The sequence below is a fragment of the Erysipelothrix tonsillarum DSM 14972 genome (genome assembly GCF_000373785.1).
GTDB lineage: Bacteria > Bacillota_I > Bacilli_A > Erysipelotrichales > Erysipelotrichaceae > Erysipelothrix > Erysipelothrix tonsillarum.
In genome coordinates this window covers 326,406-384,076 of the sequence record NZ_KB892378.1, presented here as the reverse complement: position 1 = coordinate 384,076, position 57,671 = coordinate 326,406, and the positions used below count along the sequence as shown (strand labels likewise).

The window sequence follows — 57,671 nt, the reverse complement described above, 5'->3', positions numbered from 1 at the left end:
AATTCGCAATTTTAAAAGCCCTAGTGGATGGACAAAAATACGGTAAGGAATTGGCCAATATTTTGGGATTAACCCCCGCAACGATTTCGTATCACATTCAAGAACTTTTAAATGATGGACTGATTCAATATAATCCCAGTGATAATAAGCGTGTTTATTATGACATTGCGAAAGATAAAATCCGTGAATTAGTGGATTTTGTCCATCAAGAATTAAATTTATAAAAGAGAAGACCTAGGTCTTCTCTTTTATTTTGCAGGTATTGATAGAACGTACACGGAAATAATTGTAAATGATGTATTATAGTGGATACTAGATGTAAATAGACCTGTGATGATTTCTCATGAAGGAGCCTAGTGCTATGAAATCGAAATTTATACTTACATTTTCTTTGGGTTATCTCGGTTTGCAGATCTTCTTACCAAGCAACACAGTTTATGGTTATGATGTTGATTGGATGAGTATGGATGAAACAGATCATGCTGCTGTACAACAAGCCACTGAAGTATATGATTATTTCGGTGATGAACATCGCGGTGATACGGGTATCGAACCGAAGATGGGGACACTTACTGGATCGTTTATTAAAATCTATTCTTTGGATCACGAATCGCTCATTAACAAAACGCCCATTAACTTAGATGATGCATCGATTTACTGTGAAGTGGTTACTACAAGGGGCATATCGCAGTCTTTGGAGTATAAAATGATGTGGTTTCCCTCGACTCATTGTAAACATCACCGCCTGGGAAATTATCAGTTGATTTGGATGCGATTGTTAGCACCGCTCTCGAAAACAATCTGAACTGTAATAACATGATTAATATTACAACTCCCTTAACCAGACAAGTGGCCTTTGCGTACTTTCCGAAAGATGATAAAATAATGCCCTTTTACGACGATTACAGTCCACGAATTGATGGATTGGAAAACCAAGTACTTTATACAATCGAAGACATAAAAAGTCCATTCTTAAATTATGAAGAACAAATAAAAAGAGATGCCACTGCAATGCTTTTTGAACCTTATTACCTTATGGATTTAATTCCAAGTAATTCGAAGTTTTATTTTCAGCCGCAGGTAAGAACAGGTGTCGAGTACGGCGTTTTTTATGTTATTTTTATCGTGGTTTTCTTGGAACGGAGTCACCAAAGTCAGAGATAGCCATGGATCTAGGCAATGTAAATAGTGTGATTTTGAACAAAATAACTGAGACATCCTTAGAATTGTCAAAAAAAAAACCATTTTATTCACGCAATGGTTTTTTTTAATGCAATCATTTTTAAAGATCAGAATGCTTAAATACTTCTAGAGATATGATGGAGAGGACACCGATTAGTGTTACAGCACCTATTAAATAAGGGATTGTATCCACTGTGGTTAATACACCAACAACACTCGTTGCACTGCTTAAATCTAAGTATTTGATAAAGGTATCCCCTAGATTAAACATTAAAATCAAAAATTGAATAATAATGGGTACAAAGATAATGGATAACGCCATAACAATTGTATTTTGAGTCAAGCATGCGAAGACAACGCCAATCAATAAGGTGGCATAGACAAAGAAGAATTTCATAATAAATATTTTGAGTAAGTGACCACAAAATTGCATTTCAAATATATTTCCCCAACCGTTCAAAAGACCTGCGAGGATGGTCGATATCGAGATGAACAATACTGAAAAAATGAAAGAAGCGATTAAAATAGTCAATGCTTTGGCGATAAAATATTGAGTACGGGAGATTCCGGTTGTAATCACGTTTTTATAACTTTTGTTTTTAAAGTCAGCCCCAATTACAACAATAGGGATTACAATTAAAAAATACATAAGGATGGTAATTTGTGATAGCATTGCCGTCGCAGTCACATCTGCTGTCCAAACAATTTCTTTAAATCCATCTAATGAACTCATTGTTTGTTCGTTGGAAACGCCTACCGTTCCTAGTGATTCTGTAGAAATCGATATTCCGATAAAAAGCAAAATTACAACGCTCATAATTACTATTGATTTTGACTTTCGTAAACGAAAAAGATCGGCTTTAATGGATTGGATAATATAAATCATTGTGTAACCTCCTGAATTAAGTTTTTAAAGTATTCTTCAAGGTTATCGCTTTCACGATATAAAGCGAGAATATTAAGATTGTGCTCGTAAGCAAGTTTATTAATATACGCAGGATCAATGTTTCCATAGATGCGAATCACATTTTTTTCAAATAGTTTGAAGTTGTAACGAGCTTCATCAAGAAGGACTGCTAGGGCCGACACATGATCAGTGGTAACCACCAGACAATCTTGACATGCTATGTCTAATTCGTCTTTAGTAAGTTGTTCAATCATCGTTCCATTGTGAATGAAGCCAAAGCGATTGGAAACTTGGTAAAGTTCGGTAAGGATGTGACTGGATATGAGGATGGTGGTATTATAATCTGTATTGATGCGATGAAGTAAGTCTCTAAATTCCATAATTGCGATGGGATCCAATCCATTGATGGGTTCATCAAGAATTAAGAAATCTGGATTCGCAATGAGTGCTATGGCGAGACCCAGTCGTTGTGTCATTCCCAAGGAAAAATGTTTCACTTTCTTTTTACCGACCTCCGCAAGTCCTACAAATTCCAACGTCTCTTGAATCACAGTGGCATCTTTAATCCCGCGAAGGGTGCAATAGTATTTTAAGTTATCGAAAGCCGAAAGGTTTTCGTAGCAAGTAGGGGACTCGATAATACTTGCCGAGCGGGATAAGGCATTATTATAATCACCGTTTAAGGATTCGCCGAATAAAAATACAGTGCCTTCGCTTTGACGGATTAATGTTGTGATGACTTTCATGAGGGTTGTCTTACCCGCTCCATTTCGTCCAACAAGTCCATAAATGTCCCCTTTATTAATTTCCAAATTTATATCGTTCAGAGCGTGTTGTGAACCATACGTTTTGCCAAGATGTTCAATTTTAAGTACGTGTTCCATAATGTTTCTCCTTTATTTGATACGTCTATGATATCAAAGCATGCTTATCCAAATCTTATTCAATTCTTAAAAATTCATTAAATCAATCGTGGTATACTTAAAACAATGGGGTGGTACAATGAAAAAAATACTAATTATTGAAGATGAACAAGAACTTAATCAATTGCTTCAAACCGTTTTAAAAGACGATTATGAATTGACTGCTGCGTATTCAGGCACTGAAGCACTGCTGCATCATTTTGAATCGTTTGATCTAATTCTTTTAGATTACATGCTCCCAGGTATGTGTGGTGATCAAGTTCTCCAAACGATTCGGGAAACCAGTAATGTTCCGATTATGATGATTACATCCGTATCGAACTCTGAAATGATTGTGTCGTTGTTATCGATGGGTGCAAACGACTACATCACAAAACCATTCGATATTAATGTCTTAAAAGCACGCATCGCTGTACAATTGCGAACGGAACACATTCGCAGTAAAAATCAGTTTATCAATCTAGCATATGATATGTCCTCGTTAAATTATAAAATTCACGGGCATGAATTGATTCTTACTAAAAAAGAGATTGATCTTCTCAATTTGTTACTAGAACATCCAAAACAAACATTTACCAAAGAAGCAATATACGAGGTAATTTGGGGTGATGACTATATGTTTGATGATAATTCAATTAACGTTCTTATTAGTGGTTTGCGTAAAAAGATTCGCCTCCTTGATCCCGACCACGAATATATCCAAACCATTTGGGGTGTTGGTGTTCGGTTAGCGCGGGTCGAATTATGATGTTCCTACTTATCTTAATGACTTTGGTCATTATCATCCTCATGGGTTACATTATTTGGCTCAATGTGAATATTAAACACATTAACGATACCTTAGCCTTTATTCATGAAGAGGAAAGTATGCGCGAGTTAACCCTCGGCACCAATAACAAACAATTGACGGCTTTAATAAATCACTGTAATGAGCTTGTACAAGATAAGAAGACACTTATGATGCAATTAAATACCAATGAAATTTCATTACAAAAATCGATTAGTAATATTATTCATGATACCCGTACACCACTTGCAATCGCATCAGGATATATCCAGGTAGTTGAAGGAGAAACTGACAATCTAGAACATCAACACCTTCTCCAAAATGCACATTTTAAAATTAATGATGTATCACGGCGCTTAGAAATGCTCTATGCAATCAGTTATAATGCGGAAAAGCCGTTATCAAACCGCGAACGCAAAGATATATCAAACCTTTTGAAACAAAACATCTTACACTATTACGATGCGTTTGAAGCAAAACAAATCAAAGTGGAACTCGATATTCATCCGAAGCTCGAGACGGAAGTGGATGTTAATGAATTTAATAATCTAACAAACAATATTATTGAGAATATGTTGAAGTACGGAAATCATAAGGCATCTATTACGGCGCGAGAATATGATGATGAGATCATTCTTACGTTTGAAAATATGATGAATCACGAAAAATTAGATACTAACCGTATTTTTGACCGCTTTCAAACTTTTGATCATGAGGGTACCGGCTTGGGTCTCTATCTCGTACAACAGATTGCAAAACGTCATGGTTGGAATGTAGATGTCCGAGCAGAACGAGGCGTTTTCACACTTAACCTTCTCATAAAAACACTCCCAAAATAGAGGGAGTTTTTTTATATTATATAAAATATCGGTATAACACGGCAGCAAGTATTGCGATGCCGAGCATTATTTGATAGAGATACTTTTTGGAGTGTTCCCTACGATACTTTAAGAAATTATTAACAATGAGGAAAAAAGCATAAATTAGACCAAAAGATATAAAAATGCTCATATTGCGTTCCTCAATGAATAACGGGAGAATAAATATATAGATTGTTGCAAAGAATAACAGAACTTTTTCAGTGATGTCAAAAAAATTACGATTTGATTCATGCATAGTTTATATCATAAAGATTTTTCAAATCTTCTTACCTCCTTTTCATCATCTTATCATGTTTTTATATGTATATATAAAACATGTATAGATTGTCTAAATCCAAGCATATTCTGATTTAAACGTATGCTTATGATGGGTCTGTTTAGATCATTTCGCACAGAAATAATCCTTAATAAATTGAAAACAAATATTATATCTTTTATGACGATAGGGAGATAAAAATGGAGCGATATGTAATTGTTAAGATAGAAAGGCGAAGCACTCGCGATATTGAAAGCCTTTATTTCTTGATGGAGGAAACACGATGAGAAAACCAATGCACGAATTATTGAATGATGCGAAAGCAAGAAAATATGGAATTGCTGCACCGAATTGTTTTAACTTTGAATCGATTCAAGCTTGTTTTGAAGCAGCACATGAGTTGCAAGCACCGATTATCTTAGATGTTGGAGCAATTCATGATATTGAAGCAATGAGCGCAATTGTCGATTTTTTTGAAAAGCGCTATCCTGATGTTATTTTTGCTTTAAACCTTGATCATGGGAGTCGTTATGAGGATTGTGTGTTATCCATTAAAAATGGATTCACATCGGTGATGATGGATCGATCAACGGAATCATTTGAAAAAAATGTTAAAGATGTTCAAGAGGTGGTACGCGTAGCGCATGCTGCTGGAATCAGTGTTGAAGCGGAACTAGGGCATGTCGGTGTCGGACAGGAGTATGCAATCACTCGTGATGAAGGGCTTACGGATGTAGCACAAGCCATTGAATATGTCAGCACAACGAATATTGATTGCCTTGCGGTTGCTGTAGGGACTTCGCACGGGACTTATGCCGGGGAGCCGTATTTAGACTTCAACCGACTCGAAGAACTTGTCAAAGCGATTGATATTCCTTTAGTACTGCATGGAGGATCCAGTACAGGTGATGAAAACTTGTATCGAGCTGTGAAAATTGGAGTACAGAAGATTAATCTATTCACCGATTTGGGGACTGCTTGGTTGGATTCTTTGCGTCAAGTATTAACTTCAGAAACAGATCCAGATTATATTCAAAACGATGTGATATTTAAGAACCAAAAACGTTCGGTGTACTCACTTTTAGATGTTACATGTCGACACGGATATAAGAAAAAACTGATGCATTATATGAAGCTGTTTGAATCTACACAAAAAGCGCTGTAAAAACAGCGCTTTATTTATCTAACAGAAGCGTTAACTCGGAAAGTGAATGAATTGTCATTGCATCCACAGAGGATTCAAACTGATAAGGATTAATCCAAACAGGCGTTAACCCTGCATTGCGGCTTCCATAAATATCGGCTTCAATGTTATCACCAACATACATCACTTCTTCGGGTCTTTTATCGAGGATATCCAGGGCTTCTTTAAAAATACGACGGTCTGGTTTATGAATATTACGATCGCCAGATACTAAAACAACCTCAAAGAGATCTTGCAATCCATGAAGTGCTTGGTCCATCTTCCGTCGTTGTCCGATGCTGTTGCCATTTGTGATAATGCCTAAGGTATGGCGCTGGGCGAGTTCCCGTAAAGTTCTCTCGGTATCTTCAAAAAGTGTAACATGACGAAATTGATGGTTAACAATAAAGCTGTGGAACGCTTGTTTGTTTTCAAAATGTGTGGAGTATTTTTGCGTGTAGTGTTCAAATACATAGGCTTTATCATGATACCCATAGTGATCCCAAAGCATTAAATCATCAAGGATGGTGGCATCAAAAACACCATGGTCAAACTGAATAAGTTCTTTGAATGTTTCCCGAATTGAGTGCTGGCGATCAATTAAGGTGTTATCAAGATCAAAAAGGATTGTAGTTATCATAGTATCACCATTTCTATTCTTGCAGTGAAAAAAATCACAGTGCAAGACGTATGCATTTATTGTTGCATATCAGTTGTTATTATTATATATGAAAGGAAGTAAAAGTTTAAATGATTACTCAAAGACAAATTGAAATATACGATTTAATTCTATCCAGTAATCAATTCGTAACGATGGAAGAGTTGTTAGAGATTACGAAAATGTCGGAACGAACGATCCGTTATGACATTTCAAACCTCCGAACAATTCTAAGCGAGTTTGATATAGAACTACGCTTTGCACCTACGAATGGATTTTACATTCCAATTAATCAACGCGTTCTCGCTGAGGCTAAGTTTTTGGAACTGAAAGGTGAATTATCAGGTATTAAACCCGTACAGATTGAGACACAGATCTATGAAGAACTGTTGTTGCTCTTTAGTACGAGTCGGTACTTAAGTGTTGAGGAAATAACAAGCACGCTCTTTATTTCCGAGCGGAGTGTTGCAGATTACCTTTCGGGCTTTGAAGCTTATTACCGAAATACATTTAAGATTAAGAACAAACGCTGTAAAGGGTACTACCTCGAAGGGTCCGAATTTGACTTAAGATGTTTGGTAGCGGCCATTATCGTACCTTTTATTAAAAATAGAAATACCCCGGAAGACTGGTATCACCACTTACCTGTTCCAATCCGTGCTTGTATTAGTATCAATCGATTAACGATTATTTCCAAAAACTATAAACGCTTTAATGCGAAATACCAAGTGTGGCTAAATTCCGAGAAATTCTTTAACATATTATGTTATTTAATCGTTCGACATTATCGTCTTGCTCGTTTTCTAACATTAGAAACAACACCGCGGCGATACAACGGTCATAAAGGTGAAAGTCTTTTAGAATATGCGAGCGGGATCCTTCAAAGTCAAGAAGATACGGATTGTGATTTTGAAATGGATAGTATGTTGGAATTGCTTCGAGTCAGTGATGTCTTTATCAACGATCAAGTCATCGATGAACCCAAAATTAATATGATGCTAGGTGAAATGATGATGTATCTTGAAGAACAAGCATCATACTTCAACCTTGAACACCTTCATGAGGATTTAATTCTTCATTTTCAAACATTAATTAATTGCAAAGCGATTCATTCCAATGAAGAAGAAAAGATGATTTTGGATGAGATTAAAAATAAATATAAACAATACTTTGAGTTAGCCCAAACGTTGAGCATGATTTTTGAAAAACACTTTCAACGGACTTTATCTGAAACTGAAGTAAGTTATATCGCAATTTATTTGTATAAAAACAGAATTGAAACTCATGGGCAAAAGAAAGTCATCGTCGTATGTTCAACTGGACGCGGACTATCGACTTTATTGGTAACACGCATTAAGCACGTTTTCCCTCAACTTGAAGTCGTGGCGCAAATGTCATTTTACCAATTAGAGAGTCTGAGGTTACTGGAGGATATTGACTTTGTCATTTCCACCATCCCGATTGAACAATCCATTTATCCAGTATTACAAATTTCAAATATTCTCTCTTCCAATGATATCGCCAAGATTCATCATTTCATAAATGATGATATGAGTGCCAAAGTCTTAAAGCGCTACTCAATGACGAATTATTTTGATGATATCAAAGATAAATTACCACGAGAGAAAAGCGAGTTAATTCAAATGTATTCGCAGATTATCAGTGAAGTAACACTGTCATTGATTGAATTGACTACAGAAATTTCAGATCACTACCCGATGAGTTACGATTCAATCTTAGGTCTTACAATACACTTAGTAATGGCGATTCCACGTTGGTTTGAAACGAAAGAAATTGAAGATGAATTTGCGGTGAATTCGATGTATGAATACATCGAATTATCCCATCCAGACCTCGTTAAGACGTTAAACGCATTCTTTTCGACCATCGAAGATTCCCTGTATATTTCCATTTCAAATGAAGAACGATTGGCATTCTATCAATACATATTAAGGAGAAAAAATGATGAATAAACTATTAGTTAAGAATGGTTTACTGATATCTCAAGCTGATGGATATCATGGTGATAAAAAAGATATTTTAATTGAAAATGGACTAATCACTGCCATTGAGGATTCCATTGAGCACGAAGACATTGAATCGATTGATGCTCAAGGCTGTATTATTTCACCGGGATTGATTGATATCCATACGCACTGTTTTACAGGCACAGCGGTAAATGGAATTGATGCGGATATCATCGGTGTTTCCAGGGGAACCACAACAATCCTTGATGCCGGTAGTGCAGGTCCCGAGAACTTTGAAATTTTTAATGAAGAAATTATTAAAAAGCACAAAACTAAAGTATATTCGCTGCTGAACATCTCGAAAAAAGGGCTCGTAGAATTAAGAGAGTTGGACGATTTAGAAAAAATTGATGAGGATATGGTGCGAGAAATGGTTCGTAAATACCCAACGGAAATTGTGGGACTTAAAGCACGTGCCAGTTCTAGCGTTTGCGGATCCCTTGAAATCATTCCAATTAAAATCGCAACAGATCTTGCTCATGAATTGGATAAACCAATCATGATTCATACTGGAAACTTTCCCCCATATTTGCAAGATGTCTTAAATTTAATGAAGAAAAAGGACGTATTGACCCATGCCTTCCATGGAAAAAAAGGTGGAATCTTAAATGAAAGTAAGGAAATCATCGAAGAAGCGGTAAAGGCAAGACAACGTGGGGTACTCTTTGATGTTGGTCACGGTTCCGCAAGTTTTAGTTTTAAAACCTTCAAGCGGGCGAAGTCACTCGGATTTTATCCCGATTTTGTCTCAACAGATTTGCACTGCGAAAACTATGAAGGACCAGTTTATAGTCAACATGCTGTGATTACAAAGTTAATCAATATTGGTGAGACCTTGGAAGACTGTCTCGAAAATGCAACTTCAAAACCTGCAGATCATTTTGGTTTAGATCGTTTAGGACATTTAAAGGTTGGATATTTCGGTGACTTAAGTATTAGTAAACTGGAAGAGGTTGATGAAGCAGTAGTTGATTCAATGGGTGATACGCTCGACTTAACCCAAAATTTTGTATCCGTAAAAACGGTAATTAGCCGTGTAGAAGGTAGTGAAATAATTGATAATGAAAAACTTTGATAAACAAGCATATTTAGAAGAAATTAGGCATTATTTAGATTCTAAAAATATCCAGTATACGGATGCCGTAGCTGAAGAAACATTTTTTGCTCACATGGGTAGTCTTATTGATCGTTTAATGAACGATGAAGTCATTGTGATGGAAGCAGATCAATACAGCGCAGTACTGGATGAGTTAGAGGAGGTAAGTCTTAATATCTCTAAAGAAATTGGCGAACCTTTGTTTAAGATATTTAAACAAGAAATATCAACCATGGAATTAATTTTAATCGCAACACATATTCAAACAAATATAAACAGTAAAGGAGACAGAATATGAGTGAAAAACAAATTGTAGTTGTAATCGGACACCGTATGGGTGGTGGTCAAGCTGTAGCACGAGGAATCGAAAAGGCAGGTGGTAAAGCAATTGTAATTCCAGGCATGGCAGCAGATATGAAACTTGGTGATGTAATGCATGAAAATAATGCAGACATCGGAATTAGTTTCTGTGGATCAGGTGGTGCTGGAGCAATCACAGCCCAAACGAAATACGGATATAAAGCAACATCGCACTTGCGTTCTGTGCAAGCTGCAGTCACAGCAATTGAACAAGGTCATAAAGTAATTGGATTAGGATTTATGGATGTTGAGGAACTTGGGGAAAAGGTTGTTCTCGCCTATCAAAAACTGCATAGCAATGAGTAAAGGAACACAACTGCTTCGAGAAACTATACTTGAACTGGTTGTTACCGGAGATGGTAAGACGATGAATGATGCCTCTGCTTCAATTTTTAAACAAATCCATAAACAAATATACAAAGAATTAGATTATCCAATTATTCAAATGGAAACACAAGAGGTATATTTCGATGATGTTCAAAAGGAAACAAAAAATAAATTATTGTTGCCTAAAAAAGATGATGTTAAATATATCGTAAAAGCTCGTGTTGTACTGAAGGTAAAATATTTAGAAATACAAAAGGAGAAAGAATAGATGAATATAGAAATTATTATTTACTCAATTATTATTGGTGCTATCGGTGGTGGATGTATCGCTGCTGGTGCTGCACGTATGTTTCATGCTCCAGAAATTCAAAGTATGGGAGCATTTAGAACACTTGGTGAGCTTAATGCATGTAGTGAAGATCCAATCTCACACTTCTCATTCGGACTTGGATTCTTCTTTAATGCAGCTGCTTCAGCATTAGCTAGTGGTGCATTGACCGGAGATGTATTCCACCGTATTGTCCCTAACTGGTCTGCGGCTGCATTAATGGCTCGTGGCGGTGATGAAAAAGATACACTTCATAACCCAGGTAAAATGTTCTTAGCTGGATCAGCAATCGGCGCTGTTGTAGTTACATTCTTAAATACAGCGGCATCTTTAATTCCTGAAAAATTATCAGTTATTGCAAGTGAAATTCTATCACCTGCCACATCATGGTTACTAAATCCAGTTATGCCTGCAATTTTCTGGTTAGCAGCTATGGACGCTGGGAAAACTACTGGATTATGGGGAACAGTACTTGGTGGTGTTTCAACAGTCGTTTCAGGAAATGCTGTGCCAGGAATCGTATTAGGGATCTTAATTGGTAAGTCAGCGGAAAATAATGGATACAAGAACAATGTTGTTCGTGTATTGATTGCTATTGTAGTTGTAATGTTTGTTGCGATTGCATACTTCCGTGGATTCTTTGCGAAACTTGGATTCTAGGAGGAGATTATATGACAAAAACAACAATTGAAGTTAAAAATAATAAAACATTCGTAGACAAATTAAATGATTTCTTGATGAAGGATTCTGCATTTATACTCTTAATTATGGGTGCAGCCGCTGCTATTTTCGCAGGTACCTTTATGTATATTAAACTTGGAACTGGAGCATTCAATGATCTAGCGATTGTACAGATGCTTCGTGATGGACTTGACGGTGGTGATTATACTGCTGCGGCTGGATTTGCAGCTGGATTCTTAATTGCTCGTATTCTTGAAGGACCTCTTGTTGGGGTTTTAGATATCGGTGGATCATTAATGACAGGAGTTGGTATTGGTTTACCAGCATTATTCCTTTCCATGAATTTCGATTTGCCATTCAATAACTTTGGATTTGCATTAATCACTGGTGCGGTTTTAGGGCTTGTAATTGGTGCAATCATTATGGCGGTTCGTAAAACAATGCCAGAAGGTGTTGCAGTAGGTGGTACCGAAGTTATGATGGGAGCTGGAAATGCTGCCGGACGTTACTTAGGACCTATGATTGTTATTGCAGCTGGACAATTCAATGTATGGACAGGTATTGGAGCAATCGTTGGTTCAGTACTATTCTATAAATGGGATAAAGAAATCACTGGTGGAGCAATTCTTGGTGCTATGATTTTCGGGGCTATTTTCCTTTAGGATATGAAAAAAAATATTTATGAGAAGATTGGTCTTAAACGTGTTATAAACGCGAGTGGTCGTATGACGGCACTTGGTGTTTCAGCACTCAGTGATGAAGTAGGAAAGGCTGCCGTCGAAGGCGGTCAATCCTATGTGGTGATTGATGATTTATTTATCAGATCGGGCGAAATTATTTCACAATACACCGGTGCGGAAGCAAGTTTAGTAACTTCTTCTGCTTCGGCAGGTATTGCGATTAGTGTTGCTGCTCTTATCGCAAAAGATAATATCAAACACATTCGTTCACTTCCAAATTCTTCAGGATTAAAAAATGAAATTATTATCCCTAAGGGTCACATCGTAGGCTTTGGAGCACCGATTGCCACGATGGTACGTTTAGGTGGTGGGGTTCCGATTGAAGCGGGCCTTGTTAATGCTGTAACGGTAGCAGACATGGAAGCAGAGATTAATGAAAATACTGCCGGGATGTTGTACGTTAAGAGCCATCACACGGTTCAAAAAGGTATGATTGCCCTTGATGCCATGATTAAACTCGCTCATAAGCATCATCTTCCTATTATTGTAGATGCGGCTGCAGAAGAAGATTTGCGCCGTTATATTGCAATGGGAGCTGACCTTGTAATTTATTCAGGCGCAAAAGCTTTTGAAGCAACAACTTCAGGATTTATTACAGGTCGTAAAGATTTGATTCACAATGCTCACCTTCAATATCAAGGAATTGGTCGTCCCATGAAAATTGGTAAAGAAGGTATTATGGGACTACTTAAAGCGCTTGAGATATATAACACACGTGATGAAGCAGCCATAGTAACAAAAAACCATCAAGATGTTGCTTATTTAGTACAAAATCTAAATCAAATAAAAGGTCTTGAGGTTCAAGAAGTACAAGATGAAGCTGGACGTGAGATCTATCGTGCACAAGTTAAAATTACCAGCGGTGATGCCTTTGTGGTTGACCAACATCTTAAGGAAGGAAATCCTTCAATACATTGTCGTGGTCATCGTATTAACGAGGGTTATATTACCTTGGATACCCGTCCGCTTGTATCCAATGATTTAGAAGTCATTGTACAACGTTTTAAAGAAATTATGAAAGAGGTATAAGATGATTCCATATTTAAATGATCGAATTTGTATCAATGTTCTGGCGCATGATTTAGAAAATGCAAAAGAAATTTATGAAGCAGCAGAAGGCCATGTAGTTGTTGGGGTTCTCTCCATTAATTATCCAACGGTTGAAGAAGGCGTAACGGATATGAATCGTTATGCTGCAGCGCTTGATAACAATCTTTCTATTGGCTTGGGTGCTGGAAACCCAAATCAATGGAAAGCCGTAGGTGACATCAGTGAGCATGTTAAAGCAAACCATATTAATCAAGTCTTTACGGCCGTGGCATATACACGTGCTAAAGTCGGCGATAATCATGATTCGCATATCAATGCGTTGGTATCACCAACCGGAAAACCGGGCTATCTAGCAATTTCAACCGGTCCAACAAGCAGTCATTGTGATGAGCCGGCTATCGTCTCCATCGATACTGCAATTGCGATGGTTAAAGATATGGGTGGCAATGCACTGAAATTTTTCCCAATGAAAGGCTTGCAAGTTAAAGATGAACTTAAAGCCGTAGCAAAAGCATGTGCTCAAAACAATCTTTGCTTAGAACCAACAGGTGGTATTGATCTTGAAAATTATGAAGAAATCATGACCATTATTTTGGATGCAGGTGTTCAACATGTTATTCCCCATATCTATTCATCAATTATCGATGCGGATACTGGAAAAACTAAGGTTGAAGATGTTAAGACAATCATGGCTATCAATCGAAAATTGCTTAAAAATTTTTAAATAGCTCATTTCGATGTATAAATATATATATATATATTTCTAGATACGGTGTTCTTGACCTTATTGTTTTAAAGGATGTCTTATGAAAACGAAAAAAACAACATCAGAGTGTTGTTTTTTTTGTAAATGTGGTGGTAATAATAGATTTGCCTAGGGAGAATATGTTTTTTTAGAGTAGTCTTGTTATACATTTATCGATGTGGTGAGCACAGAATCATTAGCACAGCAAGCGGAAAACGAAACATCCGATAACGAAAACACATTGTTTAAGATTGATTATTCATAGCAGAAACTTTCGCTCACAGTATGGATTAACGGGTTTAAAACAAACTTTCATGGGGTAAAAACCAAGTCATTTGATACAAATAACCTAAAGTTTATAACATCTCCCAAAGTGTTAACCGTTTTCACCGTATATTTATGGTGTAATACATTGAAGAAAAAACCAATCGGTTAAAGCAATCGCATTAAAACCCTACTCGTTTTTCGAGATAAAAAGAACCTCATTGAGAAAAGTGGTGGTATTTGCGGTAATGCGGATTCCACTATCATCGGGAAGTGCATAACACGGTGCAAAAGGCGTTACCTTTTGAAGCTGTTCATCGGTATAGTGGGGAATGATATTGCTTGAAACAAGATTTAAGCCTTTATGTGTAGATGAATGATGTTCATGGACTAAGATGATTGTATCACCCAACACCATGGCACCAGCACTTGTGCCCATAATGACTTTATCACCCGATTTCAAAGCATCAACGAATTCATAGTCATGGATAAAGTGATATTCCGAAAGGACATCACCACCCATAAGATGTACCATATCAGCATCATTTAAAAGTGCTAATGCAACATCTTTTGAAATTCGATGATCAAGAACATGAACGGACTCGAGGGTGGGACAGATTGTTTGAAACCAATGTTTATGACGTGTGAAATAGTCATCAGTTGTCGCATAATCATCCGGATTGGATGCAATGACAACCATTTTTTTCATGTTAAAACAATCGTGCTTGAGATACTTTGCGGTCAAAGAATCAAATCCAACGCTTTCGTTGGATGGACCGCTAAACTGGTAGAATATTGACATATACGTCTCCTTTTCTATAAGTGAATGCATTCGTAATGCTCTTAACGTATTATAACCTATATTATGAGGTCAACAAAATGGACAAGAGGAGAAAAAGATGAAGAAAATTCTTGTAGTGATGCTTACATTCGTTTTATTAGTAACCGGATGTTCAAAATCAAATAAACCAAATGAGGAACAAAAAGCTGCATTTACAGCAGCAGCAGAACGTATGGCCAATGCAAAGTCAGCCGATATTGATTTCAATGTTCATATGGAACCAGAAAAACTTGAAGAAGGTGATGAACCCGTTGATGTTACCCTGAAAATGGCCTTCAAAACCGGAAAAACAGTTAATGATATGGATGCGGTTATTAGTATGAAAATGGATGAAGATCCTGATAATTCATTTAGCATCTATAAATCAGGTGCAGATCTTTATATGGAAATCATGGATAACAAAATTAAGACAAACCTCGGTGCAATTTCAGAGTTTGACGAATTATTAGAACTTCCTACTGAATTTGAAAAAGTAGCAAGTGAAGATTTTGATTTTGATAAATCAACAGTTAGTGTTGAAAATGGAAAAACAATCTTTACTTATGATTTAAAAGAAATCATTGCATCGGACGAATTTAAAGAAAAAATCGAGCAAGAAGAAAGTCTTGATCAAGTCGAAATTACGGGTGGTCAAGTCCTCATCACTTTAGGTGAAGAAATTGAAGATTTTGTCTTTAAATTTGATATGCAAGCAAAAGAAGCAGATGAAGAAACAAAGAAGAAAGAAAAACTTAAAATGGATGTAGCCATCAAGGTTAATGGTATTGATGATAACGTTAAAATCGACTTCCCAAGCTTTGATGATTATATTGATATCTCAACTATGTATTAATAAAGATTACTAAAATTAACTAATGATATAAAAGCAAGATACCGATAGTTCTTGCTTTTATATTGCATTGCAATAATCTTTTAAACTGATAAAATAAACGTAGTAGAAGGCAAAAATTAGCCTTGGGAGGTAGTATGAAAGTTTTAGTTACAGGCGGTGCAGGTTATATTGGTAGCCACACTTGCGTTGAGTTATTAAACCAAGACTTTGAAGTTGTGGTTGTTGATAACTTAAGCAATTCAAGCATCGAAGCCTTAAAACGCGTCGAAGCCATTACCGGAAAAACCGTTACATTCTATGAATCAAATGTTTTAGATAAACCAAGTTTAAATGCAATTTTTGAAAAAGAAAAGGTTGATGCTGTCATTCACTTTGCTGCATTAAAAGCAGTTGGTGAAAGTGTTTCAAAACCCCTAGAATATTATCAAAATAATATCACGGGAACTTTAACGTTATGTGAAGTAATGCGTGATAATAATGTTAAAAATTTAATCTTCAGTTCATCCGCTACCGTTTATGGTGCACCGAAGACCGTTCCAATTAATGAATCATTCCCACTTTCCACCACAAATCCATATGGCAGTACAAAACTTATGGCCGAAGACATTCTTAGAGATTTAAATGTTGCGGATAAAGCGTGGAACGTTGTGATTCTTCGTTACTTTAATCCAATCGGTGCGCATGAATCAGGTACGATTGGAGAAGATCCAAAAGGGATTCCAAATAATTTAGTACCTTATATTACTCAAGTTGCGGTAGGTAAACTGGATCACTTATCAGTATTTGGTGATGACTACGATACTGTTGATGGTAGCGGTGTTCGCGATTATATTCACGTTGTGGATATTGCACTCGGACATGTCGCAGCGCTTAAGAAAATGACAGAAGCACCAGAGTACCGTGTCTACAATCTTGGTACAGGTCAAGGTTATTCTGTTCTTGAGATGGTTAAAGCATTCAGTGATGTTGTAGGACATGAAATTCCTTATGAAATTAAGGAACGTCGTCCAGGTGATATTGCGGAATGTTATGCTGACCCTAAAAAGGCTCGTGAAGAGTTAGGTTGGGAAGCTAAACGTGATTTACATAAGATGTGTGAAGATTCGTGGCGTTGGCAGAAAACCAATCCAAACGGTTATCATAAATAAAGTGAAAGGAGTTCCATTATGTGGAACTCCTTTTAACGTGCTGATCTTAAATCAAGTCGTGACTCTATGTATTGAGGATTGACTTCATGACCATCGACCATAAATTTGAAAGATGTGACTTGATCATTGACACTCATCGCCATAAATCCATCTAAATGTGGTTCATCATAGTGGTAGACCAAATTTTTTGTAGTCGCGGTAAAGACGACTTGAGGATCGTTATCAATCATTTGATTTGAAACACTCATCTGTTCAAATACGACTGATTTCGAATAGATGTAGAAATATGCATTATCATCAGTATCACGAATAAAGTAATACCCTTCGCTTACATCTTTGATTTCACTTTTAATCGTGGAAAGGCAAAGTTCTGTATGGTGAACGGTTTTTATACCCGCATACATGTCTTCGACTGGTTTGCTTGCATTACAGCCAACAAGTGACAAAAGCAAGATGAAACAGAGCAAGAAATGCTTCATAGTGATTCCCCCTTATTAACTTCATTGTATCATTAAAATATTACAGTTACTTTAAGCATATTGCCTTCATTGTGTAATTATTACGATATTTGAAATTTGTAGGTACGAACTTAGATTTGGAACCCCACAGATAAGCGCTTACAAGGTATAATTAAAGATGTATAAGGAGGGCTTTTCAATATGCAATATGTTTATATGTTCTCTGAAGGTTGTGCACAAATGCGTGCAACACTTGGAGGAAAGGGAGCGAATCTCTCAGAAATGACGAATTTAGGTTTGCCCGTACCACAAGGTTTTGTGATTAGTACGGATGCTTGTTTGAATTATTACGAAGAAGATCATGCGATTTCGCAAACAATTCTTGATGAGATCTTTGCGAATCTTGAAAAGCTTGAGTCTTTGACGGGAAAAACGTTTGGTGGTTCGGAAAAACCACTGCTTGTATCAGTTCGAAGTGGCGCTCGCGTTTCAATGCCAGGGATGATGGACACGGTTCTCAACTTGGGTTTGAACGATGAAGTTGTTGAGGCTTTAGCGAAAGATAATGAAAAAATGGCCTACGATTCATACCGTCGTTTAATTCAAATGTACGCTGATGTTGTTATGGGTATTGATAAGACGATTATGGATCGAGATATTGCCCTGATTGTACATAAATACGGTGTCGATAGTGATCATGACTTAAGTGTGATTGCATTGAAAGAATTGATTCAACGTTTAAAAGAAACGTATCTTGCAGAAGTAGGAGAGCCATTCCCTACATCACCCGAAGAACAATTGGTTCATGCCGTGGAAGCTGTTTTTAGAAGTTGGAATAATCCACGGGCTCAATATTACCGTAAAATGCATGATATGCCGGATTCTTGGGGGACTGCGGTTAATATTCAAGAAATGGTATTTGGAAATCGAGGGAAAGATTGTGCAACCGGTGTTGCATTTTCTCGCAACCCAGCAACCGGAGAACATTTACTCTATGGAGAATTTTTATATAATGCGCAAGGTGAAGATGTCGTAGCCGGAACACACACGCCGCTCCCCATTTCAAAACTTGCGGAGACGTTACCGGAGGCATACCACGAATTTGAAGCATTGGCCGATAAACTTGAAAAGCATTATCATGATATGCAAGATATGGAATTTACTATTGAAAAAGGTAAACTGTATATGTTGCAAACGCGGAGTGGTAAGCGTACGGCACAAGCAGCTGTAAAGATTGCTTACGATATGATGCATGAAGGAACCATTACAAAACAAGAAGCGATTAATAATGTGGATGTATCCATTCTTGATGGTTTGCTACATCCCCAATTTGATGAACAACAACTTAAAACCATTGAGCCTATTGCGAAAGGACTTCCAGCATCTCCAGGAGCCTCCAGTGGCATGATTGTTTTTGATGCAGCTACTGCTGTGAAGTTCACCGAAAAAGGAAAACCTGTTATTCTTGTGCGTCTTGAGACGTCACCTGAAGACATTGAAGGCATGCATCTTGCGGAAGGGATTCTCACGAGTCGTGGAGGGATGACTTCACATGCTGCCGTTGTGGCACGCGGGATGGGAAAATCATGCATCGTGGGATGCAGTGATGTACAGGTAAATGAAGACAACAGTTGTATTATTGATGGAAAGCGTTATAAGATTGGCGATGAAATATCAATCGATGGTGGTACTGGATGCGTTTATCAAGGGCGTCTACAAACGCAAGAGGCTTCCATGTCCCATGAATTTGAAACGTTATTGGAATGGGCGGATGAGTTAAGTCCAATTGATGTTTATACCAATGCTGATACCCCAAATGATGCGAAAACAGCGATTGGGTTTGGTGCAAAAGGGATTGGGTTAATTCGAACCGAGCACATGTTCTTTGAGCGCGATCGTATTCGTGCCATGCGTGAAATGATCTTAAGTCGTACACTGAAGCAACGTGAAGCCGCCCTTGAAAAAATTCTACCCATTCAACAAAAAGATTTTGAAGCCATTTTCTCCGTTATGGAAAATCGAAGTGTAACGGTTCGTTACTTGGATCCGCCTCTTCATGAGTTTATGCCAAGTACAACACAAGAAATTGAAGAATTGGCGGAAACCATGAATTTGGGTGTTGCGGAAATTAAAGCAGTTATTCGGTCATTACACGAATATAACCCAATGATGGGACATCGTGGATGTCGTCTTGCTGTCACATATCCTGAAATTGCTTTGATGCAGACACGGGCATTAATTGAAGCGGCGATTAATGTGAATAAACAAGGACATCATGTTAATCCTGAAATTATGATTCCACTTGTGGGTGATGTGAATGAATTCAACTATCTTGCAACGCGTATTCGTGAGCTTGCGGATAAACTTATTGAAGCATCAGGAGTCGAGGTCCATTATCGTATTGGAACGATGATTGAACTTCCGCGTGCCTGTTTAATGGCAGATAAGATTGCGGAGCAGGCAGAATTCTTCTCATTTGGAACTAATGATTTAACGCAGATGACGTATGGTTTTTCCCGTGATGATGCCGGAACATTCTTAAAAGGTTATTATGAAAAAGGAATCTATCAAAACGATCCTTTTGCTTCACTTGACCAAGAAGGTGTCGGTCAACTGATTAAACTTGCGGTTGCGAAAGCACGTTCTGTGAAACCGGATCTTAAAATAGGCATTTGTGGTGAACATGGTGGCGATCCACGTTCCGTGAAATTTTTCCGTGATGCCGGATTCAATTATGTATCTTGCTCACCATATCGTGTGCCAATTGCACGAATGAGTGCAGCTCAAACTAAGTAACTTAATTCGAGGCCTCCTCGGCTGTTTAGAGCCGGTGAGGTCTTTTTATTCGGGTGAGACACAAATTACACTATCATCACTGATGAAGATATGGATAAGGGCCACGTTGAAACAAATGGATTGTTTATGGATGCGCATACCCCTACTGTACTACCATAGAGACGATGCCTTTTGGAAGTATCATAGTTTTCGAAATACTGTGAATCAAGTAAATATATGCAATTGGAATAGAATCTTCTATAAATTCACAAATTACCTTTAAAATCACAGTTTTGCTGAGGTAATTTGAAAAATGCTTGATAATTCGACAATTACCCTTACGTTAAAATAAAATTATGATATGATTTATGCGGTTAAAAGGAGAAGGAAATGAAAAAAATAATTGTAGCAGTATTATTATCACTTGTACTTGTAGGATGCTCAGCAGATAAAAACACATGTACGGTGGATGCAGATGGTGTTAAACGAACACTTAAATTAGATGTGAAAAACTCAGAAGTAGTTGGATTAGAAGAAGAAACAGTAATCCAAATGGATAAAACAACGCAAATGAATACTTATGATGATCTTTATAAACAATTTGCGGAATCAAAAGTTACAAATGGTGTTACTTTTGAGTATGAAAAATCCGATACAGCCGTAACCGTAAAAACAACCGTAGATCTTGCGGTAGCTGAAGGGGTTCAACTCGAAGACTATTTCTCATACCTTAAAAAATCAGGACAAAAAATTGTTCTTGATCAAAAAGATTTAAGTGTTGATGCAGTAAAAGCTGCACTAGCATCCGAAGGCGATTTTAATTGCCCTGCAAAATAATATCTTTAAAGCACCCTTTATACGGTGCTTTTTTTATTCCGTAAATGACTCATTTTATGTCATTATAGGGGAAGTTTTACGCTTTCGGTTATAATACGTTATAAGGAGGGTTTGCGCATGCATAACACAATACGTAATTTTAGAGATTTGGGTGGTATTAAGGTTGCGGAAGGAACGGTAAAAGTCCATAAGCTTCTTAGAGGGGGTCCCTTAAGTGATCTTGATCAAGAAACAATCGATACATTAAAGGATGAGTATCAATTAAAGACTGTGATTGATTTACGTTCAGATGTAGAAATTGAATCAAAGCCTAATATGGTCATCGAGGGTGTTGAGGATATTCAATTGGATATTATGACACAAGCTCAACAGAATGCAGACCCGAAAACAATGGCAACAAAATATCGTAAGGAAGTTTCAACAGAACATATGCGAGGACTGAATCGTATTTTTGTAGAAAGTCCTTACGCACGTGACAAGTATCGAAAATTCTTCCAGTATCTGTTAGCCAATACCGAAGGATCACTATACTTCCACTGCTCAGCAGGTAAAGACCGTACAGGCTTTGCAGCAGCACAAATTCTAAAAGTATTAGGTGCAAGTGATGAAGCAATTTTTAAGGATTACTTACAAACCAATACACTAACAGCGGATCTTGTGGAAAAGGATCTAAGAGGATTTAAAGAAAAAGAAAATTTAAGTGACGAGCAGGTTGATAATATAAGAGGCTATATGATTGTAGATCAAAGTTACTTACAAGAAGCATGGGATGCCATTGTAGAAATTTATGGAGACTTTGACACGTATATTAAAGAGGGACTTTTATTAAGTGAAGCTGATGTTGAAACGTTAAAATCGATTTATATTGAAAAGTAACGATTGCCAATGGCAGTCGTTTTTTCTTGAAGTGTGCTATAATGTTCACGAAAGTTTCACACTTTTTTTAATGTGGAGGAGTAGTGTTCATGCATTCTTGTACTAAAAAATTTGTAAGTATTATCGTGGCTTTGGCTTTAGTGGGTATTCAGCCGGTTTATGCTTTTTCTACACCGGATTATTCCAGTGATGAAGCATATTACCATGAGCTTTGTTCAAGTTCGAAGGCACGGGACAATCAAGACACGTGTGCAGGTTTTACCGAGTATATCAATAATAAACTTGCAGATTCCGAAACGTTGTTAAGAAGAATTCGAGAAGAAAAAGAGACCGTTTTAGAGGAAATAGAAGATAATAATGAATTGCTCGAAACCTATCAAAAGGAAATTATCGTATTAAAGGAACGCGTTACAGAGATTCAGGAGAGTATTAAACTGATTGAAGCGGATATTGTCGAGACGGAAGCAAAGATTCAAGTTTTTGAGAAGAAGATTAAAGTACTGGAAGAGAAGGTTAAATTAAATATTCGTGCGTCTCAATCATCTTTATATGTGAATAATTATATTGAATTTGTTTTTGGCGCTGCCGATTTTGTGGATTTAATTCGTCGTATGGAAGGTCTGACCCGGATTAAACAAAGTAATGACAGTGTCGTAAATGATTTAATTCAAGCTCGAAAACAATTTGATGAGGAAAAAGAACATTTGCTTTCGCAAAAAGAACAAATGGAATCCAAAGAAGCATCGGTTAAAAAGGAAGAATATGATATTAAAGTTTATCAGATGGAGGTTCGCGATTTAGTTCAGTCCTTAATGGCGAAGCATCAAGTCTTGGAAGACCAAAGTAAAGAAGTACAAGAAAAAATGTCTTTTGAAAACAAATTATTTTTGGATTTGAAAAATTTACCTAACGAGAATGGGTTTGTGCGACCAATCAAAACAAAGTACTGGGTATCAACGGGGACTTGGCATTATGCAAAAGGAGGGCGCCACATGGGTGTCGATCTTGCACATGTTGATGCACGCGTTGGTCTGGAAATTCTTGCTCCCGGATCCGGGGTAATAACGGGAACTCAAGGGGGATGTCCCACATATGGTTCATATCCACGCGGAAATTGTAATGGTGGATGGGGTAATTATTTAACAATGATGTTTAGCGTGAATGGAAAAATCTACGGAGCTCTTTTTGCACACTTAGAAGAAAACTCATTCAGATTAGCGCCTGGCTCAGTTGTAAGAGCGGGGGATGTCATCGCAACGATGGGATCTTCGGGTCTTTCGTCAGGACCCCATCTGCATCTTGAGATATATTATTTAGGTGATGATAGTATTGAAGCAGCATACGATCGTTGGGATGGAAACATAACGTTTGGTACCGGGGGTGCCAATTGGGGTAACGGCTGGGAAAAACGCTGTGAGATGAATAATCATGATGCACCCTGTCGCGAAAACCCTATGAAAATTTTTAATTATACTTACGAAGCAGAATATTGAAAAATCGAGACTAAACTCGATTTTTTTTATAGAATAATTCGTAAAATATAAAATAAAAAGAACAAAGTAATTGACAAATTCAGTGAACAAAGTTATTCTGTTGTTGCAAACGTTTTGCATTTAAAACAAATATATGAGCTTAGGTTTTAATTTATAAAGCGCATATTCTATTAGTGTAGTGAGTAATGAAGGTGAGGAAAAAAGATGAAAAAAATAGGATTGGTAATGTTAATCATGATGATGTTAGTGGGGTGTCAAGCACCGCAGGAAACATCTTCAGAGAAAATAAAAGTGATTACGAGTTTCTATCCACTTTATGATTTTGCACAAAAAGTAGGTGGCGATAAGGTCGAAGTTGAAAATATTATCGAAGGTGGAGAAGCACACGGTTATGAACCAAGTGCTAAGGATATTATCCGTATCCAAGAATCCGATGTTTTCATCATTAACGGAGCTGGATTTGAAGGGTGGGTACCTAAAACTTTGAATAGTGTAAAAAATGATAAATTAAAGGTTGTGGATACAAGTGAAGGTATTGAACTTCATGATGCCCATGATCATGAAGGACATGACCACGACCATGAAGGTCACGACCACGACCATGGTGATTTTGATCCGCACATTTGGATGAATCCCATGAATGCCTATCAACAAATGAAGAACATTAAAGATGCATTTGTTGCGGTAGACCCTGAAAATAAAACATACTACGAAGATAACTTTAAACATTATGGTGCTCAATTTGAAGCGCTCAATAACGATTTTAAAACACAACTCAGTAACGTTCCGAATAAAGAAGTCGTCGTGGATCACACCGCTTATGGGTATATGTTGGAGCCTTATGGCATTGAACAAGTTGCTATTGCGGGAAGTTTATTAAGCAGTGAGCCAACCGCAAAACAAGTGGATGAATCGATTCAATATATTAAAAACCAACAGATTAAAACGATATATATGGAATCTTTGAGTAATGATAAATTATTGAATACGATATCAAAAGAAACTGGAGTTAAAATTTTAAAACTCAATACGCTTGAAAACTTATCGAAGCAAGACTTGGATGCGGGGAATGATTATTTTAAAGTCATGAATGAAAATTTAGAAAGTCTCGTTGAAGGGTTATCACTCTAATGATGAAAGGACGAAGGAGTGTAAGTATACTAACTGTACTTGCACTTTTTCTTACCGTTACGTCAGTTCATGCTATTTCTGAAAAAGACTTTGCTAAAGACGAAGCATATTTTCATGACTTATGCTCGGGTCAGGCATCGCGTGAACATGAAGCATTATGCGGTCAATTTACAGAATATTTGAATGAAAAAATAAAGCATTCAGAGACACGACTTGTTGAGATTGAAAACCAACAGAATGATATTAATGCGTCGATTGAAAAACAGCAGGAGACTATTCGTGTATATCAAGAAGAAATCAAAGCACTTTCAGAAACGGCAACGGAACTCAAAGATTCTCTCGCATTGATCAACGAAGATTTAAAGCAAACTCAAGCGAACATTGATGTCTATCAAAAGGAAATTGATGTTCTTAATGAAAAAGTTAAGCGCAATATGGCTTCTTCACAGTCTTTTCTTTATGTGGATCCACTTGTAGAGTTTGTATTTGCATCTGAAGATTTTGTCTCACTCATCCGGCGTGTTGAAGGCATGGCACGAATTAAGGAGAGCAACGATGTTACTGTAAATAAACTCTTAGAAGCAAAACGTGTCTATGATTTAGAGTTAAGTCATTTAAAACATCAGGAAAAAGAATTAGAGACCAAAAAGAAATTGATTCAAGAACAAGAAACCATTAAAAAGACGTATATGGAGAAAGTACAAACAACGATTGCATCGTTAATGGAAAAAAATAAAGCTCTAGAAGTACAATATGATGAGTTACAAGAAAAGATTCAACTAGATAGCCGTTCGCTCAATCGTATTTCAAATTTAGAAGCGACACACGGGTTTATAAGACCGGTTGAACCAGGATATTGGGTTTCAGCTGGGACATGGACCTATCCTTGGGGTGGTCATCATATGGGCGTTGATTTGGCTTCTCTCACAGGTTCTGTGGGCTTAGACATTCTTGCACCAGGCTCGGGTCTTATTACAGCTGTCAATGGTGGATGTCCAACCTATGGATCGTATCCAAACGACTCATGCAATGGTGGGTTTGGAAATTATGTAACGATGATTTTTAAAACCAACGGTGTCGTGTATGGTGCGATGTTTGCGCATCTGATGGAAGGAAGTGTTCGTGTTGCGCCGGGAGATGTTATTTCCGGGGGAACGGTATTAGCTCAAATGGGTTCATCTGGATTGTCCATGGGACCACACTTACATCATGAAGTTTATTATCTTGGTGATGACTCGATTGAAGCAGCGTTTGAACGATGGGATCGTTCGGTAACATTTGGTACCGGAGGTGCATATTGGGGTAACGGATGGAATATGCGATGTGATGTGGATGGACGGAGTGCTCCATGTCGTGAAAACCCAATGACAATTTACAATTTCACTCTTGGAGGTGAATACTAATGCGTAAGCATGCTCCTAAATTCGTCATTGTTATTCTATTACTTGGATGCGCAATGCTGGGGCAGTATTATCAAAGTCACGCTGTCATGGCACAATCTCTTGATGGAAAACAAGATGTATTGTACAAAGGGGTTGTAACTAAAATTCGACATGAAAAGAATGAGGAGTCCAAGATGACGGATCTGTATTTAGAGGTTTACTCCGAATCATTTCCGTATCTCAATAAGACTGTAACTGTTGAGCAGTCTTTAAGTGATAATACGGTACAGGCTCTGTTACCATTACAAAAAGGAGATACGGTTCTTCTAAATCAAACCAGTGGTGAACAGGGAATGCAGTACACCCTTCACGGCCCGGTTCGTAGTATGCGAGTTCAGATTGTACTAGCATGCTTTAGTATTTTGTTATTATTGATTGCACGTCGTCAAGGGATGAAAACGCTGGTATCCTTTGCCTCAACCGCATTTGTCGTCATAACAGTTTTTGTTCCGGGAATTATCGCTCAACAAGAAATGTTTATGCTTGTAATGCTGGTTTCAACGTGCATAACACTCTTGTCGTTTATAACCCTTTCGGGTTTTTCTCAAAAAACTCTAGCATCGACTGTGGGTACTTTGGGTGGTGTCCTTATAGCCGTTTTCGCGGCTTGGATGATTATGAAATTTTTAAAAGTCCAAGGTGCTGCTTCTGAGGAATATGCCTTTATCGCAATGATGAATCGTGAACAACCATTTAACGTGAATCATATTCTTTTTGGAGCTGTGATGATTGGTGGGTTGGGAGCGATCATGGATATATCCATGTCAATTGCATCGTCAATGCGTGAAATAATTGAAGTCCATGACGGGTTGCAAACACGAGAACTTTTTAAAGCTGGGATGAATATCGGTGTTGATGCAATCTCAACGATGATTACAACCTTAGTCTTGGCATACACCGGGGGAGCACTTCCTTCGATTCTGCTTTTAAACCTTTATCAGCGAAGCGGAACCTATATTATAAACAGTTTGTGGTTTTCAGTAGAAGTGGTGCAAGCCTTGGCGGGATCGATAGGAATGATGGCTTCCGTACCGTTAACAGTTCTCTTTATTTGCTGGCGTCACAATCGTTTAACGCTGAATAAAGATTCAATAAAAACCATACTCTAAATCGCCGTATTACATAGTTTTTCATACCTATGTATGGTAAAATTATCATCAGTACAAACAGATGATAAGGGGTGTTTATATGAAAAAAACGATGGTACCAGAAGGGTATCAATCAAGACTGGGTGTGTATGACACTCAAACCGCGATTGGTTTTATCAAGCGTTGCTTCGAAGAGGCGCTCACAGGGAGTTTAAAATTAAAACGAGTTTCAGCGCCTTTATTTGTGGCACGAAATTCTGGTTTAAATGATGACTTAAATGGTGTGGAGCGACCGGTTCGATTTGACGTTCCCTCACTGGATGCAGAGGGTGAAGTAGTACACTCCTTGGCGAAATGGAAACGTATGGCGTTACATCAATATGACTTTAGAGAAGGAAATGGCCTTTATACCGATATGAACGCCATTCGCAGAGATGAGGAATTGGATAACATCCATTCAATCTATGTGGATCAATGGGATTGGGAGCGTGTTATTTCACGTGAACAACGTAACCTTGATTACTTAAAAGAAACCGTCCAAAGCATTGTGAATGCAATTGTTGAGACATCAAGTCGATTGCATACTAAGTATCAAGATGTGGATGTTATGATTGATCCCAATGTATCCTTTATTACGAGTCAAGAACTTGAAGATATGTATCCGGAATTATCATCGAAGGAACGTGAAAATGCATACGTAAAAGAGCATAACACGACCTTTATTATTCAAATTGGGGACACGCTCCGGAGCGGAAAACCCCATGATAATCGAGCACCTGATTATGATGATTGGTCACTCAATGGTGATTTGTTATTTTGGCATGAACCGTTAGGGATTGCACTTGAATTATCAAGCATGGGAATTCGTGTTGATCGTGATGCGATGTTATACCAACTTAAAGCCTCAGGTCAAGAAAGTCGTCTTAAATATGATTTTCATAAAATGATTGTTGAAGACAAACTGCCTTTAACAATTGGTGGTGGAATTGGTCAAAGCCGAATGTGTATGCTGCTGCTTGGTAATGCGCATATTGGTGAAGTTCAAGTAAGTTTATGGGATGATGAAACACTTGAAACATGTAAAAATAAAATAGAACTCTTATAGATCGTGGTGAGGTAAAGGGGTCGTTGATCACATACAAAGATTAATACTCATACCGTCATATACGATAAAAACCCTCTTGTGAATCTAAGGATTTCAAGAGGGTTTTATTATGATTTAAATTAGAAAGCAGGTGTAAGGGTTGCGCTGTGTTCTTCAGTTAAAAACTTACGTACAGCTTCACTTGTCATTGCTTTTTTCAGTGCTTCAATTTTTGCTTCATCTTTATTGTCTTCACGAGCTACTAAAGAAATCGCGTAATGACCGTCAGATTTTTCAAGTAGGAGCGCATCACTTGGTGTGAGGCCAACTTGTTTTATATAAGTAGGATAGTTGAATACAAGGTCGACTTCTTCATAGGCTTGGTTTAAAGTTAATAAATCAACTTCAATAAATTGATAGTTTTTCTGATCGACAACATCTTTAAGGGTTGCTTCATATTGAACACCGTCTTTAAGTTTAATGAGTCCAGCATCTTGCAAGATTAGAAGGGCACGTGCTTGGTTAACTGCATCATTAGGTATCGCAATTTTTGCATTATCTTGGAGTTCGTCAATATTTTTTAGATCTTTAGAGTAGAAACCGACAATTGCATCATAAATGGGTTGTATTCCAACAAGGGTACCACTTTGACTCTTGTTGAACATTTCCATAAAGGGCACATGTTGGAAGAAGTTGGCATCAATTTCTTTGTTATTGAGTGCAGTATTCGCTTGAGTATTGTCAGATACAGCTACGAGTTCAAGTTCGTAACCTTCCTTCTTCAATTCTTCTTTGGCGATTTCTACAACATCCGTCATGGGCATCATATGCGATGCTACCTTTAACACCTTGTCGTTTGGATCTTTCTTTGCGCCACATGCTGTAAGCATGAGCATTGCTGTGAATAATACAAGTCCTTTTTTAAACATCTTTTCTCCTTATCGCTTATCAATACGTTTCGCGATTCTATTTCCTGTAAATTGAATTATAAGCACGAGAACAATCATAATAAGAATGGTTGCATACATGATTTGCCACTCAAATCGCTGATAACCATATCGCATTGCAAAGTCACCAATCCCGCCACCTCCAACAACACCCATCACGGTAGAATAGTTTACATAACTAATAATGGAAGAAGTGAGGCCTAAAACAAGACCGGATCGTGCTTCAACAAACAGAAATTTAAAAACAAGTTGAAACGGAGTCGCTCCGAGGGATAGGGCACTGTCGATGGTCCCTTGAGGGACATCGAGCAGTGCTTGTTCCACAAACCGAGCATACAAAGCCGCGGCAACAAAACACATGGGTACAGCAGCTGCGTAGGTTCCCAGTGACGTTCCAATTAAAAATCGGGTCACAGGAATCATAAACACTATAAATAATAAGAACGGAAACGAACGTACAACATCAACATAACCATTCAAAATAAAAGAAACAATCCGATTTTCAAATAATCCATCTTTACGGGTAAGATAAATAAGTGTGCCTAGTGGTAATCCAACTAAGATTGCAGATAGGACTGAAAAACCTAATAGAATAAATGTTTCTCGGAGTGCTTTCAATAATTCTGGTAAAAATTCTAAGTAAATTTGAATCATTGTGTCAGATACTCCTTTGCATGGGCAGCATACGAGGTCTTTGATGATTTGATATCGTGTTGATTAACTTGAATGACTTCACGAAGCATTCCTTGTTCTAAAATCGCAACACGATCACAGAGCATCTTTGCCACCTCAAGCTCATGCGTGACAATCACAATTGTTGTGCCAAATTGTTGATTAATCTGTCTAAGAACCTCAAGGATTTCTTTAGTTGTATGAGGATCAAGTGCTGAAGAAGGTTCATCACATACGAGAATCTTAGGTTGTGTTACAAGAGCCCTTGCAATCGCAACACGTTGTTTTTCACCACCACTTAGTTGTGCCGGGTAGTGATTAATCTTCGATTCTAATCGTACAAAACAAAGGGCTTCCGATACAGCATTACAATCTTTATTCTTTGCAAGTCTTAATGGCAAGGCAATGTTATCAAAAACCGTGCGATTATTGAGGAGGTTGTAGTTTTGAAAAACGACCCCAATTTCTTTGCGTACTGAGCGTAACTCAGTCTGAGTAAGAGGTGTAAGATCAACTTGATCAATAAGAATGGAGCCTTCATCCGGTTTTTCCAATCCATTGATTAAGCGTAAGGCTGTTGACTTGCCTGCACCACTTTCGCCGATAATCCCGAAAATCTCGGATTGTTCTATTTTAAATGAAACATTGTCGAGTGCGTTGAATGATGCGTTATTATCATGATAATGTTTCGAAATATTCTTGAATTGAATCATAAAATAACCTCCCAACTCGTTAACCCACAATCATTATAGGGTTTTAAGCATGAATTTTCATTCCATATACTCAAAAATACTACGTGATTAAAATAACAAAAAGAGCATGGGAAAAGGCTTAGATACCCAAGTGATGTATAATATACCTATAGGAGGATGATTATAATGACAGCAATTTATAAAACAACCGCAATTAATGAAACGATTGTTCCCAACCAAACACGTATCGTTGATGGTTTAGCGCTCAGCATGACACCACCATTGGATGAGGCGGAGGGTTCAAATCCTGAACAACTTCTCGCCATGTCATGGGCCACATGTTTAAATGCAACAAGTCAAGCGTTGCTTAAAGCGCGAAAATTAGATCATAAATCCCGAGTTCGTGTAGACGTTGAGTTGCATAAAGAAGCCAATGGAAGTGGTTTTTATTTTAGTGCTTGCGCTTATCTAGCAATCGAAGGATTGACTCTTGAGGAAAGTGAGCGACTTGTGCGCCAAGCGCATGAACGCTGTCCTGTGTCTAAATTGATTCATGGTAATGAGCACGTTGCAGTTTTTGCGGAAGCGTATTAAACAGTTCATATGAACTGTTTTTTTTATATTAGGCATTATGTTATTTCATGTAAAAATAGTGAATGGTCCGTTGTTTTAAAAAGGACATGATATAATCTAAGGGTAAAAAGAGGTGGAATTATGATGAAATTAGAAAACGAGTGGCTGCTTTTAGAATTTAATGAAAAAGGAGCAGAAATTCGTCGTGTATATAACAAAAAAACCGAGAAAGAATTAATGTGGAGTGGGGATCCCTATTTCTGGGGACGCGTTTCGCCGGTACTCTTTCCTATTGTAGGAAAGGTTTACGAAGGAACCTATTATGTAGATGGTAAACCATATCATTTATCACAACATGGATTTTTACGGGACCAAATATTCGAAGTTGTGCGTCATACTGAGCATGAATTCGTGTTTGAATACCATAGTGATGATGCAATGTTAGATGTTTATCCTTTTAAACATAAAGTTCAAATTGCCTATAAATTAGACGGAAATCGTATTACAGTAACCTGGCATATCTTCAATAAAGATACAAAAAAAATGTATTATTCAATTGGTGCTCATCCTGCATTTTTATTGGATAAAGAAGGGGATTATGAATTTGTATTTACCCATAATGGTAACGTTCATCAATATGGACTTAAAGAAGGTTTTATTGATGGGAAACAATCTGTTGATTTAAAGACCATTGCTGTTACAGAAGAAAACTTTAAAGATACGACGTTGATTTACGATCATACCAGTGCTGTTAAACTCATGAATAAAAAAACAAATGAATCGGTATGTGTTGAGTATGATGGATTTGATTATCTCGCATTGTGGATGCCCCATAAAAACGGTGAAATGGCTCCATTTGTATGTATTGAACCTTGGATTGGTATTGCGGATGAATTTGGCGGTTATGATGATATTCGTAAGAAACTCAGTGTTAAGAGTCTGAATGAAGGTGATGATATTATGCATCAATATACGGTGACATTCGAATGAAACAAAAATTTATAAGATTTATGCAAGGCCGATATGGCACAGACAAGCTTAACCAACATTTGCTCTATTTGGGAGTTGTGATTGCAGTTGTTGGAATTTTAACACGACAAGGGTGGATTCAATTGGTGTGGTTTGCCTTACTCATCTATGTGTATTACCGAACCTTTTCTCGTAACATCCCAAAACGCTATCAAGAAAATCAAAATTATTTGACCTTTTTGAGTAAAATAGGGTCAAAATTCAAGCGTCTTAAGGAATGGCCAAAGTATAAGTATTTCACATGCAAGACATGTGAAACACGGCTTCGCGTGCCACGTCGCAAGGGAAAGATCGAAATAACTTGCCCTAAGTGCAAAACCAAATTTGACGCAAAATCATAAAACTTACTAAATTCGTGATAGTTTTCACAATGAAAACGCTTAACAAAGCACAACTTCACGAATTTAGTTTTATTTTTGTCTTTTTCTGTTCTAATTGTTTGAGTATGATTCGAAACCAACATACAATATGTATGTGAAAGAAATAACAAGGGAGGTCACATACCATGACAACTAAAAAAGTAGAATTAGATAACGAAGTAAATGAACTTGTTGCCAATGCCCAAAAAGCGTTGAAAGGCTTTATGGAATTAAACCAAGAACAAGTAGATTATATTGTTGCGAAGGCGAGTGTTGCTGCACTCGATCAACACGGTGTTTTAGCACAACTTGCAATTGAAGAAACAGGACGCGGCTGTTTTGAAGATAAAGCAACTAAGAACTTATTTACTTGCGAGCATGTAATTAATCATATGCGTCACCTTAAAACAGTAGGTGTTATCAGTGATGATGAAGTTACAGGAATCACTGAAATTGCTGATCCAGTGGGCGTAATTTGTGGGATTACACCTGTTACAAACCCAACTTCAACAGCTATTTTTAAATCACTCATTTCATTAAAAACACGTAATCCTATTATTTTCTCATTCCACCCATCAGCTCAAAAATGTAGTATTGCTGCTGCAAAAGTAGTATATGATGCTGCAGTTGCTGCAGGTGCTCCTGAACACTGTGTTCAATGGATTGAACGTGGATCAAAAGAAAAAACAGATGAATTAATGAACCATGATGGTGTTGCAACAATTCTTGCAACAGGTGGTAATGCAATGGTTCGTGCTGCTTATTCTTGTGGTAAACCAGCACTTGGTGTTGGAGCCGGAAACGTTCCAGCTTATATTGAAAAATCTGCTGACGTTGCACAAGCTGTGAATGATATTGTGTTATCAAAATCTTTCGATAACGGTATGATCTGTGCATCAGAACAAGCGGTTATTATTGATACAGATGTTTATGATGACGCAGTCGAAAAATTCAAAAAATATGGTATGCACTTCCTCTCAGCTGCCGATAAGAAAAAAGTTGAGAAATTTATGTTTGGTGTTTCAAGTGGAGATGCAAATGTTCTTGAAGCAAAACTCAATCCAAATGTTGTTGGTAAAGACGCAACGTGGATTGCCGAACAATCAGGTATTAAAGTACCTTCAAATACAATCATTCTTGCAGCAGAATGTAAAGAAGTTGGACCAAACGAAGTTTTAACACGTGAAAAATTATCACCTGTTCTTGCAGTTCTTAAATCAAAAGACAGCGACGAAGGAATTAGTTTAGCACGTCAAATGGTTGAATTTGATGGAATGGGTCACTCTGCAGCAATCCATACAAAATCAAAAGAACTTTCAGAAAAATTCGGGGAAACAGTTCCTGCAATCCGTATCATTTGGAATTCACCATCAACCTTCGGAGGAATCGGAAACATCTATAATGACTTTATTCCTTCATTAACTCTTGGTTGTGGTTCATATGGACATAACTCAGTAGGCGATAACGTAAGTGCAATTCACCTATTGAATATTAAGAAGATTGGGAGACGTAATAACAATATGCAATGGTTCAAAGTGCCATCAAAGATTTATTTCGAAAGAAACTCAATTCAATACTTAAAATCAATGCGTGATGTAGAACGTGTATTCGTTGTTACAGACCGTGCTATGGTTGATCTTGGTTACTATAACTTGATTGTTGAACAACTCAACAAACGTCGTAATAAAGTACAAATTCAATTATTCTGTGATGTTGAACCGGATCCATCATTAAATACTGTAAAACGTGGTTATGAAATGATGAAAGCATTCCAACCTGATACAATTATCGCTTTAGGTGGTGGTTCACCAATGGATGCAGCTAAAGGAATGTGGATCTTCTACGAACATCCAGATGTAGACTTTAACGATTTAAAACAAAAATTCGTCGATATCCGTAAACGTGCATTCCGTTACCCAGATTTAGGCGAAAAAGCACAACTCGTATGTATTCCAACAACTTCCGGTACAGGTAGTGAGGTAACACCTTTTGCGGTTATTACAGATACTGACGCAAATAAAAAATACCCACTAGCTGACTATTCACTTGTTCCTACTGTAGCAATTGTTGATCCAATCTTTACGACAAATTTACCAGCTTCCGTAACAGCAGATACAGGTCTTGATGTTCTTACTCATGCAACAGAAGCATTTGTTTCTAACTTCGCGAATGACTATACAGATGGTCTTGCAATTCAATCCATTAAGATGGTATTTGAAAACCTTGAACGTGCTGTATACAATGGTAAAAATGATTTGGATGCACGTGAAAAAATGCATAATGCATCAACACTTGCAGGGATGGCATTTGCTAATGCGTTCCTAGGTATGAGCCACTCATTAGCTCATAAAATTGGTGGTAAATTCCACGAAATGCCTCATGGACGTATCAATGCAATCTTACTTCCATATGTTGTACGCTATAACGGTACACATCCAGAAAAACCTTCAATGTGGCCAAAATACAATGTATACCGTGCACACGAACGTTATGCTGAATTAGCTCGTATCCTCGGATTACCAGCAAGCACAACTGAAGAAGGTGTAGAAAGCTACGCTCAAGCATGTCACGACTTAGCAGTACGTTGTGGTATTAAAATGAGTTTCCAAGAACAAGGTGTTAATGAAAAAGCATTTATGGCTGAAACAGAAAACATCGCTTATCTTGCATACGAAGACCAATGTTCACCATGTAACCCACGTCTTCCACTAGTTAAAGATATGAAATCAATCTTAGAACATGCTTACTACCCAGCAGGAAAAATTCCTACTAAAGCAAAAAAATAATAAAATATCGAAACCATCATCACTCTCTACTGATGATGGTTTTTTTATATGTTTATGATGATTGAAAGATTCGATAACATCTTATAACCATTTAATTACATTATCACTTTAGCAACAAATTCTATTTCTATGCTAGAGGTATGTAAGGTATTAGGAGGTATACAGTGAAAACAAATCGTTTATTTAAAACAATAATGGTATTTCTACTTGTGTTCTCGTTATCGACAGGGGTTATCAGTGCAAACAATGACCAAACTCATAACGATGATGCAACTACAGAAATAACATCGGACAAAATGAATCATGAAGAAAAGAAAGAGATGACTCGAGGGAATGTTATTTTAGGGGATTTAGTCGGTGTTATTAACGTATCGAATCTAAATCCGCTTACGAATGATCTTTTTTCAGTTGATTTACAATTAAACAGTTTAAGCAACGGTATTCAAGCGGAAGAAGGGGTGAAAAACTATGCTGTTCATTTAACAATTCCAAGTTATTTAGAGATTGTTGATTTTCCCCAATCAAATGGACTTTATACCGTAGCACCTGCACAACCGCAACCGGGAGACCAGGTTACAATTTCATTTAATGATGAGCGAGCAATCGGTTCATTATTAAGACTTCATGCAGAATTTAAGTTTGAACCTGGAACAACAATTCCAGCCGATATTTTTAATCCCAATGTTGAATTAACTGCTGATAATATGAATGGTGTTGTACTGGATAAAACAGTAGTAACTCCGAAAAATATTGCAGCTCCTAAGGCTTTGGACGGTGCGACGACGGAAGAGGGAGACCCTGTCTTCGTTCACACATCTACCATTGATATTTTACCTGAAAACAGTGTTGGTGGATTAAACCGTGAAGATGTTGAAGTTATGATTACCTTTCCAAGCGAAGCAAATATTATATCCGTAATGTATGAGGGACAAAATTATCCCGTTGAAACATTGGCTGATGGAACGCAAGTTGCGAAAATCGCAATGGGAAATCATGATGTTTTGGATGATAAAAAAGTAGTAGAATTCACTTATTCATATCAACCTGTCGAAACAGGTCAAAAGAAACATAAAATTAAAATTGATTACAAAGCAAATCGATACGGACTGGATGAAGCGGTTCAGGATTATTACGAACTTGAAGAAACGGTAGGAGCAGGAACGTCGCAACCCATTTCTAAGAGTATGAACAAATCGGCTACGAATCCAATTTATCGACAAGCGCAAGAGACCATTGAATATAAGGTTCATGTTCAACCTATTTCAGGATTTAAAGACCTAACTTTAATCGATGATCCACAACAAGAAAATGAAGTCGACTTTTTTGAAGGGCAAAGATTCTCAGCAATCCGATGGGAAGCAAAGGCAGGAAAGAACCCTTTAAAAACAGGAAAAATTAAGACAGAGATTTTCTATGATACATTTAAAAATCCTGGGACGTGGAATGTCTTAAGTGTTCCTGCTTACCAAGGAAATATTGCTTTATCAAGTTTAAACCTAGATGCAGATGATTATGTCACACGTTTTAAATTTGTTTACTCGTATGAAGGCTCAAATATCATTCCTCCTGAATCGGGAAGTGTGGATGTTTTTGTGGAGTCACAAACAACTGCAGGCATAACAAACGCGGGAACCTCTTTCGATGATGGTATTACGAATACGGTTTATGTCTCAGGCGAAAAAGAAGTAAAGGGTGGCTATGAAGTAATCCAAAATAATTCGGATAGTCAACTATTGAGTCAAACAACGTATAAATACAGTGGACCCAATATTGGATTTGCAGGATGGGAATCACCTTTTTATCCTGGAACACTTCCTCATGGTGAGGAGTTTAACTTTGAACTTCGCTTTCATAATGTTGGTTCGGATAAACTTAATCAACCAGTAGCTTATTTTATTGTGGATGGAAATATTGAAATTAAAAATGTAACCGTTAATGGTATGCCAAATGCGGATATCGAAATTGTGGAAGATCCGCACAGTGACAAGCATGTGATTCGTGTAACCTATGACCAAGATATGCCAAATTGGGGATGGGGAAATGATTTTGGACGTGTTCGGATTACGGGAATGGGACGTTATGGAACTTCCGCTCAAATCAATACCTTTTTGGGGTCAAACGATCTGTCTCAAAAATTCGAAAAAAATAACAACTATTTTGAAAATGTACCCGTCTATGGGCGAATTCGTGTAGCCGAAGCTTCAAAATGGCGTACTGTAAATTTCGTTAATGATCTTCGTTTAGACCAGATTGTTCGAGCATCAACCAATGGTGGTGTTTATACACAAACGGCAAATGCCGTTCTAGGACAAACTGATGGATTTTACATGCTCAAAATAAAAAATAAGGGTCAAGCAAAAATTGATGAAATGCATGTTATTGCGATGTTACCAATTGCAAATGACAGTATGGTAACCAATGAAAGCAATAAGAAATCGGATTTATTTCCTAAAGTTGTAGGAGTTATAAACAAGAATACAGGAACTTTGTCAACTCAAGAGGAGGTTTATTATTCAGTTGATGCGACTCCACAAGCTAATCGTGAAGAACTTGTTGATTTTAATCAAGTAAGTTCAACTTGGGTGCTATGGGATACCGTTTCCCCGTTACCGGATGATACCGTAGCGTTAAAAATTGTGAAAAAGGATGGGTTGGATGCTGCAGAAGATGTAGCCTATGACATAAAAGTTGAACTTCCCACTCAATCAGATGATGTAAAGGTAGCTTGGATGGCGATTTCCGCAGGTGGGGAATTCGAAGAAAATGGTACCAAGTATCTCTTGCCTGGTGAACCGTTAAAAGCAGGTATTTACTTAAGTTCAGAAGTAGCTGATCGTGAACTTGAAGGAAAACTATTTATTGACGAAAATGGTAATGGTATCTATGATACAAATGAACCGTTATTAAAAAATCGTGAAGTTCGACTTTATGACTGGAATGACTCTCTTGTTAATACCTTTGATACCGATAATCAAGGGTCATACAAATTTAGAAGCTTATACCAAAAACCATACCGTGTAGAGATTGATACTCCAATTGCTCATCATCCGACGGAATTCCATATTGGTAATGATAAGACCATTGATAATGATTTTGCGTTCTCAATCGGAAATAAAGCGATGTCAGAAGCTTATGTTAATCTGAAAAAAGAAGCGGAACCAAAACACATTGATGCCGGGTTTGTTAAATTTGGGCACATCGGTGATTATGTATGGGAAGATGGCAATGAAAACGGAATTCAAGATTCAAATGAAAAAGGGATCAAAGACGTTTCGCTAACCTTAGTGAGCGTTTATGATGATCAAAGTGAAACCGTCGTAATGAAAACAAAGACGGATGCAAACGGTAAATATGAATTTAGAAATGTAAAACCGGGTAGTTATCGCGTTGATGCAGACTATGCGGATAAGCATTATAAACCTTCACCATCCCATCAAGGGACAAATACCAATCGCGATTCTAAATTTGATGAAGACTTCAAATCTGAAGTGTTTGTCCTCAACAGTGGTGGGTCGATTGATAATATTGATCTTGGCTTAATACGTTCTGTTGGAAGTATCGAATTTAAGAAAACGGATGCAAACAACAATCCTCTTGCTGGTGCACTATTTGGTCTATGGCATGATGGCGAAGATACCGATGTTGTCGCACCGATGATGCAAACGACAAGTGGTGTTAATGGCTTTGTTTTCTTCAACAACTTAATTCAAGGTGATTACCAGTTAAAAGAAATTGCAGCACCTACAGGATATGATTTAGATTCAACTGTATATCCAATTAAAGTCGATGGAACAGAACTCGAAGTCGTTCATGAAGATATTAAAAATGATGAAACTGTAATTGTTTACAATGGTAGAATTACCTTAACTAAAGTTGATGAACAAGGTCAAGGTCTTCAAGGTGCGGTCTTTGGAATATGGGAACAGCACGCACAAAATCAGGCACCAATCGCGACGGCTTCAAGTCAAGCGGATGGTCTTGTAGAGTTTATCAATATCGATCAAGGAACGTACACGATTAAAGAAATTACGGCACCCCAAGGATATATTCTTGGAAATGACACATATCAAGCCATTATTACGCCACAGAATCTGAATGTTGATTTAGGTAATGTGATCAATAAACGTGATATGCACATGACGGATGGGAGCATCCAGATTCATAAAGTTGATGAAACGGATCATGCCTTACAAGGTGCGGTCTTCGGACTATGGGATGGAAATGCGAATCCGGCGGTAGATCAACCGCTTCAAAAGCTCACTTCAGATAGTGATGGACTCATTGAATTTGAAAACCTTACTGAAGGAATATATCGAGTTGAAGAAATCCAAGCTCCTGAGGGATATCAAAAATCAAATATTTCCCATCGTATTGAAGTCTCGATTGATGATCCACACCATGATCTTGGGAAATGGGTGAATTTTGTTCAAACGAATAATCCTGAAACACCAAGTAATCCTGAAAAACCGGGGAATACAGAGAACCCGGAAAATACGGGTCATACGGATAAACCACAACAAATGGATAAGAATCCGCAAAACGGTTCGAGTAATTTAGTTAATACGGGAAGTTTACCGTCTACTGGAATTGCAACAGAGCCACTATGGATAATCGGAAGTATGATTACGCTTTTAGGCGGATTACTGCTTGTTATCATTACAAACAAAAGAAAGGAATCACATTAAAGTGATTCCCTTTTTTTTTTATTTGAAATCGTTCTCGAATTCATCAAGACTTTCTTTCAATAAGGTAACGGTGTATGCCATGCTTGGTCCACCACCGAAAGCAACTGAAACAAGTGCAGCTTCTTCGATTTCTGGACGCGTTGCCCCATGTTTTAATGCCTCATGTGTATGGTAAACAATGCAGTATTCGCAACGGTTATAAACGGCAATTCCGACACTGATTAATTCTTTCGTTTTTGGGTCTAATGCACCCGGTGCATAGCTCTTTCCAAGTAAGTTCATAAATGCCCCAACACCTTCGCGTTGTGTGCGTGATAACTCAGTTAATCCACCGGTAAACGCTTTATACATTTCTCTAACATCATATTGTGCCATGATCGTTCCTCCTCTATGTATATGCCAATGCTACCACATAAATAATTTACTTCAATTGTTTGTATCATAGAATTATTTGATGGTGGCGATTATCAAACCTTATGACGATTGTGTCGATACAATTAAAAGTGAACAAATAATACGAAAAGGAGCCTAAAATTGCCTAACTGGTAAATATATCGTGAAAAAAAGGACGAATGGTTCTTTAATTGTTGTTAAATTAAGATACAATATAGGTAATATTGGAGGTAACAGATGAAAAAAGTACGACTTAAAGATATTGCGAAACTTGCGAATGTTTCTGAAACAACGGTTTCTTTAGTACTGAATAATGCACCTTCAAGAATTTCAGAAAATAAAAAAATCGAGATAAAGACGATTGCGAAAGAGTTAAACTACCGACCAAACTTTGTAGCGCGTAGTTTATCAATGAATAAAACGCAAACGATTGGTTTAATTATTCCGGATATCGAAAATCCATATTTTTCCTCGTTTTCGAAACATGTTGAAGATAACTTAAGAAATAAAGGTTATTTGGTTTTTGTTGTGAATAGTGATGACCGAGCGGAGAATGATCGAACGCTCATTAAAGATTTGAAAGATCGTCAGGTCGATGGCTTAATCATATGCCCCTCGTTAGAGTCTTATCGCATGAATGAAGATATACAAGAACAATTAGATGCTATTGGTGTTCCGTTCGTACTGGTTGACCGTGTTTTTGAAAGTGTGGTTACAAATCAAGTTTCCTATGATAACGAATATGGCGGATATATTGCAACCAAATATTTAATTGATCAAGGTTGTAAAGAGATTGTATGTTTTACGGGTTCGTTACTGACCTATAATGGTCGTCAACGGTATGAGGGACATGTACGTGCATTAAATGAAGCTGGATTGAATGTTAAGAAAGCGAATCGTTTTGAAGGGGATTATCGTTATGAAACGGGATATCACTTTGGCCATGAGGTTGTGAAGCGAAACGATGTTGATGGCGTTTTTTCGTGTAACGATCTTATGGCGTATGGTCTTTTAAAAGCCATGGCTGAGTCAGGGATTAGTCAAGAAACTTTAAAAGTGGTTGGCTATGATAATCTAAAACAATCAGAAATGTTTGGAATCCAATTAACTTCTGTGTCTCAAGATATTGAATTATTAGCGGAAACGTCATGTATCCAGCTCCTCAAACAGATTGAGGATAAGTCTTTTTTTGCAAATACAATATTGAAACCAGAGTTAGTAGAATAAAGTGTGAATATGAATTCGCACTTTTTTTTAATAGATAGGTTAAGCGCTTTATCAAAAACTATTGACAGCGGTTACAAACCGGTGTAAACTTAAATTACAAGGAGGTAAAGCGCTTTATCATGAAGACTAAAGATTATATATTGGTAGAAAATGTGCTTACTCCGGCGCTTTATCGAGAAATGCATGAAGTATGTCACTTTAAAGAATACGATTTAGAGGATATAAAGATTGCTCTCGATCATGATTTATACGATGTTGTGGTATACGATGGTGACCGAGCGGTTGCTATTGCACGTGTCGTCGGTGATGGAAGAATTGTATTCTTTCTCAAGGATGTTATTGTACATCCGGATTATCAGCACCAAGGTTGTGGCGAATTGATTATGAAGGCTTTCTTCAACTACTTATCCAAGCACGCTTGTAAAGGTGCTTATGTGGGACTGATGGCTACACCAGGTGTTGAAAAGTTTTACGCTAAGTATGGTTTTATTGAAAGACCTACTGAAGGTTTAGGAAGTGGGATGGTATTATTCTATGAGTAGTAAAGTTTATGTATTGGGAAGTGTTAATGCTGATTTAATGATTTCAGCAAATCGTATTCCGCAGCAAGGTGAAACCATTGCGGGTTATGACTATTTTGAAGCAATTGGTGGAAAAGGTGGTAATCAAGCTGCTGCATGTGCGAAACTTGGCGCTCCAACCTATTTAATTGGAAGTGTTGGTCGTGATTATCATGGACAACTTGCATTAAATGCACTCAATAACTTCGGGATTGATACATCAAATGTTTTAATTAGTGAGGATGAGCATACAGGCACTGCAGTTATTATTAAAACGGATAATGACAATCGGATTATTATTAATCAAGGAGCAAATGCAAATATTAGTGTTCCTCGGATTCATGAAGCCTTAAAAGGAAATGAAGAAGATTTCTTCTTAACACAATTTGAGGTACCCTTATATGCCGTCTTTGAAGGTTTAAAAAGTGCGAAAGCTTTAGGAATGACAACGGTTGTAAATCCTGCACCCGCTGTGGTCATGAATGATGATTTCTATCCATTGATTGATTATCTTGTGGTTAATCAATCAGAGAGCGAAATCTTATCGGGAATATTCCCTAAGAATGCAGATGATTGTGAAAAGGCTGCAGCAATTCTCTTCAAACGTGGTGTCGGTTGTGTTGTGTTTACACTCGGTGGTGAAGGCAGTGTTTGCGTAAGTCAAAGCGATAGTATTCGTATTCGTTCATTTAAAGTAGATGTTGTGGATACAACCGGTGCTGGTGATACATATATTGGAACGCTATTATTTGGTTTAAGTAAAAATTGGCGAATTGAAAAAGCATTGACGTATGCAAGTGCAGCGGGAGCGCTCGCTTGTACAAAACAAGGTGCTCAGGAAGCACTTCCTACATTTGAAATGTTAGTTGATTTTATGAATCAAGGAGGAAATGATGAATAAAAGAAAAATTATTATTGATACCGATCCAGGAATTGATGATGCGGTCGCTTTAGCCATTGCACTCTTTTCTGAAGAATTGGATGTGCAGTTAATTACAACCGTTGCTGGGAATGTAAGTATTGAGAAGGTCACCAAAAACATTCTTAAATTATTACCATTTTACGGAAAAAATGTACCGGTTGCCATTGGGGCATCCCGTCCGCTTTTAAGGGAACCGATTGATGCAAGTGGTGTACATGGTAAAACGGGAATGGATGGTTATGACTTCCCGGAAGAAGATCGTAGTTTGCTATTAGATAAAAATGCGATTGAAGCAATGCGAGAAGTGATTATGAATAGCGATGAAAAAATCACGATTGTTCCGATTGGTCCACTTACCAATATTGCGCTTTTAATTCGTGAATACCCTGAGGTTATGGAAAACATCGATGAAGTTGTTTTAATGGGTGGTAGCGTTGGTCGTGGGAATGCGGGTGTTTACTCTGAATTTAATATTAAAGCAGACCCAGAAGCAGCTAAAATTGTATTTGAAAGCGGCATGAACATTGTTATGGCTGGACTTGATGTTGGGCTTAAAGCATTAGTCTATCCAGAAGACTCAGAAGTAATTAAAGATATGAATAAAGTAGGGAATATGTTCTATCATCTCTTTAAAACATACCGTGGTGGAAGTTTCGGAGTTGGATTAAAGATGTATGATAGTTGTGCGATTGCCTACTTACTCAAACCTGAAATGTTTGAAGTAGTTGAAACATTTGTTGGGATTGAGACACAGGGAGAATATACTTCAGGAGCGACTGTAGTTGATCTTAAAGGATATTGTGGTCAGCCTGAAAATGCTAAAGTAACAACAGATATTGATGCTGAGATGTTCAAATCATGGTTCTTAGAATCAATTCAAAAATGTAATACAGAAAACTAATATATAAAGGAGAAGAAAAGTTATGAATCCATTTATTATGTATGGCGCAGGACTAGTTGCTGTTGCTATCGTTATATTTATGCTGTTAAAGAAATTAGATATTAAAATCACCCTGTTTGGAGTGGGTATTTTATTAATGATTGTTGCAATTTTAATGGGGAATACAGTTATTGAAGAACCTGTACATATCCTTGTTGATCCCTTGCTTGCTATCATTGAACAATTTAAGAAAACATTACCAAGTTCTGGTTTTGTAATTCTTGTTCTGGGTGGTTATACCGCTTATATGAGTGCTATTGGCGCAAATGAAGTTACGGTTAACACACTTACAAAACCTTTAAAAGGGATTAAATCCCCTTATGTTTTAGTACCAATCGTATTCTTATTGGGTAACTTGTTATCCCTTGTTATTCCAAGTGCATCAAACTTATCAATTATTTTACTTGCAACACTTTACCCAGTGCTTAAAGAATCAGGGATGACAACACTGACGGCTGCAGCCATTATTGCAACAACAGCAACCGTTATGCCAACACCTCTTGGTGCGGATAACGTTGCTATTGCAGCTGAACTCGGAATGCCTGTTGCAGAATATGTATTCCAACACCATGCAATCGTTTCTGTTCCAACCTTACTTGTGATGGCAATTGTACATACATTCTGGCAAAAATACTGCGACAAGAAAATGGTTGCACAAAACAACGGTAACGTTGATATTAAAGTTGAAGCACCTAAGAAAATTGAAGGTGGCGGACTTTATAAATTTGTTTATACACTCTTACCATTACTTCCTATCTTAATCCTCCTTGTAGTATTTGCAATAAACGCTATTACAGGATCGAAGATTAACTTATCCGTTGAAGTGGTATCCATTATGTCCTTCATTATTGCGATTGTGTGTGAACTCGTTCGTAAACGTGATGGTAAAGAAGTCTTATCAACTACCGAAAACTTCTTTAAAGGAATGGGAAATGCAATGGGAATTGTAGTACTTCTTGTTGCTGCATCGACATTCGTTAATGGACTTAAAGCAATTGGCTTAATCAGTCAATTACAAACAGTAATGCAAACAACGCAAGCATCAGGATTTGTATTACCATTAATCCTAGTTCTCTTTACGGCATTAATTGTCCTTCTTAGTGGTAGTGGTATGGCGTTATTCTATGCTATGGTTCCACTAATGGTTCCACTTGCAGCAGCAGCTGGTATCAGTCCATTTGCAGTTACAGTTCCAATGGGACTTGCAGGAAATCTATTACGCGCGGTATCCCCAGTATCAGCCGTTGTAATGATTGTAGCGGGAACGACTAAAGAAGAACCATTTGATATTGTTAAACGTACTTCGGTACCGATGATTGCTGGAACGGTATTTATGTTTGTTCTATCAATGATTATATTCTAATAAATTAATAAAGATTCTCAAAAGAAAACACCAAGTTTAACCTTGGTGTTTTTCGTCTTTATAATTATAACTTAATATTTTTGAAACTGTATTGCGATCGATTAAGTCTTCTTGGACATAGTTTTCTAAGAATTCCACAAAGTAAGTTAGAAATTCTTTAGCATGGTTCACGCCATCTGTATAGTAGCCCTTAATCAACCGTCTTGTAATACCTTGGTGCATAATATATGCGAAGTTCACAATATAAGATACATTTTCTTCTTTAAAATAACCTGCATCTACACAGGGACCAATCGATAATTGATTCCGTCGATTCATATCTTGTCCAATTACAAGATCGTTAATGTGACTGGGTTGTGTTTTTTCATTAATTGGGAAAATTCTATTGTAAACATCAATTTGTGCAAGGATCTCATCAGATTTTGCGGAATCGAAGACATAGGCATAAATTTCGGGCTCTTGAAATGAGCATTCAGAGTAACAACGCCACATTAAGAGATACTTATCCAATTCATTAAGTTTCATGTCTACAATATAATCGAGGTAGTGAAGATAGTCTGTAATCGTATGAATCATCGAGAATGCGATGAGCTGCTCAAGATTATCAAAATAATTATACAAGGTCGCACTGTTATATCCTGCGATATCGGCTACTTTGCGAATGGTAATCGCTTGAATCCCCTCCGTATTTACAATTTCTTTTGCAGCGTGCATAAAATATAACATTGTTCGCTGTTTTTTAAGATCCTTATGGGTGCTTGTCATAACATCCTCCTTACTATGTGAATTATATCGCATATTTGACAAAAACACAGACTTTATGTGTTTTTTTTATGCTTTTTTATATAAATAGTTAAATATTGTTTACTTATATACTATACCATAATTAATCATTAGGTTAAAATGTAATCAAGTGATTAGATTGTTAATTAAATCACACAAATAAGGAGGAGCGTTATGACAGTAAAAGATAAGTCTCAAGGAAAAAAAGCGACTGTTGACAAGGCATTGTTTTTTATTCCGTTAGGGATTGTTATTATCTTTTGTGCATTAGTTGCATTGTTCCCAGAAGGATCAAGTAATTCATTTAATAAGATATTTGGCGTAATAACAGGAAAATTTGGGTGGGCTTTGCAATGGTTCTTTTTTGCAAATACGCTCATCATGGTCTATTTAGCATTCAGTAAATATGGAAACAAACGATTAGGTCATGAAAAACCGGAATTTAGTACACCCGTTTGGCTCGGAATGTTGTTTGCCGCTGGAACATCAGGGGTAGCAATTTATTGGGGATTTAGCGAGTGGTTCCAATATGCTACGGCTCCACCATTTGGTGCAGAGCCATTATCACGGGAAGCAATGACATGGGCATCTACCTATAGTTTCTTCCATTGGGGACCTTCAGCCTATGGTTTATATGCAACCGTAGCCGTTGTGTTTGGATTCTTTTTCTTTGTTAAACGCGAAGAAACAAACCGTCCAAGTACGGCATGTACTTCAGTTATCGGTGAAAAAAATGCGAAGGGATTCTTAGGAAAGGTTATTGATATTGTATATATGATGGGGATTATTGGAGCGGTATCCGCAGCGATTGGATTATCAACCCCTCTAATCAGCGCAATTATTGTTGATTTATTTAATATCGAATATACATTATGGATTGATGCAGGAATTCTAGTATTCTTTACCATCTTCTTTGTATTTGGAGTCTACGGAGGACTTCAAAAATCGATGAAGACAATCAGTAATATAAAACTTGCTGTGGTAATTGGTTTATTGGCATTTGTATTCTTAATTGGTCCTAAATCATACATGCTCAACACTTTTACTGATAGTATGGGTGTTCTTGTTAATGACTACTTTAAGATGATGTTCGCTTCAGAACCACACACGGCAGGATCATTCCCACAAACATGGACAATTTTCTTCTTTGCTTGGTGGTCAGCTTATGCATTGAATACGGGAATTTTCTTAGCACGTATCTCACGCGGACGTACGATTCGTCAACTTGTATTGGGTGCAACTGGGGCTTCCTGTGTTGGATGTTGGTTACACTTCATTACCTTGGGATACTATGGTATGAATGCATACGAAACAGGTCTTGTTGATGTAATCTCAATCTTCCAAAATGAAGGTGTTACATCTGCAATTATTGCCATTATTAAAACGATGCCATTGGCAACCGTCGTACTGGTTGTAATGCTTGGCGTTATGGCCGTTTCAACGGTAACTGTAATTAACAGTGCAGCATACACACTCTCCATTGTTTCCACAAACAATCTACCAGCTGATGAGGAACCGGCACGATGGAATCGTATTTTCTGGGCCATTGCACTGGGTGCACTGGGACTCGTATTGATTTTCATTGGTGGTCTTGGTCCAATCCAAACCATCAGTCTTTCAACAGGAATTTTAACCATGCTGATTATTATTGTTATCTTCGTTGCTTTCTTTAAATATGATGGGAAGAAATGGGATGAATACATGGACCGTAATATGAAGGAAGATGGTATTAATCCTGAAACGTATGAACCTTATGAAACTGTAACAAAAATCGAAAATGTGGAGGAAGTATAATGTTATTTGTAGAAGAAAAAGAAGTTGAATCGTATTTGGATATGCCCAAAGCCTTAGGCATTATTGAAGAAGCATTCAAAGCATGTTCTCATGATGAAATCTTTTATGTTGATCGTATCACATTACCAGTTCGTGGTAATGAAAGTTCATGCATTTGGTTGCCTGCCTGCATGAAGAATAAACCATTCTTTGGCATTAAGTATGCTGCCAGTTTTCCATCTAATGTTGCCAAGAACATTCCTACGGTTATCTCGCAAATCAGTCTGTATTCCGCAGATTCGGGTGAGCTTTTAGGAATTGTCGGTGCGAACTATCTTACATCAATTAAAACAGGTGGGGCAGCCGGAGTTGCAACTAAAGTTATGGCACGCCAAGATGCTAATAAATTAGGAGTGATTGGAACTGGAATTCAAGCCTTTACCCAAATCCTTGCAATCCAAGAAGTGCGCGATCTTCAAGAAGTCTATGTATATGACCTTGATGAAGCTCGTATGCATAACTTCATTGCACGACTTGAAAAAGCGAAAAATCGTGATTACAAGATTGTTGCTTACAATGATGCCAATAAACTGGCTCATGATTGTGATATTTTGTGTACATGTACACCATCAACCAAACCCGTGTTTGATTCATCTGTAATTCGAAAAGGAACTCACGTCAATGCAATTGGATCGTTTACTCCATTTATGCAAGAGATTGATGAAAACATGGTTGTCATGGCCGATAAACTTGTGACTGAACATGTTGATGAAATGTTGAAGGTTGCGGGGGACATCTTGATTCCTCTTGAAAAAGGTCTAATTGATACAAGTAAAGTCACCGGTTCGGTGGGTGATGTATTAATCGGTAAAGCAGTGGGACGTGAAAATGACGACCAAATCACGCTTTATGAAAGCAACGGATCGGGTGTGCTCGATATTGCGATTGCGACAGCCGTTTACGAACACTTCAATCAATAGTAACCATAAGCTCTGATTCGTCAGAGCTTTTTATATGTTTACACCAAAGGTAATGAATCTCTATCGTGGCTATGGTATAATTGAATTAAATAAATGGGAGGAATTTATATTTATGGCTACACCACACATTAATGCTGAAAAGGGACAAATTGCTAAAGTTGTTCTTATGCCTGGAGATCCACTTCGCGCAAAATTTATTGCAGAAACATTTCTAGAAGATGTTAAACAATTTAACGATGTTCGTAATATGTTTGGATATACTGGAACATACAACGGCGTCGAAGTTTCGGTTATGGGTTCTGGAATGGGTCAACCAAGTATTGGGATTTACTCATATGAACTTTATACACAATTTGATGTTGAAGCAATTATCCGTATCGGTTCTGCGGGATCCTATGTTGAAGGACTCAATGTCTACGATGTAATTCTTTCAGATAGTGCATACAGTGAATCATCATTTGCGAAAGTTGGATTTGGTTACGAAGAAGATGTCTTAGAACCAAGTAAAATCTTAAATGAACAATTACGCGCTTCAGCAACAAAATTAGGCATTCCAATGCAAGAAGGTCGAATTCATTCAAGTGATGTATTCTACCGCGATTCCGGTGTTACATGGCAGGAACTGGCAAAGAACCATGGTGTAACGTGTGTTGAAATGGAATCCTTTGCACTCTTTGCAAACGCTAAAAAATTAAATAAACATGCGGCTTGTGTACTTACAATTTCAGATTCATTTGTAACACAAGAAGTAACATCTGCTGAAGAACGTCAATTATCATTCACTAATATGATGAAAATTGCGCTTGATGCAGCAATCTCCATGAAATTCTAAGAGTTCAACTCATCGCATAGCGGTGAGTTTTTTTTAGGCTTTCACCGATAAATTACATTTGTAGTCAAAGAACTTGTTTTGAAAGGCATTGGGTGATAAACTACAATTGTAGACGAACAAGGAGGATGTTTCTATGGAAAAGAAAACATACAATATAACGGGGATGATGTGTGCCTCATGTCAATCTCATGTTGAAAAGGCGATTGCGCAGGTTGAAGGGGTAGAACACGTAGATGTTAATCTCATAACAAATCAGGCTGTGGTATCTTCAAGTCAAGAGATTCCGGAAGCTCAGCTTATTCAAGCAGTTGAAGAAAGCGGCTATGGACTCAATATCCCTCAAGAACTTGTTCTAAAAAAAGTTGATCTAAAAATCCAAGATATGACATGTTCCTCGTGCGTTGCGAATGTTGAGGGTGCTTTAAAGAGTCTTGAAGGCATTGAAAAAGCAAACGTGAATCTTATGACTGAGCAAGCACAAGTAACGTATGATCCACAAAAGCTCAAATTAATCGACATTATCAATGTGATTGAGGGACAAGGTTACGGAGCGATACGGCTAGAGGATGTTGTTGAGGAAACTGATTTCGTTCAAGAGCGAAAAGCAAAACAAGAGCAACGTCATCTTGTAATCAACCTTGTCCTTGCTGGATTGATACTCTACATTACCATGGGACAAATGTTTCGGTATAAACTCCCGCTTCCGGGCTTGCTGAATCCCGATATGCATCCTCTAAATAATGCCATCTTACAAATTATGCTTACTGCTCCAATTGTTTGGCTAAATCGCGGTACCTTTAAACGAGGGTTTAAAACATTATTGAAAGGTCATCCTAATATGGATTCTCTTGTTGCCATTGGAACTGGAAGTGCGATTCTTTATAGTTTATATGGTCTCTTTAAAATTATGGGTGGTGAAGGTCACTTTGTGCATCACTTATATTTCGAATCTGCTGTGGTGATCCTTGCCTTAATACGCCTTGGCAAGACGATGGAATCGCGCAGTAAGTCTAAAACTACAAGTGCCATTAAATCATTATTAAGTTTGAAACCCGAAAAAGCCTTGCTTGTTCGTGGTGAAGAAATCGTAGAGATTGATGCGGATGAAATTACGATTGGGGATCAACTGTTAATCAAGCCCGGTACCTCAGTTCCGATGGATGGACGCATTCTTGAAGGCTCCAGTTCACTGGATGAATCAATGCTTACTGGGGAAAGTCTTCCTGTTGATAAGACGATTGATGATGATGTCGTGATGGGAACGATAAATTTGAACGGACGCCTTATTATAGAAGTAACAGTAGACGACCAAAATACAAAACTTGCGCAAATTATTAAGTTAGTCGAAGATGCTCAAAATGAGAAAGCGCCAATAGCAAAGATTGCGGATAAAGTTGCGGGTGTCTTTGTTCCGGTAGTTATGGTAATTGCATTAATTTCTGCAATTGCATGGTATATTGGGACCAAAGATATCGAACGTGCGTTAACGATATTTGTGACTGTTCTGGTGATCGCATGTCCTTGTGCTCTGGGATTAGCAACACCGACTGCAATTATGGTTGGTACGGGTGTCGGAGCCCAAAACGGAATTTTTATTAAATCAGCCGAAGCGCTTGAAGAAGCGGCACATATTGATACGGTTGTGTTTGATAAAACAGGGACGCTTACTCATGGGAAACCAGTCGTTACTGACATTCTTACAGCACTGAATGAAAGTGAATTTTTGACTTATGTTGGTTCGCTTGAACGTGCTTCAGAACACCCATTGGCACTTGCGATGACTCAAGAAGTAGAACGAAGAAATCTTTCCTTTTTGCCCATTAAGGATTTCAAAACAATTTCGGGTCAGGGGATTCAAGGCATTGTCGACGAACAATTTATATCAATAGGTAATGAAAAACTCATGGATGCACAGCGTATCTCAACGCACCACTATATACATGACATTAAACGATTAGCGCAAGAAGGAAAGACGGCAATGTTTGTGGCTAATCAAAAAGAAGTTATTGGGGTTATTGCGGTTGCGGACACCATCAAACCTGAAGCAATTGAGACGGTAGCTGCTTTAAGCGCAATGAATCTTGATGTCATTATGTTAACAGGAGATCATCAGGATACAGCTCATGCGATTGCTCATCAAATTGGCATCAGCCACGTTCTCGCGGAAGTGATGCCGGAGGAAAAAGCAGAACAAATTAAATATCTCCAAGATCAAGGAAAAAAAGTAATGATGGTCGGGGATGGCATTAATGACGCGGTCGCTTTGGTTCAAGCCAATGTGGGGATTGCGGTTGGAACTGGAACCGATGTAGCCATTGACTCTGCCAAAATTGTTTTAATGAAAGATAATATTAAAGATGTTGTGAATGCTTTAGCTCTTAGCAAGGCAACAATGCGTAACATCAAACAAAATTTATTCTGGGCATTTGCCTATAATATTATTGGTATTCCTTTTGCAGCCGGATTGTTTAAAGTCCTCTTTAATGGTCCGCTTTTAGATCCGATGATTGCAGGTGCAGCCATGGCACTTAGTTCTGTAAGTGTCGTGTCAAATGCATTGCGTTTGCGAAGATTTAAGATTAAAATATAAAAGAAAGGCGGTAACTATGAAACATATAATTTTTGTAGAAAATATGAAGTGTGAAGGGTGTGCTAAACGCATCTCAGAAGAGTTGGATAACACCCGTGTTGAATATACCATCAGTTTAATTAATAAATCCGTAACCGTAGAAGGATCAAATGATACGGTTCATACGGCTAAACAAGCAATTCAAGCAGCAGGCTATTCCGTGAAATAGCCTGTTTTTTTTTGCATTTTTTAACAGACAATCACTTAATTTACAAAAAACAAACTTTTTTTTCTCACATTTAATTGGCGAAGAAATGTTAAAATTACCTTCCAAAACATAAAATTTATGTAATATATTAAAAAAAACAACAAAAAAATGAACCAAAACAGTTTCTAAGCTGTCTTATTATATGAAGGGACTATTATGTTCGAACGTAATAGTTAGGGAGGAGTAAAATGAAAAAAAAGATTAATAAGAGAAAAAACAGCTTATTTTCTAAACTATCAAAAAACAGTTTAAAAGTTATTTTAAGTTTTGCGATGGCATTAACCAGTATCATTGGTGTTAATCCGAACAGTGTTTTTAATGTTGCTGCGGATAGCCAAGACTATGATGCTGGATCTGTAGGACAGCTTTCAGCTGTCAAGTTTACGCAAGCAACTGCAGGCCAACTTGGAGCGATAGCACTTGATCAATCGGGTGCTGTTTGGTCCTGGGGATACAATATTAATGGTCGACTTGGACTCGGACTAACTTCGACGCAACAAAATTATGCAGGAGGTATGCGACGTTTACCATACTTTGTGGATAATGGCATCGAGGTAGTTCAAGTACAATCAGGCTATGAAACAAACTATGCACTCGACAGTGATGGTTATGTTTACACCTGGGGTCGTGGAAATGAAGGGCAAATGGGAAATGGAAATACAAATAACAATAATCCAACTCCTCTTCGTGTACCGGGCTTACCTAAAATTAAGGAAATTGTTGCAGGAAAAGGTGGTCAACAGCACCATATCCTTGCGCTTGATGTAAATGGAAAAATTTGGGGTTGGGGCTATAATGCCGGAAACCGAATTGGACTTACAAACAGCGGGCCTGCTTATCATTCTACACCTTCTGAAGTTAACGTACCGGATTCGGTGAAATTCGCACGTATAGAGGTGGGCGATAACCACAATATAGCGCTTGATGAAGATGGTGGTGTATGGACATGGGGTCATAATACCGGAGGTTCATTAGGAAATGGAAGCAACACTGGTACTGTGGATAAACCAACAAAAATAAACATTCCATCAGGAGTTAAAGCTATTGATATAAGCGCTAGTTTTAATTCGAGTCTTGTACTTGATGAAAATCATACAGTATGGCAATTTGGTAGAGTTTATGGACGTACTGGTGGAACAGGTCATGCTGTGAGTGTGAACACGCCAGAAGCAGTTCAAATCAAAGCATCTGAAATTAATGAGATGGGTTATACACCAATTCCACAAAAAATCTTTGCTGGAGAAAGTGTTTCTTATTTTATTGATCAACATGGCCGTAGTTGGTCATGGGGTAGTGGCCGCTATAATGGATTTGGTCGAGAAGGTGGGTTTATAACATCACAACTACAAATGGAGTCCCAAGCTGTGCAACTCCCTAAAGTATTTGGGGATGGAGATACTCAAAACTATGACTACAATCCAAAAACACCAGCCGACGGTGCTCAAAAGAATCGTGGTGGTAATTATGGTGGATATGGCTTTAATCAGCTTCACCCTACAATTTATGATGACAAATATAAAGACAAGCCAGAAGATGATATTTGGAAGGATCTAGCACTAAAACCACTTCCAAAAGTAAGACAAATCATTTCTTCCCGTTCTTCATATACAATGCTTGATGAAGATGGAAATATTATGAAGTGGGGATATGATGGATCTGGAGCTGTGGCTTGGGGTTGGGATTATGATCCGAAATATGACCAAAATGGTAGCCTAAAAACAGGTTTATATGATCGCTATACTTATGAAGTTATGTTTATGCGTGGTGCGCCTCAAATTGCACCGATTAAACTTGAAATTAGTGATACATTAGAAAAAATCTATAAAAAAGAAGATAATTCTCAAACAGACAAAGTAGAAATAACTGCAGAGATTCCTGCTTCTTATCACAGTGATTCATTAAATATTACAATTAAACCGGAACTACAATACATGAAATATGTTGTAATTCCGTACGATCCTACAAATACAGATTTCAGTCAACAAGATATATCTAAAGAAGTATTTGATGCACTTTATGACAGTGGAAAGTATGAAGTGGGAACACTTATTGATAGTGTGATTGAATCAACAGACAAAAAACAAATAATTAAAAAGGAACTTGAAATATCGGATAACAGTCGCGTGATTGTTATGATTGGAGATAAAGCATATGGTCGTCAATTACATACTATTGCTAAGCATACGGCTGACAACTTCTATACACCTACTGAACTCATGCATGAAGGTGTTGGTGTCGTTGATACTGTAGAAGAACAATTGTATGATGGCACTACAGATAATGTAGTTAAGACAAATACTGATCATGATCCTACACAATATGGTATTCCATTAGATGTCAATGGTAATGTAATTGCATCTCCGAAATTTGGTTACGATACAGTAGATATTAGTAAATATGCTGTATTACCAAATAACGAAGACATTTACTGGAATTTTAAATCTGGTCAAGTTTCACCGGTATCATTTAATTTGGATGATGTTAAATTCAAACTCAATGAAAAATTCACTCACAAATTCTTATATGAGAGAAATCCAGAAAATTGGATTACACTATCCTACGACAGTGAGGTTTTAAGTACTGGAGATCCTGTTACTGGATTTGTAATGCCAAATGATAATCCTGAAACAGTTAAAAAATTCATTGAAATCAAACGTACACCTCCAACAATTGAACCATATCAATTAATTGGATACCGATTTGATGGGGGAGCAATAAATGATTTAGATGATGGAAACTTTGTGCACACACCACTTGCATCAGCAAATATTACATTTGTTTATGATGTGGCAGAAATTAGTGGTAACAAAGGCGTAACAGATAGTGATGGTGATGGCGTTGCCTCACCTGGAGAGACACTTCACTATACAATTACAGCGCAAAATGAAAGTGATTTTAAAGCGAAGGGAATTTCGATTAAAGATACACTTACAGATGTTCTTCCATATATTGATGATGCAACTTCAGTAGTTGTAACAATTGATAACGGAGGGGTAATAAGCACACACAGCCTTGATGATTTAATCAACGGTATCACAGTAGATATTGATGCGCTTGGAGTAGCAACTGCGACATTCTCTGTGGATATTATTAAAACTTTAGATGTAACAACTGTTACAAAAATCAAAAACATCTCATTTGTTGATGATAAAAAACCTGAGGTGGAAATTCCTACAGGTAAGAGTAATGTTGTTTTAAACAAAGAAGTAAAAGATGCAAGTGGTGATAACTTTGCAAGTCCAGGAGAAACACTTCAATATATTATTACAGTGTTGAACGATGGAACAGCTAAAGCAAATGCAGTAATCGTTAAAGATACACTTTCTGAAGTGCTTCCTTATGTTAAAGATACATCTGCTGTAAACGTTGTTGTCAATAATAATGGTGTTGAAACAACGCATTCTGTTCAAAATCTTATTGACGGAATCGGTGTTGATGTTCTAGCTGGTAAAAATGTGACAATTACTTTTGAAGTTGTCGTAAAAGATGACCTTGACGTTAAGAACATCACAAAAATTGCTAACAAAGCAACTGCTGGCGATGAAGAAATTGAAATAGAGATTCCTACAGGAAAACCAGAAGTTAAATCTAATAAAACAGTTGCTGATGAAAATAATGATGGTTTTGCAAGCCCAGGAGAAAAATTAACATATAACCTGACTGCCGAAAACCTAGGGAATGTTGAAGCGAAAAATATTGTTATCAAAGATACACTCGATCATGTACTTCCATATATTGATCAAAGTAACGTTAGTGTGATCTTAAATAATGGTGGAGTTGTTTCAGTTCACACCATTGATGAAGTTAAAAACGGATTGACTGTAAATATCGAAGCAGGTGCTAAAGTTTCTGTTACATTTACAGTTACTGTGAAAAATGATCTTGATGTAACTACAGTTACAACTATTGCTAATAAAGCAACAATTGGCGATGATGAACCTGAAATTGAAATTCCTACAGGGAAACCTGAAGTTAAATCAAATAAGGAAGTCAAAGATGCAAGTGGCGATAACTTTGCAAGTCCTGGCGAAACATTGAACTATGTGATTACAGCCGAAAATAAAGGTGCTGTAAAAGCAGAGAATGTAACAATCCAAGATAAACTTGATAATGTCTTACCACATGTTGAAGATACATCTTCTGTTGTTGTAACACTAAACAACAATGGTGCTGTCTCAACACACAGTGTTAAAGACTTAATTGACGGAATCAGTGTTGATATCGAAGCGGGTGCTAAGGTATCCGTAAGCTTCGCAGTTGTAGTAAAAGCAAATCTTGATGTAGCAACAGTTACAAAAATTTCAAATAAAGCTACAGTTGGTGAAACAACACCTGAAATTGAAATTCCAACAGGTGATACCGATGTTCTATCTGCTAAAGAAGTAAACGATGCAAGTGGTGATAACTTTGCAAGTCCTGGAGAAACATTGAACTATGTCATTACAGCCGAAAATAAAGGTGCTGTAAAAGCAGAGAATGTAACGATCCAAGATAAACTTGATAATGTCTTACCACATGTTGAAGATACATCAGCTGTTGTTGTAACACTAAACAACAATGGAACCATCTCAACACATAGCGTACAAGACTTAATTGACGGAATCAGTGTTGATATCGAAGCCGGTGCTAAGGTATCCGTAAGCTTCGCAGTTGTAGTAAAAACAGATCTTGATGTAACAACAGTTACAACAATCTCAAATAAAGCTACAGTTGGAGAAACAACACCTGAAATTGAAATTCCTACTGGAAAACCAGAAGTTAAATCAAATAAAGAAGTAAACGATGCAAGTGGTGATAACTTTGCAAGTCCTGGAGAAACCTTAAACTATGTCATTACAGCCGAAAATAAAGGTGCTGTAAAAGCAGAGAATGTAACGATCCAAGATAAACTTGATAATGTCTTACCACATGTTGAAGA

General features: G+C 37.4%; 51 protein-coding genes (1 of these 51 only partly in view). 41 read left to right on the top strand and 10 right to left on the bottom strand.

Annotated features, from left to right (window positions below):
• The 3 genes from B096_RS0105425 to B096_RS0105415 form a co-directional block, all read left to right on the top strand.
• Positions 1-224, top strand: partial view of an ArsR/SmtB family transcription factor gene (locus B096_RS0105425; protein ID WP_018579744.1) — the 3' portion only. Its footprint begins 766 nt before the window's first position; the window shows 224 of its 990 coding nt (coding positions 767-990); its start codon lies off the left edge, out of view; it ends in the stop codon at positions 222-224.
• Between the two features lie 137 nt (positions 225-361).
• Positions 362-805, top strand: coding sequence for a hypothetical protein (locus B096_RS0105420; protein ID WP_018579743.1), 444 nt, complete (start codon positions 362-364; stop codon positions 803-805).
• 11 nt (positions 806-816) lie between these two features.
• Positions 817-1,164 carry a hypothetical protein gene (locus B096_RS0105415; RefSeq protein ID WP_156813115.1) on the top strand — a complete coding sequence of 116 codons (348 nt, stop codon included), beginning with the start codon at positions 817-819 and terminating at the stop codon, positions 1,162-1,164.
• Between the two features lie 118 nt (positions 1,165-1,282).
• On the opposite strand, the gene B096_RS0105410 is transcribed toward B096_RS0105415, so the two are convergent.
• Together B096_RS0105410 and B096_RS0105405 are read right to left on the bottom strand one after the other, a co-directional pair.
• Positions 1,283-2,068, bottom strand: a complete 786-nt coding sequence (locus B096_RS0105410) for an ABC transporter permease (protein WP_018579741.1) — start codon at positions 2,066-2,068, stop codon at positions 1,283-1,285.
• On the bottom strand, positions 2,065-2,973 hold the full coding sequence (locus B096_RS0105405) for an ATP-binding cassette domain-containing protein (protein WP_018579740.1): 909 nt from the start codon (positions 2,971-2,973) through the stop codon (positions 2,065-2,067). The genes B096_RS0105410 and B096_RS0105405 overlap by 4 nt, the downstream gene beginning before the upstream one ends.
• 118 nt (positions 2,974-3,091) lie before the next feature.
• Here B096_RS0105405 and B096_RS0105400 point away from each other — a divergent pair, with 118 nt between their 5' ends.
• From B096_RS0105400 to B096_RS0105385, 3 genes are all read left to right on the top strand, one after another.
• On the top strand, positions 3,092-3,760 hold the full coding sequence (locus tag B096_RS0105400; RefSeq protein WP_018579739.1) for a response regulator transcription factor: 669 nt from the start codon (positions 3,092-3,094) through the stop codon (positions 3,758-3,760).
• Complete coding sequence (locus B096_RS0105395) at positions 3,757-4,638, top strand: sensor histidine kinase (RefSeq protein WP_039736918.1); 882 nt, start codon at positions 3,757-3,759, stop codon at positions 4,636-4,638. Before B096_RS0105400 ends, B096_RS0105395 begins: the two co-directional genes overlap by 4 nt.
• A 581-nt stretch (positions 4,639-5,219) precedes the next feature.
• Entirely contained in the window at positions 5,220-6,101 is an 882-nt protein-coding gene (locus tag B096_RS0105385; protein WP_018579736.1) for a class II fructose-bisphosphate aldolase, read from the top strand.
• Positions 6,102-6,111: 10 nt separating this feature from the next.
• Here B096_RS0105385 and B096_RS09610 read toward each other — a convergent pair whose 3' ends face one another.
• Positions 6,112-6,759, bottom strand: a complete 648-nt coding sequence (locus B096_RS09610) for an HAD family hydrolase (RefSeq protein ID WP_018579735.1) — start codon at positions 6,757-6,759, stop codon at positions 6,112-6,114.
• 110 nt (positions 6,760-6,869) lie between these two features.
• On the opposite strand from B096_RS09610, the gene B096_RS0105375 reads away from it, so the two are divergent.
• Genes B096_RS0105375 through dagF form a run of 9 tightly spaced genes read left to right on the top strand, consistent with a single transcriptional unit; the run spans position 6,870 to position 14,110 of the window.
• Entirely contained in the window at positions 6,870-8,750 is a 1,881-nt protein-coding gene (locus B096_RS0105375; protein ID WP_018579734.1) for a BglG family transcription antiterminator, read from the top strand.
• Positions 8,743-9,879: an amidohydrolase/deacetylase family metallohydrolase gene (locus B096_RS0105370; RefSeq protein WP_018579733.1), complete on the top strand. Its 1,137-nt coding sequence runs from the start codon at positions 8,743-8,745 to the stop codon at positions 9,877-9,879. The genes B096_RS0105375 and B096_RS0105370 overlap by 8 nt, the downstream gene beginning before the upstream one ends.
• Positions 9,866-10,198 carry a PRD domain-containing protein gene (locus B096_RS0105365; protein ID WP_018579732.1) on the top strand — a complete coding sequence of 111 codons (333 nt, stop codon included), beginning with the start codon at positions 9,866-9,868 and terminating at the stop codon, positions 10,196-10,198. Before B096_RS0105370 ends, B096_RS0105365 begins: the two co-directional genes overlap by 14 nt.
• Positions 10,195-10,566: an SFCGS family glycine-rich protein gene (locus B096_RS0105360; RefSeq protein WP_018579731.1), complete on the top strand. Its 372-nt coding sequence runs from the start codon at positions 10,195-10,197 to the stop codon at positions 10,564-10,566. The genes B096_RS0105365 and B096_RS0105360 overlap by 4 nt, the downstream gene beginning before the upstream one ends.
• A complete protein-coding gene (locus tag B096_RS0105355) occupies positions 10,559-10,855 on the top strand; it encodes a DUF4312 family protein (RefSeq protein ID WP_018579730.1) in 297 nt (98 codons plus the stop codon). The genes B096_RS0105360 and B096_RS0105355 overlap by 8 nt, the downstream gene beginning before the upstream one ends.
• Entirely contained in the window at positions 10,856-11,575 is a 720-nt protein-coding gene (locus B096_RS0105350; protein WP_018579729.1) for a DUF4311 domain-containing protein, read from the top strand.
• 11 nt (positions 11,576-11,586) lie between these two features.
• Positions 11,587-12,258, top strand: a complete 672-nt coding sequence (locus B096_RS0105345; RefSeq protein ID WP_018579728.1) for a DUF4310 family protein — start codon at positions 11,587-11,589, stop codon at positions 12,256-12,258.
• Positions 12,259-12,261: 3 nt separating this feature from the next.
• The gene (locus B096_RS0105340; protein ID WP_018579727.1) at positions 12,262-13,365 is read left to right on the top strand and encodes a DgaE family pyridoxal phosphate-dependent ammonia lyase; all 1,104 of its coding nucleotides are present in this window, start codon (positions 12,262-12,264) and stop codon (positions 13,363-13,365) included.
• Between the two features lies 1 nt (position 13,366).
• On the top strand, positions 13,367-14,110 hold the full coding sequence (gene dagF / locus B096_RS0105335; protein ID WP_018579726.1) for a 2-dehydro-3-deoxy-phosphogluconate aldolase: 744 nt from the start codon (positions 13,367-13,369) through the stop codon (positions 14,108-14,110).
• A gap of 475 nt (positions 14,111-14,585) precedes the next feature.
• Here the strand turns inward: dagF and B096_RS0105330 are convergent, their stop codons facing one another.
• Positions 14,586-15,197, bottom strand: a complete 612-nt coding sequence (locus B096_RS0105330; RefSeq protein ID WP_018579725.1) for a Type 1 glutamine amidotransferase-like domain-containing protein — start codon at positions 15,195-15,197, stop codon at positions 14,586-14,588.
• Positions 15,198-15,294: 97 nt separating this feature from the next.
• Between B096_RS0105330 and B096_RS0105325 the strand changes: the two genes are divergently transcribed.
• Together B096_RS0105325 and galE are read left to right on the top strand one after the other, a co-directional pair.
• A complete protein-coding gene (locus B096_RS0105325) occupies positions 15,295-16,068 on the top strand; it encodes a hypothetical protein (RefSeq protein WP_018579724.1) in 774 nt (257 codons plus the stop codon).
• A gap of 134 nt (positions 16,069-16,202) precedes the next feature.
• The gene (gene galE / locus B096_RS0105320) at positions 16,203-17,216 is read left to right on the top strand and encodes a UDP-glucose 4-epimerase GalE (RefSeq protein ID WP_018579723.1); all 1,014 of its coding nucleotides are present in this window, start codon (positions 16,203-16,205) and stop codon (positions 17,214-17,216) included.
• A gap of 32 nt (positions 17,217-17,248) precedes the next feature.
• Here galE and B096_RS0105315 read toward each other — a convergent pair whose 3' ends face one another.
• A complete protein-coding gene (locus tag B096_RS0105315; protein ID WP_018579722.1) occupies positions 17,249-17,695 on the bottom strand; it encodes a hypothetical protein in 447 nt (148 codons plus the stop codon).
• Positions 17,696-17,875: 180 nt separating this feature from the next.
• Here B096_RS0105315 and ppdK point away from each other — a divergent pair, with 180 nt between their 5' ends.
• From ppdK to asnA, 8 genes are all read left to right on the top strand, one after another.
• Positions 17,876-20,470, top strand: a complete 2,595-nt coding sequence (gene ppdK, locus B096_RS0105310) for a pyruvate, phosphate dikinase (RefSeq protein ID WP_018579721.1) — start codon at positions 17,876-17,878, stop codon at positions 20,468-20,470.
• Positions 20,471-20,839: 369 nt separating this feature from the next.
• A complete protein-coding gene (locus B096_RS0105305; protein WP_018579720.1) occupies positions 20,840-21,286 on the top strand; it encodes a hypothetical protein in 447 nt (148 codons plus the stop codon).
• Positions 21,287-21,403: 117 nt separating this feature from the next.
• Complete coding sequence (locus tag B096_RS0105300) at positions 21,404-22,162, top strand: tyrosine-protein phosphatase (RefSeq protein WP_018579719.1); 759 nt, start codon at positions 21,404-21,406, stop codon at positions 22,160-22,162.
• Between the two features lie 89 nt (positions 22,163-22,251).
• Positions 22,252-23,655, top strand: a complete 1,404-nt coding sequence (locus tag B096_RS0105295; protein WP_018579718.1) for a murein hydrolase activator EnvC family protein — start codon at positions 22,252-22,254, stop codon at positions 23,653-23,655.
• 204 nt (positions 23,656-23,859) lie between these two features.
• Positions 23,860-24,786: a metal ABC transporter solute-binding protein, Zn/Mn family gene (locus B096_RS0105290; protein ID WP_018579717.1), complete on the top strand. Its 927-nt coding sequence runs from the start codon at positions 23,860-23,862 to the stop codon at positions 24,784-24,786.
• On the top strand, positions 24,786-26,189 hold the full coding sequence (locus B096_RS0105285) for a murein hydrolase activator EnvC family protein (RefSeq protein WP_018579716.1): 1,404 nt from the start codon (positions 24,786-24,788) through the stop codon (positions 26,187-26,189). Before B096_RS0105290 ends, B096_RS0105285 begins: the two co-directional genes overlap by 1 nt.
• Positions 26,189-27,337 carry a YibE/F family protein gene (locus B096_RS0105280; protein ID WP_018579715.1) on the top strand — a complete coding sequence of 383 codons (1,149 nt, stop codon included), beginning with the start codon at positions 26,189-26,191 and terminating at the stop codon, positions 27,335-27,337. Before B096_RS0105285 ends, B096_RS0105280 begins: the two co-directional genes overlap by 1 nt.
• A gap of 79 nt (positions 27,338-27,416) precedes the next feature.
• Positions 27,417-28,421: an aspartate--ammonia ligase gene (asnA, locus tag B096_RS0105275; RefSeq protein WP_018579714.1), complete on the top strand. Its 1,005-nt coding sequence runs from the start codon at positions 27,417-27,419 to the stop codon at positions 28,419-28,421.
• A gap of 119 nt (positions 28,422-28,540) precedes the next feature.
• Here asnA and B096_RS0105270 read toward each other — a convergent pair whose 3' ends face one another.
• From B096_RS0105270 to B096_RS0105260, 3 genes are read right to left on the bottom strand one after another with little or no spacing between them, the layout of a single operon-like run.
• Positions 28,541-29,329 (bottom strand): MetQ/NlpA family ABC transporter substrate-binding protein, encoded by a 789-nt coding sequence (locus B096_RS0105270; RefSeq protein WP_018579713.1) that lies wholly within the window; start codon positions 29,327-29,329, stop codon positions 28,541-28,543.
• Positions 29,330-29,338: 9 nt separating this feature from the next.
• Positions 29,339-30,001 carry a methionine ABC transporter permease gene (locus tag B096_RS0105265; RefSeq protein ID WP_018579712.1) on the bottom strand — a complete coding sequence of 221 codons (663 nt, stop codon included), beginning with the start codon at positions 29,999-30,001 and terminating at the stop codon, positions 29,339-29,341.
• Positions 29,998-30,732, bottom strand: a complete 735-nt coding sequence (locus B096_RS0105260; RefSeq protein ID WP_018579711.1) for a methionine ABC transporter ATP-binding protein — start codon at positions 30,730-30,732, stop codon at positions 29,998-30,000. The genes B096_RS0105265 and B096_RS0105260 overlap by 4 nt, the downstream gene beginning before the upstream one ends.
• A gap of 165 nt (positions 30,733-30,897) precedes the next feature.
• Here B096_RS0105260 and B096_RS0105255 point away from each other — a divergent pair, with 165 nt between their 5' ends.
• The 5 genes from B096_RS0105255 (at position 30,898) to B096_RS0105235 (ending at position 40,143) form a co-directional block, all read left to right on the top strand.
• The gene (locus tag B096_RS0105255; protein WP_018579710.1) at positions 30,898-31,305 is read left to right on the top strand and encodes an OsmC family protein; all 408 of its coding nucleotides are present in this window, start codon (positions 30,898-30,900) and stop codon (positions 31,303-31,305) included.
• A gap of 120 nt (positions 31,306-31,425) precedes the next feature.
• Positions 31,426-32,274, top strand: coding sequence for an aldose 1-epimerase family protein (locus B096_RS0105250; protein WP_018579709.1), 849 nt, complete (start codon positions 31,426-31,428; stop codon positions 32,272-32,274).
• The gene (locus B096_RS0105245) at positions 32,271-32,654 is read left to right on the top strand and encodes a hypothetical protein (RefSeq protein WP_018579708.1); all 384 of its coding nucleotides are present in this window, start codon (positions 32,271-32,273) and stop codon (positions 32,652-32,654) included. The genes B096_RS0105250 and B096_RS0105245 overlap by 4 nt, the downstream gene beginning before the upstream one ends.
• Before the next feature lie 164 nt (positions 32,655-32,818).
• Entirely contained in the window at positions 32,819-35,458 is a 2,640-nt protein-coding gene (adhE, locus tag B096_RS0105240) for a bifunctional acetaldehyde-CoA/alcohol dehydrogenase (protein WP_018579707.1), read from the top strand.
• A 164-nt stretch (positions 35,459-35,622) separates the two neighbouring features.
• Positions 35,623-40,143: a SpaA isopeptide-forming pilin-related protein gene (locus B096_RS0105235; protein WP_018579706.1), complete on the top strand. Its 4,521-nt coding sequence runs from the start codon at positions 35,623-35,625 to the stop codon at positions 40,141-40,143.
• Between the two features lie 18 nt (positions 40,144-40,161).
• On the opposite strand, the gene B096_RS0105230 is transcribed toward B096_RS0105235, so the two are convergent.
• Positions 40,162-40,518 (bottom strand): carboxymuconolactone decarboxylase family protein, encoded by a 357-nt coding sequence (locus tag B096_RS0105230; protein ID WP_018579705.1) that lies wholly within the window; start codon positions 40,516-40,518, stop codon positions 40,162-40,164.
• 255 nt (positions 40,519-40,773) lie between these two features.
• Here B096_RS0105230 and B096_RS0105225 point away from each other — a divergent pair, with 255 nt between their 5' ends.
• From B096_RS0105225 to dcuC, 5 genes are all read left to right on the top strand, one after another.
• On the top strand, positions 40,774-41,763 hold the full coding sequence (locus tag B096_RS0105225; protein WP_018579704.1) for a LacI family DNA-binding transcriptional regulator: 990 nt from the start codon (positions 40,774-40,776) through the stop codon (positions 41,761-41,763).
• 119 nt (positions 41,764-41,882) lie between these two features.
• Positions 41,883-42,305, top strand: coding sequence for a GNAT family N-acetyltransferase (locus B096_RS0105220; protein WP_018579703.1), 423 nt, complete (start codon positions 41,883-41,885; stop codon positions 42,303-42,305).
• A complete protein-coding gene (locus tag B096_RS0105215) occupies positions 42,298-43,224 on the top strand; it encodes a ribokinase (RefSeq protein WP_018579702.1) in 927 nt (308 codons plus the stop codon). Before B096_RS0105220 ends, B096_RS0105215 begins: the two co-directional genes overlap by 8 nt.
• On the top strand, positions 43,217-44,146 hold the full coding sequence (rihC, locus tag B096_RS0105210) for a ribonucleoside hydrolase RihC (protein ID WP_018579701.1): 930 nt from the start codon (positions 43,217-43,219) through the stop codon (positions 44,144-44,146). The genes B096_RS0105215 and rihC overlap by 8 nt, the downstream gene beginning before the upstream one ends.
• 22 nt (positions 44,147-44,168) lie before the next feature.
• Positions 44,169-45,548: a C4-dicarboxylate transporter DcuC gene (gene dcuC / locus B096_RS0105205; RefSeq protein WP_018579700.1), complete on the top strand. Its 1,380-nt coding sequence runs from the start codon at positions 44,169-44,171 to the stop codon at positions 45,546-45,548.
• Positions 45,549-45,584: 36 nt separating this feature from the next.
• Here dcuC and B096_RS0105200 read toward each other — a convergent pair whose 3' ends face one another.
• Positions 45,585-46,313, bottom strand: coding sequence for a TetR/AcrR family transcriptional regulator (locus B096_RS0105200; RefSeq protein WP_018579699.1), 729 nt, complete (start codon positions 46,311-46,313; stop codon positions 45,585-45,587).
• Between the two features lie 192 nt (positions 46,314-46,505).
• Here B096_RS0105200 and B096_RS09605 point away from each other — a divergent pair, with 192 nt between their 5' ends.
• From B096_RS09605 to B096_RS09600, 6 genes are all read left to right on the top strand, one after another.
• Entirely contained in the window at positions 46,506-48,125 is a 1,620-nt protein-coding gene (locus B096_RS09605; RefSeq protein WP_018579698.1) for a BCCT family transporter, read from the top strand.
• Positions 48,125-49,084, top strand: coding sequence for an ornithine cyclodeaminase family protein (locus tag B096_RS0105190; RefSeq protein WP_018579697.1), 960 nt, complete (start codon positions 48,125-48,127; stop codon positions 49,082-49,084). Before B096_RS09605 ends, B096_RS0105190 begins: the two co-directional genes overlap by 1 nt.
• A 112-nt stretch (positions 49,085-49,196) precedes the next feature.
• Positions 49,197-49,916, top strand: a complete 720-nt coding sequence (gene deoD / locus B096_RS0105185; RefSeq protein ID WP_026254115.1) for a purine-nucleoside phosphorylase — start codon at positions 49,197-49,199, stop codon at positions 49,914-49,916.
• Between the two features lie 133 nt (positions 49,917-50,049).
• Positions 50,050-52,506 (top strand): heavy metal translocating P-type ATPase, encoded by a 2,457-nt coding sequence (locus tag B096_RS0105180; protein WP_018579695.1) that lies wholly within the window; start codon positions 50,050-50,052, stop codon positions 52,504-52,506.
• A 16-nt stretch (positions 52,507-52,522) separates the two neighbouring features.
• Entirely contained in the window at positions 52,523-52,714 is a 192-nt protein-coding gene (locus B096_RS0105175) for a heavy-metal-associated domain-containing protein (protein WP_018579694.1), read from the top strand.
• Positions 52,715-52,941: 227 nt separating this feature from the next.
• Positions 52,942-57,671 (top strand): RCC1 domain-containing protein (locus B096_RS09600; protein ID WP_039736914.1); only part of this gene is annotated, 4,730 nt, incomplete at its 3' end.

What these genes read in the sequence shown, in the direction of transcription:
- B096_RS0105345 (WP_018579728.1), top strand. Translation starts at nt 11,587, where the DNA reads ATGACAAAAACAACAATTGAAGTTAAAAATAATAAAACATTCGTAGAC.
- rihC (WP_018579701.1), top strand. Translation starts at nt 43,217, where the DNA reads ATGAATAAAAGAAAAATTATTATTGATACCGATCCAGGAATTGATGAT.
- B096_RS0105250 (WP_018579709.1), top strand. Translation starts at nt 31,426, where the DNA reads ATGATGAAATTAGAAAACGAGTGGCTGCTTTTAGAATTTAATGAAAAA.
- B096_RS0105175 (WP_018579694.1), top strand. Translation starts at nt 52,523, where the DNA reads ATGAAACATATAATTTTTGTAGAAAATATGAAGTGTGAAGGGTGTGCT.
- B096_RS0105260 (WP_018579711.1), bottom strand. Translation starts at nt 30,732, where the DNA reads ATGATTCAATTCAAGAATATTTCGAAACATTATCATGATAATAACGCA.
- dcuC (WP_018579700.1), top strand. Translation starts at nt 44,169, where the DNA reads ATGAATCCATTTATTATGTATGGCGCAGGACTAGTTGCTGTTGCTATC.
- B096_RS0105410 (WP_018579741.1), bottom strand. Translation starts at nt 2,068, where the DNA reads ATGATTTATATTATCCAATCCATTAAAGCCGATCTTTTTCGTTTACGA.
- B096_RS0105360 (WP_018579731.1), top strand. Translation starts at nt 10,195, where the DNA reads ATGAGTGAAAAACAAATTGTAGTTGTAATCGGACACCGTATGGGTGGT.
- B096_RS0105325 (WP_018579724.1), top strand. Translation starts at nt 15,295, where the DNA reads ATGAAGAAAATTCTTGTAGTGATGCTTACATTCGTTTTATTAGTAACC.
- B096_RS0105280 (WP_018579715.1), top strand. Translation starts at nt 26,189, where the DNA reads ATGCGTAAGCATGCTCCTAAATTCGTCATTGTTATTCTATTACTTGGA.
- B096_RS0105190 (WP_018579697.1), top strand. Translation starts at nt 48,125, where the DNA reads ATGTTATTTGTAGAAGAAAAAGAAGTTGAATCGTATTTGGATATGCCC.
- B096_RS0105295 (WP_018579718.1), top strand. Translation starts at nt 22,252, where the DNA reads ATGCATTCTTGTACTAAAAAATTTGTAAGTATTATCGTGGCTTTGGCT.
- B096_RS0105265 (WP_018579712.1), bottom strand. Translation starts at nt 30,001, where the DNA reads ATGATTCAAATTTACTTAGAATTTTTACCAGAATTATTGAAAGCACTC.
- B096_RS0105245 (WP_018579708.1), top strand. Translation starts at nt 32,271, where the DNA reads ATGAAACAAAAATTTATAAGATTTATGCAAGGCCGATATGGCACAGAC.
- B096_RS0105370 (WP_018579733.1), top strand. Translation starts at nt 8,743, where the DNA reads ATGAATAAACTATTAGTTAAGAATGGTTTACTGATATCTCAAGCTGAT.
- B096_RS0105285 (WP_018579716.1), top strand. Translation starts at nt 24,786, where the DNA reads ATGATGAAAGGACGAAGGAGTGTAAGTATACTAACTGTACTTGCACTT.
- B096_RS0105305 (WP_018579720.1), top strand. Translation starts at nt 20,840, where the DNA reads ATGAAAAAAATAATTGTAGCAGTATTATTATCACTTGTACTTGTAGGA.
- B096_RS0105220 (WP_018579703.1), top strand. Translation starts at nt 41,883, where the DNA reads ATGAAGACTAAAGATTATATATTGGTAGAAAATGTGCTTACTCCGGCG.
- B096_RS0105300 (WP_018579719.1), top strand. Translation starts at nt 21,404, where the DNA reads ATGCATAACACAATACGTAATTTTAGAGATTTGGGTGGTATTAAGGTT.
- deoD (WP_026254115.1), top strand. Translation starts at nt 49,197, where the DNA reads ATGGCTACACCACACATTAATGCTGAAAAGGGACAAATTGCTAAAGTT.
- B096_RS0105395 (WP_039736918.1), top strand. Translation starts at nt 3,757, where the DNA reads ATGATGTTCCTACTTATCTTAATGACTTTGGTCATTATCATCCTCATG.
- adhE (WP_018579707.1), top strand. Translation starts at nt 32,819, where the DNA reads ATGACAACTAAAAAAGTAGAATTAGATAACGAAGTAAATGAACTTGTT.
- B096_RS0105225 (WP_018579704.1), top strand. Translation starts at nt 40,774, where the DNA reads ATGAAAAAAGTACGACTTAAAGATATTGCGAAACTTGCGAATGTTTCT.
- B096_RS0105365 (WP_018579732.1), top strand. Translation starts at nt 9,866, where the DNA reads ATGAAAAACTTTGATAAACAAGCATATTTAGAAGAAATTAGGCATTAT.
- B096_RS0105330 (WP_018579725.1), bottom strand. Translation starts at nt 15,197, where the DNA reads ATGTCAATATTCTACCAGTTTAGCGGTCCATCCAACGAAAGCGTTGGA.
- B096_RS0105315 (WP_018579722.1), bottom strand. Translation starts at nt 17,695, where the DNA reads ATGAAGCATTTCTTGCTCTGTTTCATCTTGCTTTTGTCACTTGTTGGC.
- B096_RS0105200 (WP_018579699.1), bottom strand. Translation starts at nt 46,313, where the DNA reads ATGACAAGCACCCATAAGGATCTTAAAAAACAGCGAACAATGTTATAT.
- B096_RS0105340 (WP_018579727.1), top strand. Translation starts at nt 12,262, where the DNA reads ATGAAAAAAAATATTTATGAGAAGATTGGTCTTAAACGTGTTATAAAC.
- B096_RS0105255 (WP_018579710.1), top strand. Translation starts at nt 30,898, where the DNA reads ATGACAGCAATTTATAAAACAACCGCAATTAATGAAACGATTGTTCCC.
- B096_RS09605 (WP_018579698.1), top strand. Translation starts at nt 46,506, where the DNA reads ATGACAGTAAAAGATAAGTCTCAAGGAAAAAAAGCGACTGTTGACAAG.
- asnA (WP_018579714.1), top strand. Translation starts at nt 27,417, where the DNA reads ATGAAAAAAACGATGGTACCAGAAGGGTATCAATCAAGACTGGGTGTG.
- B096_RS09610 (WP_018579735.1), bottom strand. Translation starts at nt 6,759, where the DNA reads ATGATAACTACAATCCTTTTTGATCTTGATAACACCTTAATTGATCGC.
- dagF (WP_018579726.1), top strand. Translation starts at nt 13,367, where the DNA reads ATGATTCCATATTTAAATGATCGAATTTGTATCAATGTTCTGGCGCAT.
- B096_RS0105420 (WP_018579743.1), top strand. Translation starts at nt 362, where the DNA reads ATGAAATCGAAATTTATACTTACATTTTCTTTGGGTTATCTCGGTTTG.
- B096_RS0105385 (WP_018579736.1), top strand. Translation starts at nt 5,220, where the DNA reads ATGAGAAAACCAATGCACGAATTATTGAATGATGCGAAAGCAAGAAAA.
- B096_RS0105415 (WP_156813115.1), top strand. Translation starts at nt 817, where the DNA reads ATGATTAATATTACAACTCCCTTAACCAGACAAGTGGCCTTTGCGTAC.
- B096_RS0105180 (WP_018579695.1), top strand. Translation starts at nt 50,050, where the DNA reads ATGGAAAAGAAAACATACAATATAACGGGGATGATGTGTGCCTCATGT.
- B096_RS0105350 (WP_018579729.1), top strand. Translation starts at nt 10,856, where the DNA reads ATGAATATAGAAATTATTATTTACTCAATTATTATTGGTGCTATCGGT.
- B096_RS0105355 (WP_018579730.1), top strand. Translation starts at nt 10,559, where the DNA reads ATGAGTAAAGGAACACAACTGCTTCGAGAAACTATACTTGAACTGGTT.
- B096_RS0105405 (WP_018579740.1), bottom strand. Translation starts at nt 2,973, where the DNA reads ATGGAACACGTACTTAAAATTGAACATCTTGGCAAAACGTATGGTTCA.
- B096_RS0105230 (WP_018579705.1), bottom strand. Translation starts at nt 40,518, where the DNA reads ATGGCACAATATGATGTTAGAGAAATGTATAAAGCGTTTACCGGTGGA.
- ppdK (WP_018579721.1), top strand. Translation starts at nt 17,876, where the DNA reads ATGCAATATGTTTATATGTTCTCTGAAGGTTGTGCACAAATGCGTGCA.
- B096_RS0105270 (WP_018579713.1), bottom strand. Translation starts at nt 29,329, where the DNA reads ATGTTTAAAAAAGGACTTGTATTATTCACAGCAATGCTCATGCTTACA.
- galE (WP_018579723.1), top strand. Translation starts at nt 16,203, where the DNA reads ATGAAAGTTTTAGTTACAGGCGGTGCAGGTTATATTGGTAGCCACACT.
- B096_RS0105400 (WP_018579739.1), top strand. Translation starts at nt 3,092, where the DNA reads ATGAAAAAAATACTAATTATTGAAGATGAACAAGAACTTAATCAATTG.
- B096_RS0105215 (WP_018579702.1), top strand. Translation starts at nt 42,298, where the DNA reads ATGAGTAGTAAAGTTTATGTATTGGGAAGTGTTAATGCTGATTTAATG.
- B096_RS0105290 (WP_018579717.1), top strand. Translation starts at nt 23,860, where the DNA reads ATGAAAAAAATAGGATTGGTAATGTTAATCATGATGATGTTAGTGGGG.
- B096_RS0105375 (WP_018579734.1), top strand. Translation starts at nt 6,870, where the DNA reads ATGATTACTCAAAGACAAATTGAAATATACGATTTAATTCTATCCAGT.